The organism is Legionella busanensis (genome assembly GCF_900461525.1).
In the GTDB taxonomy this organism is placed as follows: Bacteria; Pseudomonadota; Gammaproteobacteria; order Legionellales; family Legionellaceae; genus Legionella_C; species Legionella_C busanensis.
The window spans coordinates 1-57,671 of sequence record NZ_UGOD01000004.1 but is presented as its reverse complement, the minus strand read 5'-3'; the positions used below and the strand labels follow the sequence as shown (position 1 = coordinate 57,671).

The window sequence follows — 57,671 nt, the reverse complement described above, 5'->3', positions numbered from 1 at the left end:
TTCTAAAGCCAATAGAAGCTACTTTATTAGGAATAATTACTTTCTGTAAGCTGGTACAACCGTAAAATAACCAGTCTTCAAGTCTAATGACTCTATTAGGGATAGTGACTGTTTGGAGGCTGGTACATCCAAAGAATGCTCCCTCACCAATCTTAGTGATACTATTAGGTAGTATCAACATTTTTAAATCGACACAACCACCAAATGCATTTTTTTCAATTGAGGTAATCCCATTAGGAACGTTAAAAGCCCCCCTACTATCGATATCATCATTTTCAACTTTAAGAAGCTTTTTTTTATCAGAATTTAATTGCATTGATTTATCTTAAAAATTACAGGATACACAAATATCGCTCAGAAGATAATTCAACTTGCAAATAGAAACTCAAACTTAGAAATTAAAATTACTATTACCTTACAAAATTGTATTAACAACTCTCTGAATTCGTGTGAGTTTTCTCAAATCATGATTTCCGTAGCTAGATTATCTGCAGGTAACCCAATTGGTTTTCATCAGAATTTTTTTGTCCATTTTTATACGACCCTAATTTAAATAAACCAAATCCCAACAGGGCTGTTGTAACACCAATGCCAGCTATTACTAGACCAGGAACACCAAATGTCGAGGCATTAAATACTACAAAAGCAACTGCAACAGTAGTAAGTCCTAATACACCAATAAAACCACCTAAAATCTGCATATTAATATTTTTCAAAGAACGCTGTGTTTCTGCTTGTTGCTGTTTGATTAAATGTGAGCAATCATTGTATTTTTTGATATTTCTAGCTTTATGAGAGGCTTCTACTTCTAATGAATTTTGTAATTCAACTAATTTACTCGATAGTTGCTCATAATCAGAATAAACGTCCTCTGTTTCTGGTAGCTCATCTGCCTTAGTTATCTCGTCCAAATTAACTGTAAATTGATATAAGCCTTGTTGTATTTTTCTTTTTAGAGCAATTATCTTGAGTATTGAAGAATTAATTTTATCATTTTTCTCCCTTTCCTCTTTATATACTTTATAATTGATAGAGGAAATTTGGTTTAATTCATCTTCTATTTCTTGCTTTACAATATTAAATTGACTTATTAAATCCTCTATTTTTTCTTTATCATTTAAAAGCTTATTTTTAGACATACCGTTCAAATAATCAATTTTTTTGGTTATTCTACGTTAAAATAGAGCAAATTAAAATCATGGTTTATAATTTTTATAATTAAATATTTAATCCAATTTTGTTTTTTAAATTTATAGTTTGAATTATGATTTTTTTAAATTTTTATAAATAAGATTATATTGTAATTAAGTGAGGTTCAAAATTTGCTATTTGGGTTAGTAATTAATAAATATACGTTTATTATTCTAAATCTTATCATTCTAGCGTTAAGTATCAGCTTAGTGTACAAAAAAGAGCAATCATGAGTGATAAAAGTATACTAGAAATTGCATGTTATAATGGCTTTTGTGCCTTACATATTTGTAATAGGCTATAAATAGTAGGGAGTTGTATTTGATATTAATGCGCCATAAAAGACGCATTAATATCAAAATGAGTTATATTTTATTATAAGTACATTCTGATTCGTAATTTTCATCCATTGATGATTGCTGTTTTACCCTTATAATCAACCGATTATTTTTTAAAAATATTTCACCATCCCCATAACCATACACAGTAAATTTCTCATTAAATTCCTGCATATGAATATAAGCAGCAATTGAAAATGACATTAATATACGTGAATAATCCTCATCCCACTCAAATGACATATGCTTAAAAGAAGTGAGTTTTTCGTTGGAGTTAGCGTCTGTTTTTAAAGCGCCAAATTCAAATACCTCACCATCTACAGTAAAAGATAATTTATCATTTTTTATAGTGATAGTATCATCGTAGGTCTCGCCATTTTCAATACACTGTCCTTCCCAATTCCCTGAAAAATCTGTAAATGATTTAAAATTATTTTTCTGTTTAGTAGCTAATTTATTATTTGATAAATGAATCAATTTATTAGTTGATTGGCCTGTAATAATTTTTTGAAATAGTTTGGTAGCAAATACAGGATTTATTAGGCTGCTCGTAATAAAAAGGGCAGTTAAAGTTTTTTTATACATATTACATTACTCCGTTAATAAATTTTTATAGCCTTTACGTTGTCCTATTAGGATTATTTTTTTATTTATGGGTGCATATAGTACTTTAGTGAAGTATTTTTTTTCATTAAAATTTTAATTTTTTTTCCAACGATTAACTACATTGCTTTTTACTTTAGTAAATAATTGCCACCCATTATTTATGGTTGTGAGGGATGAGTATGGATGAAAGCTGTCGATAAAAGCTTTTATTAAAGCGTCAATATATAACAACTATACAATATTTTGAATACAAATAATTTAATTTTTTATAGTCATGGACTAATTTTAATTTTTAAGGCGGTGTTGCAAAAATAAGAAGGTAGTATACTTGCTCGATTTTGAGTTTGAACTATGAGTACTAAAAATCCAATTGAATTTAAATGGCGCCATTTTCATGGTGCAGTAATATTGCAATGCGTACGTTGGTATTGTAAATACGGGATTAGTTATCGCGATTTAGAAGAAATGATGAAAGAGCGAGGTTTTGATCTTGACCATACCACAATTTATCGCTGGGTTCAGTATTATGCACCGAAACTGAAGCACAAATTAGATTGGTATAAACAACGTTACTCTAGGCGTTGGCATCTCGATGAAACGTATGTCAAAGTCAAAGGCGAATGGAAATACTTATATCGTGCTATTGATGAAAATGGCTATACCATTGATTTTTACTTGTCGCACCGGCGTAATACTTTCGCAGCTAAGCGTTTTTTGAAAAAGTTAATTAATAACAACCCTGCTTGTGAGGTCAGCATAGTTAATACCGATAAAAACCCAGCTTATGGTCAAGCAATCAAAGCGTTAAAAAAAGAAGGTCACCTTTCAGCCCATGTTCAACATCACCAAATTAAATACCGCAATAATCGCTTAGAAGCAGACCATGGTAAGCTCAAACGACTCATCAATCCTACGCTTGGATTTCAATCAATGAAAACCGCTTATGCCACCATCAAAGGTTTTGAAATCATGAGAATGTTTAAGAAAGGCCATTTTAAAAGTTGGATGTATGGTGCTCGCAATGAAGCGTCTTTTATCAATGAACAGTTCAGAATTTACAGTTGAAATCTACCTAAAATTTAACTTTTCTTAGCTTTGATAATTTTTGCAACGCGGCCTAATACGCTAATATTCATTATTGAATCTCCCATCCAGTTTCAAATCTATTAAATTCGAATACTAAGCTGGTGATAATAATCTTGCCAGCTTAGTCGGATGGTTCATTTGTATATTGAAATTATCTTTTCATAAAGTGAAGAGAGGTCCATTAGAATTGATCATTGTATTGGACCGGATGGAGGTACTGAGGGTTCATTTGAGGATAATGCCTCGTAATGTAGTCGTAGTACTCCATCCTATTTTTTGTTAGCTCCGAACAGATGTGAGGGGATAGTGCCCCGTATTATCGCAAGTGTGGAGAAACAGCTTTCAAGTATACAACAGAGTAATCTAAATGAATAAAAAAATAGTGGCAATTGATGTAGCAAAATCTGAATTAGTTATTTACTCGGAAGGTAACTATACCACCATAGCGAATGAAATGACCGCCATTAGGCATTTTTTTGCTCCCTATAAGCATAAACAAATAACTTTATGTGCTTTTGAGGCAACAGGAGGCTATGAGAAAAAACTAATTGATTGTTATGAGGAGCTGCGCTTACCTTATCGCATGCTGCACGCAAATCATATTAGGGCTTATGCTAAAGCATTAGGTATTCTTGCTAAAACAGACAAACTTGATGCAAAAGTTATCCATGATTATGCCATGGCTGTTTCCGTAGACGCTGTAAGCTCAAAAAATGAAAACCAAGATATTAGTGACTTGTTAAATCGGCGAGAGCAACTTACTGCTATGCGTATTGAAGAGTCAAATCGATTAGAAACGATGACCAATAAAGTGCTTATTAAATCATTTAAAGCCCATATTAAATGGATTGAAAAACAAGTAGACACTATTGAAGCGCAATTAGTTGAGTGTGTAAACAGAAACGATTCAGTTAAGTTTTTATTTGAGCTCTATACCTCTATTCCAGGTATTGGGCTAATCACAGCGCTTCGACTAATAGCAGACTTACCCGAATTGCTTACACACACTGATAAGCAATTAGCAGCCTTAATAGGTATTGCACCCATGAATAACGATAGTGGTAAGATGCGTGGTTATCGTCGGATAATAGCAGGGAGAGCTAAAATTAGGCGCCTATTATACTTAGCGACTATCTCAGCAATAAAATGCAACCCACTGATTAAATCTTTTTATAATAAGCTCAAAAGCAAGGGTAAACCTGGAAAAGTAGCCATCATAGCAAGCTCAAGAAAGCTATTAACCGTCCTAAGAAGCAAAGCTCAAAATAAGATCCCTTGGGTCTCTATCTTTAGTTAAATAGCTTAAAAATACTTGTTTTGGAATACAGATGCTACATTAGTGCCGTTGAATGTTCTTCGAGAATTTTCACATACAATTCCATAATTAGTAGATCGAACTTTTTTGCAACGCAGCCTATGCAATTAAGAAATTACACACCGCGATCGCGATGTCAGTTCATCACTGCCCTTTACAGACTGTCTATCACCATACAAGCGGCGCTCAAGTTTAAATAGTTCTGAGGTATTTGCTTGGCAAAGCTCTTCAAAATTGTCTTTACAGCGCTGCGCTCTCCACTTTTCCTTCCCACCCACACACATACCTGTCTCGCCGCCTTGCATATGACTATAAACACCAAAACCAAAACCAAGAGCAGATGAATCATTCAACGGGAAATACGATATTGAATTATATTTAAATTTTAAAGTACGCGTGAGTGGGTCATTTTTTTCCACAACATAATAAAGACCTTGGCAAAGAGCCTGAGCGTAGCACGCCGGTAAAAAGCGCTGAACATAACCGATAACCTGACTCCAGAATAGACGAGATTGATTCATTGACCAAGAATCATATTGTTGGACGTAGGTATCGAATGCTTTGATTAAATGCTTCGGATTAAAAAATAGTTCATTCATAGATAAGGTCGTGAAGTTTTCTCTAAACGTTTTCATGGTCTGACCAAGAGCGGATGTGGTGTCAAGCGGGTTGTTGAGCAACATGAGGACGTCCGTATCGGAACTGAAGCTTATGATTTGCATCAATGCACTAAAATCGTAGGACTTTTGGTCAGGCAAGCCGTTTGGAAATATCTCTTTAAACTGCTTCACCTTTTCTGCCTGTCCGTTAGGAATATTATCAAAATGAGATTCCATTTTTTTCCATAAGGTTACATCGTGAGCGAGTAAAGCTGCCTGAAAAGGCATACATTCGAAGGAACGACCTGAGTAGTCAATTGCCTTAGCTCTGCCACATAGTCTTTCAGGAAGGCACGTTATCATAGACAAAGCTTTGATTTCTTCACCGTATAGCACATACATACTGAGCTTTTTAATTGCTTCCTTTTCCATATCTTTTTTAAAAAATTGATAAAACCCTTTTGAAGTTTGTGACAAGCGAGCCATTGATTCTTTAATTAAAAATGAACCTGTAAGCTTCATCATATCAAGGGGCAATACCGAAAAATTGTTCGAATAAGATGTTTTATTTGGCATATTTATTTACCATATAATTTAAAAAATGGCCATTATACATTAAATTTAAACAAATGCAAGTGGTTAAAATAAAGGACTGTATTACAAAAAGATTAAACATAAAAAATGTTAAATTTTGGGTAGATTTCAACTGTAAACCAAATTATTCATTGATAAGGGATGCTTTGATTTGTATGTCAACCATCCACTCATTGAATTGTTTCTTTTTAGACACGCGCATAATTTAAAATCCTTGATAGTCATTGGAGCGTTTTCATGGCGTGAAAGCTTTAAACAAAGTTAATAATTTGTTTAGGCTGTGTTGCAAATACTATCAAAGAAAATAAAATTTAAATTTTCGGTAGATCTCAACTATAAATGCCGAACTGTTCATTGATGAAGATGATGATTGATAGGTTAAACCAACTCTTTGACAACCCTGACTTGCAACAAGGCAATGCCACAGCTGGGATGACGACAGAGAGGGCCGATTTTACATCAAAGCGCAAGCTTCGCTTCGACGCTAAATATATAACTGCAACTTAAATGACCTATTACATCTTTATAAATTAGCTTGTAATAAGAGATGGTTCATATATGTTGCAAAAAAGATCAAACGTACAAAATCATAAATTTTAATTAGATATTAAAGGTAACTATATAGATCAAATTGTTCATTGATAAAGGCAATCTTTATTTGTATTCCAGCCATCTACTTATCAAATTGTCTTTTGGAAACATACGCATGACTTCAAATCCTTTAATTGTAAGGAGACATTAAAATTTTTTTTGCCTACTTATAGCCCTGAACTCAATCCACAGGAATTGGTAAACTAAGATGTTAAGGCGAACTGCAATCACACCAGAGTATTAAAAACTATGGAAGAATTGACTATAAATATTTGCTATTATTTGACAAAAATTCAATTTAACCCCGGTAAAATCATCAGCTTCTATAAGAAAAAGGAGGTTGCTTAGGCAGCTGTATAATTATTGTTATAATTTGGTGCCGGAGTAATAGTTAAATAGCTTAAAAATACTTGTTTTGGAATATAGATGCTACATTAAAGCCCTATTCCTTGCTTATATTCAGACTAAAATTAAAAATTAGTTGGTCTTGGGGCTTTTCTTACATCGTTTGTAGCTTGATTAGTATCAGATAAAGTTAAACTTGTCTTTAAGGCATCATAAGCAACATTACCAGCATCAGCTATATTTGATATATCGGCATTTTTTACAATTTTTTTCAAATCATCCTTGGTCAAAAATACGATATTTCCGTCTCTACCTTGTGGCGTTTTCATATAACCTTGGCCAAAAGTATGGCTATGTATGCCATGCCTTTCATAAAGCTCTTTAACAAACTGCTTAGCCTCTGCTTGTGACTTAAATATTATCTTAAGTGCACTATCATCATGGCTTCTTTTTCCATCTTGGGTAGCACCACGTTGATTATTATTAACCATTTGTACTTTGGTTTCAGTGCCAATATTTTGCATTACATTTTTAATTGAAAATTCGGTTAAAATAGTAGCAGCCTCTGCTTTATTTTGGGGAGTATATGATTTAGCTAAGTACGAGTCTAAAACTCTTGGGCGTTCATCATGCCTTAATAAGCGTCCCCTTATTTCATCAATCTTATAAGGAGTATTATCCTCTTCATGGTTAAAAAATAAGCTCCTAGGGGGATTATTTCGTGCATCTTGAGCCTGTTTCACCGGTTGGATTGCAATAGGAGCATTACTTGGTGTGCTTTTAGCTTGTTGACCACTAGGTAGGCCAAAATTAGATTGAGGTTGAAAATTATTTATATTATTTGCATGATGCCTTGCTGAGGTTAAAGTTATTTGATTAGTCGTTAAAAGATAATTCTCTAATCCTTTAAAACGATGAAAATCATTACTTCCAGCAACCTGCCATTCAGCATTACTGTTTTTTCGATACTGATAACTTACAATCTGATTATTCTGAATAATAACACGCTGATTACCGTCTTTATTGTATTTAACTGTAAAATCAAATCCTTTACTCTGTAAATAAAAGCCCTGTAACACAAGAAATTTATCAACTTCAGTTGTGTTTTCCCATAAGCCTTTTTTACTTAGATATTGATAACCCACAATAATATTATTTTCTATAATAAGTCGTTTTGTCTGATCACTACTCTCATAATGACTGCGCATAAGCGTAAACTCCTCAATCACAGGCTTAGATACAATTGAACACCTCTTTATTATTCTACTATAATTGATTTAATTTTGCACTAAAAGATTATTATTTTTACTCAGATTGTGCGGCTAGAATGTTATATAACTAAGCTTTTATAAAAGGTTTATAAGAACTGACACTGAAAAGGTTCATCAATGGGGCATGATGAACTCTTCGAATAGCTTTAACTTGTGCCCAGTTATGTTCAATAGGATTCTAGTCAGATGAAAAAAGCTGTAAAAACTTCAGTATACGACCGTCCTTTTCAATTATGGCTCTAACTAATAATGCTTTATGAAACGTAGTATTATCCATAATAATCATGCATCTTAGAGGTAATTTAGGTAGCAAAGCTTGCGAAATCCAGCTCTCAAACGTTAGCAATCCTGGCTTATTTTTTCTCGTATGACTGTTGAGAACACAATAGATATTTATGTAGATACAGCCAAAATGAAAACCTCTGACATTTGGCCATTAAACTCAAGGCTTTCAGCTGTGCGAGCTCGCGGTAGAAAGGGAGGACGACATAAAGTAAAGACTTACAAAATTCAAGACGCTAAAAGAATGTATCAAAATAAAGCTTTAGCCATTGCTGATGTCTGTAAAGTACTTAATACTTCTAAGCCAATTTTATATTGTATTTAACCTCTTAAAATTATCAAATACTTAATTTTTTAATTTTTCATTTATCAATTAAAAAATTTCATTAAATATTATGAGTAATTAATATTCGATGCGTTAGGCAATTCATTAAATGTTTTATTTCTTTCCTCATTAGCTGCCTCATATGCCCTTTTACAAGTTAAAGCCAAATGATGCCCAGATTTATGATTGAAAAATGAAACCATATATTTACTTATATCATAGGGTACTTCTGGTAAGTGATGGCTAGCAAAAAATAAGCCCCGTGTTGCACCTACCGTATAGGATTGCTTTATCAGCGGTATTGCTTTTAAAGCGTCTTTAACATTTTTCTGTCTAAATACCCCAGTCATCGTAGGAAATGCTTTAGCAAGGTGGGGAAAAAAATTAGTATTTTTTATGACTCTTGTAAACTCATTTGGATTATTGACTATATATCGAATTAATATTTGTGCCCCTGTTAGTGATTGATTGGCTAGCGCCAGGATATCTAATTCATCAGTAATCATTTGCTCAAATTCTTTTGGATTATTAACTATATATTGAATGAATAAATCAATTTTCCCTGGAAATTGTCTGACTAAGTCACTTAAATCTTTAACTGGAGCGCTTAAATGTCTTTGAAAATTACAGCGACCATAGAACTTCATGCTTTTGCTTATCAGCTCACTAAATTTTTCAAACCATTGGGCACCCAAAAAATGGGTGTGCATGTTTGTTTCATGGTTCTTAATAGCGGTTAAAACCAACTGACAAAACTCTTGGTTTTTTTCAGTTGTGAGCTTATCTTTTTCCAATTTGTAATAATTGGAAGCAGCATCTTTCAGGGCAGCTCTAAACTGAATTAAATCTTTCAAGCCTAGCAAAATACTATTATTTTTATCACAATCAATAGTAATTGACTTAATATCTAAGTCATCTTCTTCTAAGGACTGAAATGTTTTTGTTAATTTTATATTGTCTGTTTGTGAAATAGTAACAGGTGTAATACGTAATTCATCTATTATCTCTATAGAGAGTCGCTTAGCATCTGATAAAATGTCATTAATTAAGAAAATAGAGGAATCACGCCAAACTTGATGATATTCTTGTGCTATTTTTTCGCGATTAAACCAGACTTCAGGCTTAAAATCTGGAATGGCGATTGATACAGTTCCAATAATATTATCTCTTTCATTTAAGACTAATCTTTTTTCAGCGACACGATCAGTTACCATGCCCATAAAAACTATACTAGCAAGTGAGCATTGCGCTAAGATCGCGGAGTAAGGGTAGGAAAACGAAAGAGGCTTATAAAATCCTTTTTTTACTTCACCATCTGTATCAATAAATTCGACCTTGAAAATATCATGACCTGAGATATGCACCGATTCTCCAGCACTTTTCAAAATTAATTGGTCATATTGTAAGGTCTTATTTGGCAGAGGCATGGCTTTATCTCATAGTATCGTTATAATGCTCATATTCAGAATGTTAGGAGTATCGACCCAATTCGTGTCAAAATTTCTGGTTTGAGAAATAAGACTATTTGCAATATGGCTTTGTGCTCCGTAAGTTGCGCTATAACACAAAAATTGGTCCTATTGAAAAAATTAAGTTGTAGTATACCTGATCGATTTTGAGTTTGAACTATGAGTACTAAAAATTTAATTGAATTTAATGGGGCCATTTTCATGGGAAGTAATTTGTAAAGTGCAGCTCTTGCACCATGAATTAATAAGGTGCTTAAATATCTATCTCCACGCTTACTAATGCTTAATAACACCTGTTTATTACCGCTTGATAACTGCCGGGGCACTAACCTTAACCAGGCTGCCATATGACGATCATTTTTAAACTTTTTAGCATTTGGGATCGCTGCAACAAGGGCCGTTGCTTTTAATTACCCAATACCTGGTATAGCCAAAAGAGGCCTGCATGAATCGTTTTCCTTGCAAATAAGTTTAGCTTTCTTATCTATCCTTTTGACCCTTTCTTCAAGCTCGATTAACTTCTCCTAGAGTGTTTGCATCAACTCGCGTGAGCAAGTAGTTAACTCATTTTTTTTATCAATGATTATGCACAAGTGCCTTTTAACGCCCCTTGTGGTATTGCTATGCCATATTCTAAATTAATCCCTGAATCTCATTGATTAATGCAGTCCTATTCTTAACTAAGCGACTACATACTCGATGTAATGATTGAATATCTTGTTGCTTAATTTGTTTAATCGGCACACAGTGCATGGACGAACGATTGGCTGCCTCAACTATCGCCTCTACATCATTAGCATCATTTTTATTGGGTTTCACAAAGGGTTTTACAAATTGAGGACTAATTAATTTGACCCGATGGCCATGGCGCTGAAATACACGAGCCCCATAATTAGCTCCCCAAACAATTCCATAACAATACTACACACAGCTAAATTAGCTATATAGGCAGACAACTTTTCTCGCTCAATCCTTTTTCCAATAGCCGCAGCCGCTTGCCAGAACGATCAACACCATGTAATTGAAAAAATACTTGGCTATGTCTACCTCTCATGCGCTAATATTCATTATCGAATCTCCCACTTAGTTTCAAATTTTCCAATTTAAATATTAAGCTGGTAACAACAGTTGGCCAACTCAGTAGGTGGGATGGTTCATTACATTACGACCTTAAAAATTGTTTGGCAAAATACTTAATGTTCCTTCTTCATTTTTCTCTAGTTCTGATAACTTACCTGTTTTAAGAGAGTCATTAAAAAAGGTTAATGGACTATTACTACAGACTTTATTTATATTTTTAGAAAAATTCTGCATTTCCTCTTTCCTTTTAGGGAAGGGAAATGAAAACTGATAAATATCTTCCAAAATTTTTTGTGGTAGATTTGATATAAGACATTCTTCTTGCCTAGCACCTTGCTGAATTGCAGTACAAGCTAATGCTGCCTTATTTATTTCTAATTGCCCTGTGATTTCGTTTAATAAATCGTCATCTATTTTATTCTTTCTTAAATCAATGTACAAATTAGGCGGATAATTACCACTCTTTATCTTTTCTAATATAATTTGAGCGCCTTCATTTGTAATGTGGTTATTTCTAAGATCAAAAACGAACCCCTCTGTAAAGTGTTCTTTGCTAACTAATTTACAAATGGTTTCAATCTCTGTAATACCAATATTTGTGAATTGTAGGTCTATATATTTTAGCGATTTGTTAGTAGCTAAAAGTTCTATAATCTTTGCAAGCTGAGTATTTTCAATCGTATTTGATCTAAGGGATAATGCACTAATCTTTCCTTGGCTAATACAAGCTTGTACAATTACAACCGAATCATCATTCGTAATGCCAGTATGGGTTAAGTTTAATTCAGTAAGAGACGTGTTGTCTAAAATTCCACTAGCAAGTTTTTGAGCACCCAAATAACCTAAATTGCAACAAGCCAGTTTAAGCTTGCTGAGCACACTATTATTTTGTAAAGCAACGGCTAGTTTACTCCAATCAATTTCACAATATAACTCGATATCCGTTAAGAATTTGCTTTGACCAATACCATCGGCTAACACACTAAATAATTCTTTGGAACTTATACGACTTAAGTAGTTAAGTCGACGAATATTTTTGTTTTGGTTTAAAGTAACAAATAAATCATTAAAAAAATCTTTCTGTTTTTCCCATGAGTCAAATCTCAAATCAACGTCTATGGCGGTTGCTTTACTATTAGATAGTTCTAAAAAAAATTGTTCTCTTGTTACGCTACTTGGGATTTTAATATCTAATGTTTGTGTATTATTGAGATAGCGAAGCATATAAGTTCTTACGTTAAGGTTAAAAATTTAATATTTTAAAATAAAATTAATCGCAAGTCTCAAGAAACGAACGTTTTTGATAAAATATATACTTTCGAATCCTTTAATGTCATAAGCTGTTTGCTATTCCCTAAAGAGTTGGCAAAGAAGTCAATCTTTTTTCATAGTTAATTTTTTTAGGTGGTGTTGCAAATATTATTAAACATTAGAAAAAGTTAAATTTTAATTATTACCCTAGCGTCTCAAGTTTGTACACTCTACTTAGTATATAAATAGCAGTACGCACCTTTAAGAAGCTAATTGTACATACGGAACATCAGATATTTTTTTGAGAAAAATAGAAGTAAAGTAAACATACAATTTTTAAACGCCAAGGTAATATCATGACTTATTATAAACACAGCGGGAAGTTATGTTATTGTTTAAAATCCCATCTGTGAAAACAGAAAATGTAAAGTTAATAACGAGTTTCTCATTATCTTTAGAAAGGCTAAATTTTCCTACATAGCTTTTCATATCTCCCTGGGACATATTACCTGTTTTAGAATATTGGAGTAATGTACCTAGAATTGATTGACCATCCTCATTCCAACGATAATGCGCAATATTACCTTCTGTCTCGAAGTTTTGATTTACTGCCTCAGTAGAGATAGCATCAATTAAAATCTTTTTATTATCAATTTCAATTGATGATGAATCCGAACTCTGCTTAATTACCATGGTTAGTTCTTCTTCGGGCTCATTATCACATGTCCCGACCCAATGACCTGAAAAATCAGCATAACCGTCATGAGATTTCATGATTTTTTGCACACTAGCTTTAGATTGATTAAGTTTATCGATAAAAAAATTTGAAGTGAAAGGTAATGAAGCAAAACTTGATGTAACGACAGTCAAACCTAAATTGATTAAAAGCAATTGTTTTTTCATGATATAATTCTCATTTAAAGGCAATGATTAAGGACTACAGTGTTTGATATCAATACCAACCTTTCTAAAACTAGATTGAACGATATCAGGGTTTATTTTTAAATCTCGGGCAGCGTAGATAACACCACAAGCCCCTTCATTAAAATCAGTAGTAGGTGTCCAATATTTGGCATTTGCAATAATCATGATATGAAACGTTGTTCTAATTCCAAGCTGTTTAGTCATTAGGTAAAATGCTCTATTAAATACTCCACTGGCCCTATGAACTATGAAACTTTGTTTTTCATCTTCATCATCTGGATATTCAAGCTCTGCCTGAACTAAAAGCTCAGGGTAACTGATACTACAAATGCTTTGATGATTTCTAGCCATCTTTTTATCCACGCAATCTGCAGAATACCCATCTAATGATGGTAGGTCCATAAAACGTATAGCTTTTATAGGGAGTGATGGCGTTATTAAAGTCTCCCCCATACCCCAAGTGACTGTGTTGGGTGTCAAATAGGCTTTATTATAAAGTTGAGGGACTGTATCTAGAAGATAGGCTTTGGAAGCTTGAGCCGCCATGTCAGAAAAAGACTCATTCAATGCACCGGGCTCATCGTGGTATTCCAGATTGGCATGCTGTTGAGTAAAGCCATGCGCTACTTCGTGACCAGCAACATCTAAAGAAACGAGAGGATAAAAATAATAGCCATCACCAAAAGACATCGTTTGTCCATCCCAAAATGCATTGTCAAATGATTTACCGAAGTGAACACGCATAATGAGTTTTTGAGCATGGCCCTTTTCATCTTGCAAAACGTTCAACCCATACCAATCCTTAAAGAGATTAATAATGGTGTGTCCAAAATAGTAAGCATCATTGCCTGCAGAAAAAGAACCATTGACATAATCTTCAACATTATTATTACAGGTATATTTAACTGGCGTTTGATTAAGGTACTCCCAGTCCCATTCTGCATTAACATTAATTAAACTAACTTTTTCATCTTCCAAGGTGCAAATCTCACCCGCTTCTTTGACCTCTAAGGTTGGTAAGCCGTCTTTTCCATACCAGTACTCATGAACTTTTTCATTGCCTCCTGGCCCACCATCTGAATAAGTTTGAATATTATTCCATTGTTTGCTTATTTCCCCGGTTTTTGCATCAATCACGAAAAAAGGCCACACAGGCTTGTTGTCTGGCCCTATACTTTTAAAAGAAACCAAATAAACCAATTGTAGTTGATTATTTCGATTTGCTCTGATTTGTAATTCACTATGGTCAGACTGAGTTTTTAGGGGATGAGAATTAGCGTATGACTTCTTAGCCAAGAAGATGGCTTGTTTTGAACTCAATGTTGGATTTGTGTCAAGCTGGATATCTTCGAATAAGTGTCCATTAACTTGTTCCTTATTCAGGATAGAGGCATTAGGATTTTTGCTTACTGTTACTTGGGCACCAATGATAGGAATTTTTTTATACAATTGCTGATAGCGTGTAATAATAATATTATCTTGCAGCGTCCTGCTTACCAGCTTTAAATCATTCACGCCTATAGCTGATGAAGTTTTTTGTTGATTTAGCAACGAAAACTGATTTAGGTGGCTTAATGGTGCTTGGTACAAATTTACATATGTGGCTGCCCATATATGGGAATATCCTAAACCTAAAATAATAGCTATTATTTTTTTTATCATAATTACAATAAATGGATCTAAATCGGCGCATTTTGTCATTAAAATAGGCTTATGGCAATATTTTAATCAACTTGATATGCTAGACTAATCCTTAATTAAGGCAAGGTCTGATGGATTTTTAAAACTCATAGGGACTACGCAAAATCAGCTATTATACTTATAGACTTGTTTTTGCAACAGTGCCGTTAATGGCACCAGCGTACACATCACCATGAAATAACGCTCTTTAAAGGTAGATTTTACAGAGCGCATTTAAATATTGCATTATAGAATTATAAGGCAAATAATTTATAAGCTAATAGTCATTTTTGTAACAGAGCCTCTTTGATAATATTTAAAACACTGCCACTATTTTATAATATATTTATAGATGGGAACCCAGCAGAATAGTTACTTTCAGCAAACTGTGAAGATTTACGCTGACTATCTGCAAAAAAACCAATACCGCCTCCTACAACACTGCCAATTGCTGCAGCAGGAATAATAAATTTTAATATCCCATTAAATATCATAAGTGATAAGCCCTCATCCTTTGCATGTATGCCATACCATGCTATAGCTGCACTTATTCGATGATGGGTCTTACAAGCGCCTGCTGCTGCTCCTATCATAGCGCCTCTTTTACTATATGATTTTATAGTGTTAGATTTCATGATACTGTTTCCTTTTAATGAATTAAAGTAGCGCATTATATAGAAGGCTAATAAGTAGTCAAAGAAAGGAGATAAATATAGAGAAACCTATTAAAAGTCGCCTAGTAGATTATGTGTCTTAAAAAACGACGATTTTTAAGACTTTCCAGACTTATAATTCCCTACTATTAATCATTTGTCAGTTTTTTTCAGGTTACTATGTTTATTGAATCTGTTACAAAAACATTCAACCTACGAAATCATAATTTTTAAGTAGGTCTCATTTGATTGATAGACAGTTTATTTTGTCTACTAACCATCCATCTGCTGAATTGTCCTTTGATTTCAGGCCGCATAGGCCGCTTTCAATGATTGCAAGCCTCTTACTGGGTTGATAAAACACTTAAGTTTCCTATGATCAGCTTTTAGATTGTTATTGTGATATTTAATCTGATGATGCTGTATATTTTCAGAAAGATTGTCTTCCTGTAGTAAATAACTTGAAACAAAGGACGATAAGATAGTTATTAAAAGAAATTATCAAGACCCATACAGGTACTTATGAAAATATACGATTTTCCTTCTTGCGAAAATCCAAATGCTGCCATTTTGAGATTAACCAAAAATTTTGGATTGAGAAAAGAAAATGAACTTTCTAATAAGAAGCTTACTTCAAAGGAAGAAGATAAAAGAAAACATGCAGAACAAGTGTATACAGATATGTCCAATCTAATAGTGAAAATGAAAGAACAGGGAATTAAAATCATCATCCTAGAAGAAGACAAACATATTAAAAATAATGTGGCTTATTTATACCCTGATCAAGTATTCTTAACAGATACCGGACATTATTTTGTCGATGAGGGTAAACTTCATTTTATCCCAGCCTTTTTTAAGAATAAGTCACGTCGAGGAGAGGAAAAGACCCCAACTAAACTTGCAACCCAGCTTGGCGCAACTATATGGCCTCTACAAAAAGCTGGTGAAAAGAAAATTATTTTTGAAGGCGGCGACTTTATACAAGCACCGAACCGATCATTATTCTTTTTAGGTTATGGCCAAAGGACTGAAAAGAGAGCCGTTGAGGTGATTTGCCAAATAATCAAAAATAAAGTTATCCCAATAAAGTTGCTACGCAAAGAATTCTTTCATTTAGATTGCTGCGTATTACCACTTCCTAATGATGTGTTGATTCTATATGAGGGCGACTACATTAAAAGTGGTAATGGAAATTTTATGTTAGATAAGAATGGTTTACCTCTATTACAACAAGGAAGCCAAACAATTACAGATGAGAGTAGATGTCTGCTTCGGGAGATTTATGGTCTAGAAAAAATTATTTTACTCAGTACCGTTGAGGCTTTTGCCTTTGGTGCTAATGCTGTGATTTTAAAAAGCGATACAGACAAACGCTATAAAATGTTTGTGAATGGTGATTCTAAGGGTAGACAAATAGAAGAAAGCGTTGCAGTTCAAAAGCACTTAATTTCTTATTTTTCACATACCAAGAAGAAAATATTAGAATTAACTGAAAACCTTATCGATATCATCGAAATACCTTATAAAAGCCTACATTATTCACATGGATCTGTTCATTGTACTGTTGAAGAAACTTTTCTGAAATAAACATATCGTAATAACTCCCCTTATAAGTAGTCTCGCAAAACGACCGTTTATGTGACCATTCAAATATATTCTATTTAAATAGCTCAGAATGTGAACCTGTTCGCGCTAATCTTAACAATTGTAGTCGATCATCTTTAATAATTTTATAAATTAACAACCAGTCTGGGGTAATGTGGCATTCACGAAACTCACTCCAATTTCCAGAAAGATTATGATCCTTATACTTTGGTGCTAAAGTCTCCTCCCTTTGCAATTGCTCTACAATAGAATCAAGAAGTTTTCTACTCTTCCCTTGCTTGGCAATCTTTTTCAAATCACGTTTAAATTGGGACGCTAATTCTAACTCAAGCATTATCGATAGAATCCCATACATCCTTCATAGTTTTAAATCGTTCGCCTTTACCTGACTCTAGCTCTTTCATCGCATCACGCGTTTGTTTATTGGGTATTTTTACTTCAAATGGAAGGCCGTTTTGAAGGCAAACTTGGCTATAAAATAGACGAATCGCCTCAGCTGAAGATAGGCCCACCTTATGTAAAATCTCTTCTGCTTGTAGTTTAAGAGCAGGCTCAATACGAGCATTAATCGTTGCTGCCTTATTCATCTAGGAACTCCAAATGTCTCTATAACCTAATTGTATAACAAATGCATTACATTTTCAATTTTATCTATTTTTATACTGCTAAATAAATACACCCTTGATATTTTAACCCTTATTAACTTTCTTATTTTTTACTCTCAATAAAGTTTGATTTTTATCTATGAGAACTTAATATTATTAGGTTTAGAATTTATTGATAAAAACGACAAGGTTATAAGAGTCTCAAAAAACGACCGTTTGCGAGACTAACATTAGCTGAATTAGCTAACGGAGAGTTGTAGGTTACTTCAGAATAGCATCCTGGCTATTTTTCAAATTTACAAAATCAATCTTTTAAGATTATTCAAAAATAATAGACTTAATAGAACACAAATATATTTAGATATTTAAAAATTGTATATATTTTATATGAAGTTCTTTAGGCAGAAATTTCAACGTGCATGGGTATACTATATTGATTTAATGTATCTTGTAAGGCAAGCCGAACAAATTGTTTATCGGAATAACCGAGCTTATCTGCAAAGGCTTTAGCTTTCTTAGCACTCACTATTTTACGATCATGCTCTAAATCACAAAGATATTGAACAGATATACCTAATTTTTTAGCAAAATGAGTTTGGCTCTCCTCTTCACCTAGCCGAATAGCACGAAGTGTTTTACCTAAACTTAAAGGGCCTACTTGTTTTTCTAGATATTCACGCGCATTAATAGTCATGTTTATTTACCTCTTCAACTATAATAAGCTCCATACTGCCATTTGATGTCATCGTATAGATAGCCCGGTAACCTTTAGAAAGACGTACAAAGCGCTGGCCTAATCGGTTGCCTTTTAAAGGTTCATCATGATAGCCTGGTATCTTTCGAACTTGATAAACTCCTAATTGTTCTACTGAATCAATCCAAACTAATAATTTAGTCTTTATATGTTCTGGTATTTTTGCTAAATCTTTTTGAGCCCTTTTAGACAGCTCTACAATATTTAACGCTTTCAACGCCTAGTCTTAATTTATCTAAATAATATTTATTTTACACAAAATAAGTGTAAAAGTCCAGTAAATATAACTCGCGAGATTTAATACATGAATCTCAAAAACGAACGTTTTTTGAGACTCATTCAAAATTAGCCCATCTTTTTAACTTATTTTTGGGCGGCAATTTTAAAACTTATACCATTTTGTAACAGAGCGCTTTATTAATAAAACCTTAATATAATTACTTTATAATTTGGAAAAATAATTAACTAAATGATGGTTTATAAACGATGCTAAGGGTCACTTCTGAAAATAATCGAAATGAATCCAACCAATTAAATCAGTGTTTACCTCTTTTAACTTATACTACTAGTATAGGTGGGGCATGCATTGGTGTCATAGGTAGTATTTTGGTAACCCCTCTCGAAATAGTAGCGGCTGGTGCCGGCTGCTGTTCCACAATTACAAATGCATGTAACACAGGCCTTGTATTCTTTTCTGCCTATGCTTCAGGCTCTAGTAGAAACGTTGCTGATCACTCAGTTTCAGTGCCACTTCTCATGAATAGAGAATAAGAATTAATAAAATAGGATTAAATAATTAAGACCAAACTAGAATCTCAAAAAACGACCCTTTTCGAGATGCATCCCTTTAAAATAAATTATCGTATCCATGGCGCAGCTAGGAATTACAAACGCTAGTGCCAAGTCTCCGCTTAAACCCTAACCCTTAACTTATAAAGGGTGTCCTGTAAAAAACTAAATTTGATATATACTGACTAATAAGTCAAAATAAATAACGATTATTATATTTACCATACAAACGCCTTGATATAACTTAATATTTTAAAACAATTAAGGTGACTCATGAGATTAAATATAGAAGAAGCACTTCAATTAATACAATCAGGTCAGGCAACGCAAGGCTTAATGCTTGACCTTGCATATAATCAGATTAGCAATGACGGTGTCCAAGCACTCGCTATGGCGTTGCAATCAGGAAAAGCACCACAAGGATTAACGCTTGACCTTGGGGATAATAATATTAAAGATGCTGGCGAGCGAGCAATTGCTACAGCATTACAATCAGAAAAAATGCCCCAAGGATTAACGCTTGAACTTACATTAAATGACATTGGTACCAACACCCAAGCGCTCGCCTCAGCCTATGCGTATCAAAACAAACTTTATCAATAAAATATAATGCTGAATGGTATTGATAAAGATATCTTAAATGAGGCGAACAAAAAGTTAATTGCTCAAAGTAAAGCGTTAAATTTTTCGGTTAATAAAAATCCTGAGTTAGCTTGTATAAAAGGGATAAGTGCATTTCGTCATATTCTTCCTAACATTATGTTCTTTGCGTTGCAATCCAAGCAGGAACAATCAGTGCAACCAATACCACAAAGCACTTTAACAGCATAATAATAAAGTTAATAAAGAAGCACACCTTACAGAAAACTGAAAAGGCATACTCTTTAAATAACGATAAGCAAATATTTAAATCAAACTGCCTTAAAGCAAAATAAATTGATCTTTTTTGAAATTATCGGCTTATTTATATATACAGCCAAGATGTATCCTGTAGATAAAATTCTATAACAAATTTTTTTTATCATTAGATTCTATATTGTGTGCTTAAAATAAGATGACCTGATAAACGTTTTATTGCAATTGCTTATACTAGGCTAATTATATATAAAGGAATCATAAGTAATGAATAAGCTATTTATCAAAAAAAAGAGTATAGGTAGTAGAAATAACTTCAATTAACAAGGGTATTTCAGTAAGTTCTAATTAACTCAACCATTTTAATAATTACTTTATTTAATTTTACATTATGCTTTTTTATCTCGGTACTAGTGCTGTATCCTCTAACTGAATTTTAGTAGTAAGACTTTCTTCTCAATTAAAAAACAAGTGACTGCAATAAGGCAGCAACTTATTGCTGCTTATGCCAAAATTTTGCTTCCATAACATATTTTGACAACGCAGCAATCAAATCGTCTCTTTTCGAAAACTCACCTGATTCACATTCTTTAATCGTAGTATGGACCTTTATGAACTGAAAACGCTTATAAAATATTTTTTTAATTAAGAATGTTTTGGCTAAAAAAAGGTAATAATACGTTGAGTTCAATTAGGTTTATTACTTTATTTTAGAATACTCCCTGTTAATAAAATCATTCGCTTCTTTTTCTGACTGAATTTCGCTATTTCTAGTAGCTGCAATAATAGTAGTTCTTAACTCTTGTGGTAAAATTTGAAAGAAGCTTGTTTTAGTTCTTAAAGCTTGTTTAATTAGTGAGATATTTCTTTTTAACTCTGACTTATTTAATGTGGCTTTAACGTTGGTGTAGACTGCCTCATTTAAATCAGACTTAGAGATTTTTACTTTAAATAATTCACATAAGGGTTGTACATTATGCGAATATTTAAAAATTTTTTCAAAAGTTGAAAAATTTTTAAAAGCTTTATTATACAAGGGATAAAAGTAGGCCGGGAAAGATTTAGCAAAATTATACAGTTCATTGGCTGTATCGCCAGTATCTACGATGAGTCGATTAAATTCTTCCTCATTTAGCAGCATTGCTATAAACGGCTTCTTATATTTAGGAAATTGTTTGGCAAGGAAAGATATATCAGAAATACTTTTAATAACTTCTTTAAACACTTGGGGATCGTTAATTAGCACCTTCAAACATTGATCTGCATAAGTGGGAAAGTCTCTAGTGATGACTTCTATATCAAACATTTTCAAGATAAGTCGTTTAAATTCTTGCAAGTCATTAGCAAATAGTTTCGCTATTAAATCCTTTTCATGGCAAGGAAATATATCTCTTAGACGCGATAAATCGTATGTTGATTGAATAAGTCGTTGAAATTCTTCTGAATCATTAAGTAAAATATTAATACACTGGGTTTTGTAAGCAGGAAATTTCTTAGATAACTCTTCTATATGAGATACATTTTGTATAAGTCTTTTAAATTCTGTTGGCTCTTCAAGCATTAGCTTAATTACTTCATTTGCAAAATAACTACTAGAATTATATGAATAAATAGATTTAATATTTTTTAAAATTTTTATATATAAGCTTTTTAACATAGTTGTAATATTTTAATACATAAAGATAAATATTTTACCATAAAAAGTATTAACTTATTATTAACTGTAGCATCTATATAGTAGACAATAGGGCCAGAGCCCAGGAGCAGATTAACAATTTAAACATCCTCTAAGTTTTTTTCTTAACTTAATACCTTCCAAAGAAAAGTCATACTCATCTCATTAATTCAGCTATTAAGCGCAATTGCAATAGTACCAGGTCAATACAAATTAGTGGGTTTTAAAAAACTCATCAAGAGCAATTCAACTTGTAATATTAGTATTATAAATACTGATAAAAATCCCGGCTACAATCAGACAATTCGGAATTAAAACAAGATGACAGTCCTTCTAAGGGCACTCCTCATCAACAAATCAAATACACCTGAATAATTGTCTAGAGTCAAACCATGGGCCTTACCAACCCTATTTTAGTATTTAAGTTCATGAAACCGCTTAAGCAACCATTAATGAGTTTGAAATGATGCAAATGTTTCGGAAAGGACAATTTAATAGGTGGATGTATAGCAATCAGAATGAAGTTTCATTTATTAACCAATTGTTTCATGTGTATAGCTAAAGTATGTCCTGAATTTGTGTTTTTGTAGCTTTTATAGTTTTTGCAACAGCACTAAAAGAAGTATTCTTCAATATACAGAAGGATATTATAACCGCAGAAAAATCCATTCTGCTATTGGATACGAAACGCCATTTGAGGTCGATTACTTGGAAAAAATTGCATAGGGCGCTGTCCGAAAAATCAGGGTAAAATTACTTGAAATTGGATCGATTTTTAAAACTCATTAAAAGTACTAGCTAAAGCCATTTAGTATACAACCATTTTATTTTTGCAACACCACCGTGTATAGTCATTTACTTTTAAAAAGTAACAATATAAGTTTAAGAAGGCTAATAATGGAAAATGGGCAACAAAAAACCGAGCAATCCTCTATTGAAGACACCGATATTGATGGCAATGGCTCGTTTCAAGTTCCCGATGGTATTACCGCTATTCGTAGACGGGCCTGTATGTTGTCCTTGAAGTTAAAAAAAATTTTGCTACCCAATAGTCTTACCTCCATTGGCGATGAGGCGTTTCAATATTCAGGCTTAGAAACTATTACGCTTCCAGAGTCTGTTCAATCGATTGGTGTATTAGCCTTTGCCGATTGTACTGCCTTAAATTCTATTGCTATTCCAAAAAATGTTCACTTGATTAGCAAATATGCCTTTATGAATTGTTATAATTTAAAAACGATTACTCTTGTAGAAGGTAGGCTTACTTCTATTGGTCATGACGCTTTTAATAATTGTTTAAGCTTAGAAAAAATTTGTATCCCTACAGGTGTTACTTCTATTGATTGCTGGGCCTTTGTCGATTGTAGGAATTTAAAAACTGTCTTTCTTCCGGAGAGCCTTATCAAGCTTGCCAGAGGGGCTTTTAGTGATTGCAGAAGCTTAGAAGCCATTTCTATTCCTGCGAGTGTACAATCGATTGACGATCTGGTGTTTGACAATTGTTTAAGCTTAAAAACAGTCGTTTTGCCTGGTAGTCTTAAGTCGATTGGGGAGGGGGTTTTTAATAATTGCCCTTTAACTCACATTGTTATCAACAGTAACGATGAAGCTTATCGACAGCGTATTATTGCCCTTTTTCCACCTAACCTCCAAGACAAAGTGTTAAGCAATGACTTAGTAATCAAGATTAGGCAATTGCATAAAGAGTGTCTAGAAAAAATATTTAGAACACCGCAAATTAATCCTCTTTATCGTTTTTTTAATCTAAATTCACAATATACAACAAACAAGCATCATCCCAAATTACCTAATGATATTTTCTTTTCATTAAATCAAGCCTCGTTCTTCGATAATGCTTATTATGAACAAATAATGACTTGGCTTAGTGATATCAAAACTTGGCCAGCCACAGAAGCGAAATTTACTACCTATAAGTCACAACTAATAAAGAAGGTAGAGGCATACATGGAGCAAGTCCTAAAAAATATTAAACAAGTGCAATCTGATGACGTACTCCAAGAATATCAGCGAGCCCAGGCAGCAAAGCTAAGATAGTTTAGACATATTACTCCGGCTAGCTTTATATAATTTACAGGCATTATAATAATTCAACGCCGGCTTAATACCCACTCTGACCAAAAATAACTTGAGCAATCAATACCGCAATGCGCGTTAACGGCATAATCAATGAAAAAGAGAGCCCTGCTGTAGGGCGCTTTTTTTTGCAAACTTTTAGACAGTAGGCATAAATAAAATAAGTCTCGGAAAACGACCCTTTTTTGAGACTCTTCCCTAACCAACTCCTCTACTTCCAATTTCCCTTATTCAGCCTGCCTTTTTACATTGCTATTTTTATTAAATATTCATATCATAATCAAAGTATTAAATACCCATTGAAAACAATAATAATTGAGAAAAAATAATGTCACGATTAATTGGCTATGCCCGCGTAAGCACTCTTGAGCAAAATTTAAACTTACAAGTGGATGCCCTCCTAAAAGCAGGCTGTCAGAAAAATTTTATTTTTAAAGATAAAGTGTCGGGCTCGAAAACAGAGCGCCCTGGGCTAAACGAGTGTTTGGATAATTTGGAAGCTGGCGATGTCTTAGTCGTTTGGCGCCTTGACCGTTTGGGTCGCTCGATGGTGCATTTGGTAACGCTCATTGAAACGTTAAGAGAAAAAGGTGTTGGATTTAAATCACTGTGCGACGGTGCGATTGATACGACTACAGCCTCGGGTGAGTTGGTCTTTAATATTTTTTCTTCCATGGCCCAGTTTGAACGACGCCTTATTCAAGAGCGAACTCAAGCAGGTCTTTCTGCAGCACGTGCACGAGGCAAAAAAGGTGGACGCCCTAAAGTGGATAGTTCTAAGATTCAAGCGGCTAAACGGATGCATCAAGATAAAGCCTTGGCCATTGCTGATATTTGTAAGGTGCTTAATATTTCTAAGCCAACTTTATATCGTTATTTAGCTCTTTGAAATGGGATTAAAGGATTAATTTATTTTTCTATGTAAAGTAAGTGACAAAACCTGAAACTATGCTTTTTAATTAGGTATGCTATTAAATTAATAAACCATTTTATTGTTTATATTTTTTAAAGATAAGGTAAACATAAACCAGAGTAATTCGGTTTCAAGATAAAATCTATATAATTTTAATAAATATTGGTATATAATTAAACAGTTAATTATTTATTTATTCAAATATGGCTGATTACAAAGAATTTCAAAATTGGATCAAAAATTTAAAAAATTATATTTCACTTATACAGAGAACTGAGCTTTCCGAAGAAAAAGATAATTTTTTACTTGATCTTGAAAGCTTAGAACAGTTAATACAGAAGAGCGATAAGGAGCAGGTAAGTCAAGAAGAAATTATTCTTAAACTACAAGACATTAATGGTATATTAGAAAAACTTTCTAAGTATCCTTCGTTAATGGGGCTAATAGCAATTAAAGAAAAACCTTTAGAGAGCCCAAAACATTGGATATTTTTATTTAAAAAAGAAGAGTTTCAAAAAAGTTTTTTTAATTCTCTTTTTCATAAAGCGAGCTTACCTCCCTTACCTTCTATAGAAAAGCCATTAATTTCTCCGCTTTCTACGGCCCCCACAGAAAAAATAAAATCCATGGGTTCAGCAGCTATTCTTAAAGATAAACAACTCCCTATAGCTGCAAAAATTAATAAATTAGTTACCCTTTATCAAAAAACAGATAAATTAACCGCAAGTGAAGAACCACGCAATTTAATGTTTATTAAATTAGAAGCTGTAGAAACAATTATATCTTATGAAATTGAACGAATTAAAAATAAAAACTCTAATGATAAAAGAGTGGGTTTATTAAGTTCTACTTTAAAAACAATAAAGCAAAATAGAGAATATTTTGAAGGGGAATATGCGGCTTCGCCTGATAATAGCTTGGTTTCTGATTGTCATAAGGTAGTAAAGGATACAATTAAATTTGAACTACTCAATAATAATAAACTTGATTTTTCTTTTAGAGAGAAGTTTGTTCGAGGATTATTAAATGCGCTTAATAGATTTAGTTTTAGCCTTTCTCCCGGAATATCTACTACAGAAATAGGTCTTTTTAGAACTAAAACACAAACACAAGAAAATATTGAAGTAATACAGGACTACCTTAAAGATAATAAACCCAGATAAATATTTAAGCTTAACAATTAATGAGTTTACCCTAGAAACAAAAAAATTGGACCCTCTTTTAGCTCTTATAAGCACCCTATCACTGCTTCGCTAGCTGCAATATAAAATGAAGAAAATCTAGACTAATTATACCTTATCTTCGAAAGTGTTCATTTACAGTAATAATTCTAGAAGTCGATTTATTGATTTTAAAAGACATCCTAAAATTATGATTCGAGGACCAAAAATCTTAGGGCTGTAAGTAATTTTTTATTTCTTTTAAATTAAGGAAATAAGCAGTAACAGAACTGCAAACGGGTTTAAATTCACTATTACCTAACATTTACTGCTATTCTTTTTTAATAAATAACTTCAAAACTATATAAATTCGGTTTAACTGAGAACATACCTTCACAATCAATCAAGTTACATTATATTGATATGGGCTAGGCTCTAAAAGTTTAGACTTTTGGGGTATTTCTATCAGTTGCATTTTTCACACAACTTTCATCCTTACTTTTTGTTTTACTCGAAAAAAATTTGTTAGGTAATGAATCTGTAGTATATGCAGGATCTGGTTTTTTTTGTAACCAGCGTAATTCGCTTTTGAATTCAATAGGAAGATTAGCAACGTCCTTTTTATTAAAAGACAATTCTTGTAGGGTCTTAACGCGTTTATCCTTTAATTTTTCCCAAAATTTTTGTAGAGAGCCAAATAAAGCTGACGGTCCAGAGCTTTGTATAGTGAGAGTACGTCGATTTAATGCTCCTTCAACTTGGTCTCCGAATGGAAAACGTTTAGCATCCATAGCCGTTGTTTCATTCCGACTTATTTGTGGGTTGTAAAGCTCCGGAAAAGGTTCTTTATCTATTTTAGTACTATCTAATTTCTCATATTCTTCAAGAGCAGCTAGTAACGCATCCTCAATTACTTCATGCCTTGGCATGACGCCTATTATATCATTGCCGCCGCGAATTGATACATGCCTAGCAGACCGAATGGTAGGTTCTTCAGATTCAGATTTAGGCCTAGCTTTACCAATAACAAAGTCTCCATTGACCTTGATTCCGAAGTCAGTCTGATCAGGTATCATTTCTAGCTCACTTAAACCAAATTTAGCTGTATTAGATAATTTCTTTTTAGCTGGTGGAATTTTATCCTCAGATAGCTTTTCACCTTCAGCAACCTCTTCGCTTTTCAAGCTAGTATCTGCATCAATCACTGGTAATCTTTTATTTTCGGCTACCTCTTTACTTTTCAAACGAGTATCTGTATCTATGTAATAGCCACCAAAATAGCGTAAAATAACATAACGGTACAAATCTGCGGCAGCAGCAAGATTTTTAAATCCAACCTCTTCTCTAGATATCGACTTTGCTAATTTTTTTTGTCTTTGATCTTCAGCAAAGAAAGGATCCTGACCTATTTTTTCATCTAATTCAGATACATTTCTAAGTTTTAAATTGGGTATCTTTATATCTTCCAGTTCAGCCGTTTTATGATAATTCATTTCATTATCGAGCCAAAGATTGACTTCAAATCCACTTTTTTTCGCAATCGCTGAAATTTGATGAATAAAGCGGAGATCATCGGCAGGTATAGGTCCACCTACCCAGATAAAATGCACAATCTTTGGAATAACTTGTTTATTTCCGACTTCTGATTTATTTTCCATGATTTTTTAATTAAAGTATATTCTGTTTATATTATATACAATTTATAATAATAACGAGAATAAATGATTCATAAATTCTGAGGATATTACATAATTTAAATGTATTTTAATTCAAAGACTTACATTAAGGCGACGAATAGTAATTCTGCGATATGCATTTGATTAACTAAAAGAAATTATACAGTTTATATAGATAATATGCCCTCCCAATGAAAAAGAGTTCCTGAAAGATTGAAATCAGGACCTCCTTAATTACAGCAAGACTTTTTCATGACTCCACCTTTTTATTTTTGCTAAGAGACCCTTTTTTAGTTAAAATATTACTTTTTCAGGAAGTTAGCTTAAAAATCATGGCTAGAGAAGGTAAAGCAAAAGTTTTAACAGATGCTGAGTTCAGACGACTCTTGGCTGTGGCTAAAGATAGTACATTTGCTATTCGCAATGTGGCAATGATTTATTGTTCGTTTGGTTTAGGACTCCGAGCAAAAGAAATTGCTTCTTTAACGATTGCTGATGTTGCTGATAGCCATTACTGCCTACTTGAGGAGTTATGTCTTAAACGTTCTATGACTAAAGGTGAAAAGCAACGTTATGCTTATTTGAGTAATAAAAAATTAAGAGAAGCACTGCAGGCCTACCTTAATCACTTAAAAGCAAATAATATGGCTCGCTATAAACCTTTTTTTCAGACACAACGGCGCAGCCGTTTTACACCGAATACCTTACAAAAATGGTTTCGAAAACTATATGACAAGGCAGGTATTTTGGGCGCAAGCTCTCACTCAGGTCGGCGAACCTTTATCACCAAGTTAATTGAGCAAGGGGTTGATATTAAAGCGGTATCTCGATTAGCAGGTCATGCTTCTATTGTGACAACTTCTATCTATGTTGATGATAATCCAGATAGACTTAAACGGATTGTGGCGAATTTGGCATTGGTTTAAAGTAACTAAATGATTAGTTATGGTACTAATCCTTTTAAATCTCATCCAATTTTATTCAATAAACTGAGTTACAAAGTATCCTGCATAAGATAAGTTAATAAGATATTAATCTTTAGAATTGGTGAAAAGTATATAATTCATATAAATTCGTTAGCATACTTATTTTAATTAGAATGGAATAACTTAATCATGGATGAGTTAGTCGGCTTTAGTAAATTATTAGATTATGGCCTTTATATTCGTGGAATAGTAATTACGTTTTATGCGCTTATTTTATTTCGAGCAACCTCGTCGCGTGTATTTGGCAATTATTCTTCCTTTGACTTTATTATTTCTATTATTTTAGGTGCAATTTTAGGTGAAGCGATTGTCAATAACATTCCTTTATTACCTTCCATGGTTGTTTGCGCCTTTATTGTTATAATTCATAGAATGCTAGCATTCTTATCTTACAAAAGTCGCCTCGTGGGTAAATTTATTAAAGGTGATAAAATGCTTCTTGTTCAAAAGAGCAAATACAACTGGGATAAGTTACATTGTTGTCGGCTTACTAAGAATGATATCTTACAATCATTAAGAACACAGTATGGTTTAAATGATATTAATGAAGTTGATGAAGCTATTTTGGAAAGAAATGGCGAAATTTCTTTTATATTTAAAAAGAAAAAAGCTAAAAAGGATTTACTTCCAGATTCTTGAAAATAAACAAATAAAAATTAAGTAGTTTAAGCTAAGTAAAGAATTTGCCCCTTTAACTATTGTTGCTGTTGCTAATAATTAAACTCTGTTGGGAGACAGTAATTCATTAAAATATTTTCTACTTGGAAGTCTGAAGAAATTTAAGCCAGTTCATCATAGTCCTACTTTCAAAGATTTTAAGGTTTTTTGCAAACGACCCTAATTCGTCATACAGCTTTGAGATTGGGTTACTTTTAAGGTCCGTCCTAAACAGGATATTCCATTCATTTCTAAAGACTTCTTTGATTCATGTTGAGAAGAATAGGTAATAAAACATATTCCTTTTGACTGGCCTGTGAATTGATCTTTTATAAGACAAATCTCAATTATTTTACCAAATTTACAAAATTCACTTCCAATGGCTTCTTCTGTCGTATTAAACGGTATATTAGTTATATGGATAGTGCATTGACTCATGATTTATTCCTTTAGGGTAGCGACAATTAATGCTCTAGGAAAAAAAAATTAAAATATAGTTAAACTAGGGAGATTATTGTGCACTGTTAAATAAAAACAGCTTAACTTAATTAGTATAGTCAAAACATCATCAAATTAAAAATTTAGTCAAATTTCATCACTCTTAGTTTTCCAGGAAATAAGTCATAAAATTATGAAATCAGGTCCTGAAACAATGAGAGTAAGTTTCATAGAGTTTTTAGAAAACTTAATAGGATTATAAATTGAATTAACTTTTTATAAATTTTTATTTATAAAAAAGTTTCTATTTAAGATAAATATAGTTTTCTACTTAAAGTTCATTGTTAATGATATTTGCAATAGTTGGCTAGCCATTTCCTCACATTTATTTTTATAGATCAGCAAAGTCTGTATGGTACTTAGCTTATAATCTATACTCAGCATTTTGTTAGCAAACAACTTAATACGGTCACTAAGTTCACGTCTTAATTCAAGCGCCCTACCTTTCTCAGAAACATCTAAACTTAATTCATTAATTCCATCAGAAAGAATTTAGCATTGAAATTCATAAAGCGTTTTGAAAGACTCAAGACTGTAATTTTCTTTACTTAATACAACTTCTAAATTCTGCTCTATTTCTTTGAATGACTGAATCAAATTACCCATGATAGTTACTTTATTAGGCTTAATATTTTTTAATGAATCTGCTTTTAAGGCCAAAGTAGATAAAAGCTGTTGTAAATTTAGATAGAAACCCTTATATACTGAATGAAATCTAGTGTAGTCACTAAAAGATAAGGTATCCGTATGCGTAGCTTCGATTTTTATCTTCTTTAAATAAGTAACATAATTGATGAGTGCCTCAAGATATGGAAATAAAGGCTGACCATTACTTATAATTTGTTTGGCAACATGCATGAAATTTTCTCTATCTTCTGAATCAAATTTAGTAGATGTTGAATTAATTTGTTCAAAATAAAATAAAATTTCAATAAGCTTAGCTAGCTCTATATTTTTATTCTCTAAATATTTATATTTCCCATCTGATTTATCAGTATGCTTCTCCACGAACTGATTAAGCGTAAGTTTTCCATTAACTTCTTTATTACTATGTTGGGTATGTCGGCGTCGAAAAGCAGAACGTTGTGTGGTTTTTAATAACTCATCGGGTAATAAGATATAATGATGAGGTCCTACGTGAATATAATTTTTTCTGTTTTTAATATCTTGAAATAGATTAGGAATAAAATATGAATTATTATTCATTCTTGTGGTATTACGAGCAAAAATTAGAGCATCGGTATAACATGAAATAAAATCTCTTTGTCTAACTTCCGCCACAGTCATAATCGGTATATCAAAATTATTCTCAATATCTGGTAAATAATATTTAATTCTTGCTGACTCACCTTGAGAATCAGCTAATAAAAATAACTCTTCGCCATTTTCTCGTAGATAGATTAACGGAATAGCATGGCCGCTTGTAGCGCCTATAATATAAGCTTTTCGATAATTAGGACTTTTTTCTTTAAGACAGTCCTGAATTAAAGTGGATAAGAATTCATTTAAAGTTGATATTGGAATAGCCTTGCCGAAGGAATTTCTAGGAATTTCGATATTACAAAAATATTTTTCATTATAATAAGTAGCTATTAACTCAATACCCTTTTCTGATAAAGAAATTTCCCCTTTAGCTGGTTGGTCAAAATAAATTATTGATTCAAAAGGCGTAATCGGCCATTATCCTTACTAAAATGAACTAATTAATTTAAAGTATAGTTCCTACTAAATCTAAGCCTTCTTAATTCAATAAATCCTGCAAACAAAGTCGAATAAACTGTATCAGAACAACCTAGCTTGTTAGTGCACTCTGCAGTCATTTTAGAGCTAATAAACCGTCTGTTGTGTTTATTGCATAATATTGCTTTGACATCTCTAACTTATTTAGGTTGTTATGTATAGTACATGAATTATAACCATAAGGATTATCAAAATTGTTAATGTGCTAAAATTTATGTTTATTTTATAACTCAATTTATTATTATCTAGCTAATATCCTTAATCACTTATTAGCTAAGTAACTATCTACTCTCTTAAAAAAACTACACAGCGTTATCCACAGAATTTGTGAATAACGTTATTTACTTTAAGCACATAAAGATTGATCATGCTCATAGTTCGCTAATTTATTTTCAAGTTCTGTTTGTTCTTCATAAAGACGAGCAAGTTTAAGCGCGCTATTGTCTATAAGCGCCCTACTGGCATGAGGAAGCCCAGCACTATAATCTTTTTCCATTAATTTTAAATAACAGCCTTCTGAATAAATTTCATGACTTATTTTTTTCAACTTATCGGCAAGCTCATTGATAAGACCTGTGGACTCTTTTGAAGTTTTTTCAGAACCATTAAATCGAGCTTCTTGTTCATCGCTAAGTTCAAACCGAGTTTTAATTTCAGCGATTGCTTTAGGGTTATTAATACCTAAAAGCTCACGTGCCAATTTTTCTTCTTTCAACTTACGAGTTCTTACCTCTTTCCGTTCTTTAAAAAGAGAGCCAATGTAAGAGTGATTATAGAACCCTTTTGGTGTAGACCACCGTTTACTTCGAAGTATTAATGAAATGGCATTCAGTTTATGTTTGAAACTTTCACAATGCTTAAAGTGATTTGGATCAGTTGCTGCAAAAACAATCTCTGCAAAAAGTTGTTCAGGATCTGATATGAGAATATGGTGTTGATGTTGAATATTATAAAGCATGCCTTTAATTTGGCTCTTAGCCTCGTCTGTAATTAAACCCTCCAGTTGTTTTTCGTATTTAAAATTTTTCGTAAAAGTTTTATTAGGTTTACAATGGGTGTCTTTTTCAACAAAATTAACAGTATCTGCTTCACTAATAGTATTAGTAAAATAATTATATTTTTTATCTTTATATATAGAAGGTATCAATTTTGACTTTTCGATCGTCTCAATTTGTTCTAATTGTGAGCTTGTTGATTGAACTAAGCTCTCATCTTCGCAGAGTTTATTTTGAGGTAGTGAATCGGAAGTTTGATTAATTAGTTTAAGAAGCTTGTCTGTGATTCTAATATAGGTCCGCTTCTTCACTTCAAATTCATTAGGATTGTTATTTCTATTTTTAGCGCAAAAGGTATTGCGCCTTTCTATAAGTTCTAAATCAGCAAACTCTTTAATGTATTTTTTTAACGTACTTAGCCCTACCCCTACTTCTCGTGCGATGTCTTCATAGGGCCGCATGAACCAAATAGAGTCAGAGTTTTTTAATTTATATTTAGAGTTTTGCCACCAAAAGATAAATTGATCGAGCAAGTAAGCTTTTTTAGGGCACCTTGTTAATGCCTTTAGGACATTAAATCGCTCATGAAAAATTGAACAAATGTTCCCCATAGATAATTTCCTTATCTTTGTTGTTTTTTTTAGGGAACGTAGCTAAAATAATAATTGGATGATTCCAAAAAATTTAGATAAACAGATTCCTATCTAATTTTTGGTAAAAAATTAGCTTCGTTCCAAGCTAAGTTTTATAAGTCCTGATAAGTTTGCCGACTTATCAGGACTAAACTTTTTAATATTCCTCTTTTTCTAATTAAGCATATGTTTTTCCTATCTTTATTAATTCTTAATAAGTTATTACTATCTTCATAAGAATCTATATCATCTCTTTAAAATCCGCAATATTTGTCAAATAAAAATAAATAACGCGGAATTGTAATTTTGTTGTTGATAAATTAATAATTTACCTCTAAATTAAAATTTCATTATTTTTAAAATTAGGAATAAAAATGAAAAATCAAGCAGGAATTGAGTACATACGAGCTTTAATAGGTCGTGGTGAAAGTGTGCTTAGACAAATTGAAGAAAGTGGTAGAGCTCCTAATAATAATAAGATTCTAGAAAGAAGGTGGTCATTAAAAGAAACGGCAGAATTGGTTGGACGCTCCAGTAGCTCCATCTTGAAAATTCAGAATCAATTGATAAGTGATGGCTTATTGGATGATATTGAGAAAAACCAGACGACTAACAGAATTGCAGGATATACACTTAAACAAATTAACCAATTTAGACAACATTTTAAGACATACCCAAGACGAGATGCGTCACAAGATGAATGTCTTGTTTTAGCCATTCAAACCTTTAAAGGTGGAGTTGGAAAATCAGTAACGAGTGTTGCAGTAGCACAGTATTTTGCAACTCAAGGTTATCGGGTTTTATTTATTGATATGGATTCACAAGCTTCTTCGACTAGTAGCTTTGGTTATATTCCTGATAGAGATATTGAAGATAAGTGTACCCTGTTACCTTTTTTCAGAGGTGAAAAAGATAATTTAGATTATTGCATACGTAAAACGTATTGGGATGGCTTAGATATAATTCCTTCTAATTTACAACTCTATAACCTTGAATTAGGAATTGCAGAACAGATAAAAGATATTCCTACAGTCGAAAAAAATTATTTATTTTCAGAATTGAAACAGGGAATTAATTCAGTAAAAGATGCCTATGATTTGGTAATAATTGATAGCCCGCCGGCTCTAGGATTTACTTCCATGAATATCCTCTGTGCAGCAGAAGCCTTAGTCATTCCTACTCCTCCAGCCTTATATGAATTTAGTTCAACAGTACAATATCTCCGTATGATTGAAAATGTTATTGAGATGATTGCACCAGAAAAAGAATTCCATTTTATTAAAATATTAGCAACAGATGTTTTCTTAAATCAAACTAACCATCGAGAGTTTTTACCAATAATGCAGGATGTATTTGGTTTTCATATGATGAGCAACTATTTTTTACATACAACTGAAATTGGAAATGCTGCTATTGATTTTCAAACGGCATTAGAGGTTAGAAGGCCTCAAAAAAGAGCATTGAATATAATTAATTCATTTTGCAAGGAGCTCGAATTTGAAGTATGGAAAACATGGCCAAGCAAAGTTAAAAAGCTTGAGAAAGCTGGAAAGTTTGTAGTAAATGGAGAGGCTACTTATGCGTAAAAAAAGATCTTTGGCAGGTGTAATTGTTGATGAAAATCAAAATAAAGAGAATGCAAAAGTTGTCTTACCTGCTGCATCGCGAACAATTACTACTAAAAGTCAAACTGAAATAGTACGAGGCACAGAGTTCTTAGTAGATCCTTTAGACTGTCGACCTTGGAGATTCCATAATCGTGATGCAGTATGGATGAATGTAGAAAAATGCCAAGATCTAATATCTTCTATCCGAAAAAATGGCCAGAAGGTGCCTATATTTGCGCGGAAATTGGAAAATGATCCTGAGGGTAAGAATTGGGAGATAATTGCAGGTAGAAGGAGATGGTTTGCCTGTAACTACCTCAAACAAAAAGTACGAGTCAAAGCTGTTGAAGCTAGTGATAGAGAATGCGCTATATTAATGAATTTGGAAAATAAAGATCGTAATGATATTAGCGAATTTGAAGATGCAATTAGTTATAAGCAACAACTTGATGCAGGTTTATTTGATAGTCAAGATGAAATGGCTTCCGCTTTAGATTTAAAGAAGAGTAAGTTATCTAAAATGTTATCTGCAGCAAAAATTATTAATTACCATGAAATCATGGTTCTCTTTGAAGATATTACCCTTTTGAAAATTAACCCAATATATTCATTAGTGGTTTTATTAGAAAAAAATTCTAATTATAGGGAAGTTATTATTAATGCTGCAAAAGAGTTGAAAGATAAAATTCAACAAAGGAAAACTCACATAAAGCCAAATGTTATTATTAATGAACTTATTAAGGCAATTAATAAAGATGAAAAGAAATTTAATGTAGCGAGAAGTTATAAAGTTGATGACAAAATTCTTTTTAAATCTATTCAGCCTACTTATAAGAAATTTGTATTTGAGTTTAATAGGTCTAATTTTTCTAATGTAGAACCTGAAAGACTTAAAGCATTGGTTTTAGAAGCGTTAGATGAATTTATATAGGTAAAGACGGTAGTTTCATTTATGAAACTTTTATTTAAGTTATTGAAATTAAATTAAATTTTTAAAATTTTAGGAAAACATAATTAACGTTATGTTTTCCTATATAAACTAAATTTATTAACCAAAACAATTTCCTCTAAGTTTAAATCGAATACAAGCAGTTTAGCTCCAGTTGTTGAAAAATATATTTAAGAAAATCAAAAGTTTTTTGATAAATACCCTTATTATTTGATTCTCTAGGTCCAGCGACATTTAAAACCTTTATACCATTTTGCATAATAAATTCGTGTATTTTAGAAAAGTTTTCTTCCTCAGATTGTGAAATATCGATGGTAAGATATGGTTTTTTCTGTACTGAAGCTTCATTGATTGTAAATGCAGTGCCGCTGTCTTTAAGAAAAGGTAGTTTAGGTACAATAATTAAAGTTCCATCAGAATCCTTTATATTGGCTTTTGTTCTTGCAACATAATTTTCTTTTTCAGTATTAAAATTTCCTGTTATCTCTATCAAGTTACTATATTTGCTAGGAATTATACCAAGTTCATCAATACGTCCTTTTGGACACCATCCACCATAAGGTATAGACATATAAATAGCCGCATCAAGAGCCGCACGATCAACACCAGTTTGTCCTCCAGAAACAATTTTTTCAATCATTAGATTATTTTCCTCAACAGATGAATGTATCTTAAATGGTCACAGATTTTGACAGGTCAGCATGCAAAATATCTTTATATGGTTTACAACTTGGAGTTATATAATATAGTTATTAATTGCAGCCCACAATTTCATATATATATCTATAGAGAAATTTAGCTCTATTTATAAAATTTGTGTATTATTGTAGCGAAACTGAGAGTAAATTTTTTTGTTAAGATTAAAATTAAATTTATAGCAATTATCATAAATTGAAATAAAGAAAAATTATATGGTCGAAATATGAGCATTGTTTTTTTGAACTTAATAATGTCCTTACTCAGCTGCTCAAAGCATATAGTTTAACTGAGGCTGAACTTAGTAGGAAGGTCAATTTACCCAGAGCCACCATAAACAGGCTTGTAAACGGAAAAACTCCTGATCCTAAAGCGTCAACTCTAGATGCCATCGCTAATTATTTTAATATTTCTGTGGATCAACTATTGGGCAAACAGCCTGTTAATTTCAATCAGGAGTTTAGCCCAAGAGCAAATTCTATTTTAAGGATCCCTATAATTGATGGGTCTCAGACGCGGTTGTGGTCAAAGATAACGAGTAAATTAAAGCCTGAAAATCATATACAATGGATCACAACAGATTTATTAAGTGGAAAAAATTTATTTTGTGTAAGAGTAAATAGTGGATCTATGTGGCCTAATTTCGAAAAAGATGAGGTAATATTTAGACATCTAATAAAAGATGGACAATATAAGACTTTAAAAGCATTAAATCCAATTTTCCCTCCTGTAGAACTTCAAACTAACGATAAGATTATAGGCTCAGTCGTTGAAGCTAGATGTAATTTTTAAATAATTATTCTTATAACTAAAAGAAGTATTTAAATAGATCAAAAGATTTTTATTATTAGTTGCTAAGTATATTCCATATAAGTAGTATTCTTATAAGCATGACCTTTACATCAAGAATAATTGATATTAAGTTATCTAATTATTATCATTTCCAAATTACTAGAGGCCTATTTTTTATTCCAGTTGTTTTTTTATTCAAGATATAAGTACAGAAATTTATGGGTATGTAAATACTAGAAGAATGTTAGATGTAAGTCTCTTTATCTTTTTACTTTTTGTTTTTCAATTATGGGTTCTATCAAAATTTATAAGTTCTGACGCTGCATTTCAAATTGTAGCATCAACATTGCCAAGATATGCTTTCTCCTTTGTTATATAACTTATAATTGGTAGAACAATAAATAACTATATTTTAGATAAGTTAAAATTAGCATTTGCTAGAAAGTTTTTAGCAATACGCTTTATTTCATCAACCGCAAGTGGTGAAGCTTTTTTTCAAGTTGTTGCGGTTTTAATCTCTTGGTATGGAGCTTACACTTTTAAAGAAATCTTACCTCTGGCGCTAACTTCTTATGTATATAAAATCTTATTTGAAGTGTTAGCCACTCCACTAAACATATTTATATGTCGATTTTTGCGACCTTCTTTTAATTCTACAGGGAATATCTATGCTTTATGACACTCGTACCAATGAGTTTTATTTAAATAATAAAAAGTTTGATTTGAACAGCAAACATTGGGTTGAAACAAATAATATTCCAAATTTGTTAATTAAATTATCTGCCTATGATGCTATAAAAAATCTACAGAGAACTTCCTATCGACTCAGAGTTCCTATAGGAGTAATAGGACTGGAACTCCAGATGAAACTCAATATCAAATTGCTTTAGAAATAGGAAGGCTCTTAGCTAAATTAGGTTTAATGGTAGTTTGCGGAGGAAGAGCAGGTATAATAGAAGCAGTTTGTAAAGGGGTGAGTGAATGCAATGGTATAAGCATTGGAATACTGCCTGAGTCAACAATCGAAAAAGCTAATCACAAGAGGTTATGCGCTTGGTATTACTGTTGAAAGCTCAGCAGCTTTTGAGTTGCAAGGAAAAGCTGGTATTAAAACAGATGTCTTTCCACTGGTGCATCAAGAATTAAAGACCACGCGAACAGCTTCTTTAGCTAAAACAATTTTTATTATTGATGAAGCCTCGATGTTGTCCTCGCAGCAAGGTCATGAACTCATTAAAAATATTGAACGCACTGGCGCAAGACTCATATTAGTCGGAGATAAGGCACAATTACCCAGTGTGAATGCAGGACGCCTTTTTGGGCTAACTCAAGAATACGGTATTGAGACGACTACCATGGATGAAATAGTGCGACAAAAAAAAGAGGTGCTTAAAGAGGCAGTTATGACAGCAATTAAGGGAGATGTGAAAGACGCACTAGATAAGATTGAGATTAAATCGCAGGCTACCCATGAAGAGCGCGTGGCTTGGATTGCCAATCATTGGCTTTCTTTAACACCGGATACTCGAGAGAAGACCTTGCTTTTTGCACCCACGCGCGCTAATCGTGAATCCATTATAAAGTTGCTTCGGGAGGGCTTAAAAGAAGAGGGCACCTTGAGTAGCAAGCCTTTCTGTCATTTAACTCTTAAAGCAAAAACAATTGAACCCATACAGCAGCGATTTGTGGCCTACCATCAAAAGGGTGATAGGGTCCGCTTTAACCAAGATTTTAAACGACATAAAATTTCATCAGGTCATTATTATACGGTGGCGACATCACTAAAAGACATCGAGAAGAGAATGTATTACCCCTAATAGACAAACAGGGTAAGTTAATTAAATTTAATTTGAAAAATCTACCGAGCTATAAAACGCATACCGCACCTTTTGAGAGGCTGATTGAAGTGTATGAAGCAAAATTGTTAGAGCTTTTCGAGGGCGATAAAGTCATGTGGACCCGTAATTTTAAAGCACATGAAATCCGTAACGGGCAGTGCGCAACACTGGTAGCAATCAATAAAGACGCGCTTCATTTTGTCACGAAAGAAGGGCGCTCTTTAACTCTTGAAAAAACACATCCTGCTTTAAACCATCTCGATTACAGCTATGTTTTGACTAACTACAAAGTTCAAGGAAAAGATGCACCGTTTGGTGTTGGCTTAATGGAGTCCTTTCATCGGTTTGGGACCACACTTAATAATTTCTATGTCCAAATTTCAAGAGCCATTCATGGCATGATTTTGGTTACAGATAATAAAGAAAAATTGATTGAAGCGATTGAAAAAAACGCATCTCTTTAGCCCGCCTCACTTGATATAACGTCTAGTAGCCAATTAGTGCAACACGAAAACCGATTTAATCACCCAAATCAACTATCACTTCAATCAACCATTGATAAAAAGCTTCAAATGGAATCGCATAATTTATCAAAAATAATGAATTCAAAAATGAAGACAGAAGAGCAAGAAATTAAAAGAGAAAGAGTAGAAATTAATAAAGAACTATTGAAAGAATTAGATCTGTAAGTTAGGAGTTTTTCATGCCGCGCTTAACGATTTCGCTACCTGATAATTTACATCAGTGCCTCGCAACGCTTGCAAGCAAAAACAATATTTCCCTATCCAATCTTATTAATCAATTAATTCAAATTGGTCTCTATCAAAGGTCTAATGAAATTAATGAAATTAGAGAAAATCAAGCGGTTGAAAAATATTGTCATCAACTTACTATTCAGATGAGCGCGCTTGTCAAAAAATTATCTACTGAATTGTTAAAGTTAAATCGAGAAGATTTTGAGAAATTACAGCTTGCAGCGGCTAGTAAATATAGCGAACTTTAAACGACTTCGCTTAAAAAAGAGTCCCAAATCTTGAATGGTGTGGTGAAGGGGTGATGAAGTTAGTGGTGAACAGAATAAGCTATTGCCACTTTAACCCAGGAAGAATAAGGGCTCTTCATTATTTTCTCTTCACCACAACCTTCATCACGTATTCACCGTCATTTTATGCAAATAAATTAGCAGCAAACCCTTAAACTATTGATGGATAAAGGAAGAGAAGGGCATATGTGAATAATGCGAAAGGTGTGCTGGCTATGCTTCACTTATCTAAATGTGCTTAGATTATTTTTCATTAATCTTTATTTAATATCTAACTATAAGCTAGCGCAAACCAATTGCGTGTTTGTGATTGGTAAGGCAAAAAAAATTGTTAATAATAAATATTTTATATCTAATAATTTCGAATTAATTATTATAAAACTATAGTAATTTTAGTTTTAATTATTTAACAATTAAAAGAAATTATTAATATTAATGGATAAAAAAATATTACTCATGAATCGCTTTTCAATAACGTATCAATTTTAATTGAAGATACTAAATATCGAGTCTCTAAAGCCATCAATTCTTCTATTGTTTTTCTTTATTGAAAAATTGGCGAGCGAATCAATAAAGAAATTCTAAATCATAGTAGAGCAGGGTATAGTGAGCAAGTTATAAAACAATTATCTAAAATGCTTAGCTTAAAATATGGAAAAGGATTTGACGAAAAGACGCTACTTAGAGTAATTAAGTTTTCTAAAGTTTTTTTCAGATGAAAAAATAGTGGCGACACTTTCACCACTATTATATTAGTCAAATTTTATAGAGCTGATTGCCATTGTTGATGAGCTAAAAGAAAGTTCTATACCGAAATGTGTCGGAATGAGCACTGGAGTGTAAGAGAGCTTAGAAAAAAATTAGATAGGTTTTTACAATAATATTAAATATGATGTTTTTAAATACATATGTATTTGAAATCATATGTATTTAATGGCATAATAGAATTTATGACGTGGCAAATTATATTTCAAGATGATTTCAATGATGAATTTGATGAACTAAACGAAATAGTTCAGAACGAGTGCTTAGCTCATTTAAAGGTATTAGAGAAATTTGGGCCAGAGCTAGGTCGCCCTCATGTAGACACTTTAAAAGGCTCTAAACATGCTAATATGAAAGAGCTTCGATTTAAGGCAGATCAGGGTGTATGAAGGCTTGCTTTTGATCCAATGCGTAGAGCTATCTTGCTTATTGCTGGAGATAAGTCCGGAGGAAGCGAAAAAAGATTTTATAAAGAGTTAATTAAAAAGGCAGATAAACGGTTTGATAAACATTTATCAAATTTAAAAGAGTGAGGTAAATTATGGCTAAATCACTTGATAATAAATTAAAATCTCTTCCTAAGAAGAGAAGAAATGATATTAAAAAGCGAGCTAATCAGTTAATCGCTAAAGAAATGACGTTGCGTGATTTACGTTTAGCGCTCTCTAAAACTCAGGAAGATTTAGGCGCTATCTTACATATGAAGCAAGATGGCGTTTCTCGATTAGAAAAACGCTCAGATATGTTAATTTCGACATTGAACAAATATATTTCAGCAGTGGGGGGCTCATTAAAACTAATCGCTGAGTTTCCTGATAGAGCGCCTGTAGAAATACACGGTATTACAGAACTTCGGAACCATTAAAGTTAATATTCCAGTTATAAATAATAAAAATAGTAATAATGGTATCAAACATTTTCTGATACCTATTAAGGTTGCCTTGTCTTATAAAGGAATAAAGCAGCTATTTAAAGAGCTAGCAGATTTACTACTATTAGGTTTTATTCTTGCATTAATCTGGGGATTATTAATTACTTTTAGTATTTGATCACTTACAAGAATGTATCTTGCATTAGCTTGTTGAGTTCACCCTAATAAATTTTGTGCTAAGTCTGATAAATTCTATAATCAGACCTTATCGAGAAATTATATCATTAATTACCTTCTCAATTTCTCTCTTATATTTCCCATGTCATGATTCATTGATTAAGTTTCTCCCATTGGTTTAGATATATAGCTTAGCTATATACTATACTGAAAGAACTTTTGTCATCTTAAGTATTCTAACAAGGAGAAGTGATTGAAAATATTAATGGTGCTGACCTCACATGATATGCTCGGCAATACGGGTCATAAAACAGGATTCTGGTTGGAGGAGTTTGCAGCGCCCTACTTTATATTTAAAGATGCCGGTGTTGAACTTACATTAGCCTCACCTAAAGGTGGGCACCCTCCTATTGATCCAAAGAGTGATTTACCTGAAAATCAGACTCCGGCTACGCAGCGATTCAAGCATGACGAACTGGCCAAAAAAGAGCTATCCCAAACGGTCAAACTTGCAAATGTGAAAGCAGAAGATTTTAATGCGTTATTCTATCCGGGTGGTCATGGTCCTTTGTGGGATCTTGCCGAAAGTGCTGAGTCAATCAGTTTAATTGAATCGGTTTATAATTCTGAAAAACCTGTTGCTTTAGTATGTCATGCTCCTGGAGTTCTACGGCATGTCAATTATAAAGGGGCTTCTCTAGTCAAGGGAAAACGTGTGACAGGCTTCACCAATAGTGAAGAGGAAGCAGTACAGCTCACAGAAGTCGTTCCATTTCTCGTAGAAGATGAGTTGAAACGATTGGGAGGTCTATTCGAAAAAAAACTTAATTGGCAAAGTTTTGTTATCGTTGATGGCCATCTAATTACAGGGCAAAATCCTGCATCTTCAACTGCTGGCGCCCAAGCATTACTCAAGCTACTCTCGTAACCATAAATGCACTCACTCTCTTGAATTGCAATACTCAAGGGAGTTTCCAATTAAAAACTGGTTTGAGGATTAACTAGACTTAATTTTAGTTGATAAGACCATTATAATCCCTGTTGTTAAGAGTTGATTGACTTGCAGCGCTATACTGAATAGCACGATTACCTATCTGCTTTAAATTCTCTACTTCTTTTTGATTCTGTTCGACTGATTTAGTACTTTTTTTGTTTATAGAAGGTGACGTTTTCTCATATTTACGTTTTGAAAACATATAAAGGCTCAATTAATAAGCAATACATTAAATATAGATTAAAAAGACTAATTTTTGAAAAATACCCCTATTTAGATTAAGTAACAGACTGTATTCTCCCTGATATATTAAATTTTCTTAAAGAGTGAGATTATTAGTTTTTTTACTTGCTTATTAATAATTGGCTATATTTAAAGAGATGTTTAAAGCAAGTATTTCATAAGCATGAGATTTTGGGACTCGAATACTAGTTTCGGCTAATTATAAATACCTTAAAAAATAATTTATTTTTACTCTATTTATTAAAAATCATTAATTTTTATACATTTTCATTGTTTTTTTTCATATTTAAATTTGAAATATCAACTAAATAATGTTGAAAAATCAAGCATGTCAATCATATGGTATATGTATTAGTCGTTTTTTACTCCTTATTACATTGTTTATAATGTTGAAATTTTATTTAAAATGATGCATTATTGCCCGCAAAAGAGCTAATAGATAAACATATTGTTTAATTTACATTAGATATTTGGTTTTTTGATATTTAGCTATTCTAATTAAACATATATTTCGAACAAATATATGTTTAATTTTTGGTATAGAAAATTAGATAGTGAAAAGATGTATCCTAATAAATCAGACGAAAAAATATTTGTATGCGATTACAAAAAATATCCACCTTCAAGGCTAAAAAATTTAGTTAAAGCGATTAAAAAATCTACTTTTCCTCTTCCTAAGCCTATAAAAACGTTTTTAAGTAGTATTTCTATTGTCACTTTAACTATCGGTTCTTTGGGATTAGCATTACCTTTAATTTTTAAAATTAAAGATTTATCTTATCAAATTGATCAAGAAAACTTAGCTGAGAAATTTTATAAAAAGATTGGCGCTAAGATTAGTAATGGTTTTTTAAAACCGCCGTCTAATCATCCTATCGAAATGAAGTCTAAAACAAGATCTTTTAACCATGTAAATGATTATGCTATTGAAAATAAGATTTTATGGTATAGAAGACGAGGGTGTGAAAAAGGAAATGAAAAATTAGGAGCTTGGAAACCTATGTATTTTGATTCACTAAATCAAAATATATGGCCTATGTCTCTTACTGTTGATGGGGCTAATCTATGCGTAGTTGATAACCGTGGTGATATACACTATCGGAAAATTTTAACAGAGGCGAGAGGAAAAAATAAAAAGAAATCACACTTATATCAAATGGATACTCCGTCTATTAGACGACATCTACCAAAAGACTTCCAGTCTACTGAAAATTATATTGCTATTGATAAATCAGAAAAAGCAAATTGGAAGCCAATGTGGTACAGTTTTCCCTTTTTAAATCGGATAATCAACTTTTTTACTGGTAAAAGGCTTAATGTTAAGGGCCAATTCATAATCTCACACCGAGGCCGTTACAATGACACTTATTTAGATGCTGATGGACATCAGCATCCTACTTCTGTTGGTGTAACAACTGGGTATGAGCTTAGCAAAGATGGATCAACAATTATTAAGTATGATCCATGGGCACCTACCTTATCCAAAATTCTATTTTTTTTTCCTGAAACTAAAGAAGCTACCTATTCTATTAAAAAAATTGATGTGGGCGCCTCTTGCCTTATGGCCATAGGTCATAAGATTGATAAGAAAACAGGTATAAGTAAACTCACTCTATTAACCAACCTGTGTGATATTGATATCTTAGGAGGGAACCCCGGATTAAATTATGCCTATCAAACTGAGCATCCCTTAGAAGCAAAAATTAGAGATAAGGATTTAAGAATTTTACCTGATGAGGTTAGTAATGAAGGATGGGTTGACCACTATTTACCTAGTGATCTTGAGCAACCTATAGAATTTTATAATCAAATAACTGTTATTCAAAAACCACAGGATCAAAGGGAATTACGTATCGCTGCAAAACGAGGAGATACGTTAGGTTATTATTTTAAAGATTTATCACCACACTCTTCTTGGACTTTTAAAAAATATGATTGGATTGATACCAACGAACCTATTAAGCAAGTCGAAAAGAGACCTCGTCAGCTTAAGATATATAATCCTCCCTCAGATTATCAGGGTTTTTTTAAAAAAACTGGGAATAAACTACCAATTTTGGTAAGACACTTTGGTCCCAGAGCTTATCATTCGGCTGTAATAATAAAAGATGATAATAAGGAATATTTACTAAGTTTGCATAGACGCTGGGGATTACAAAATTTTCTTGGATTTAAGAAAAACTATTATGATTTAGTCGTTCCTAAAGAAACTAAGTTTGAAGGTAAACTAAATCAGTTCTTTAAGGATAAACGGGTACTACCCGTTAAGGTATCTATATCAAAAAATCATGGTGAAGAATTAATTGAAGTTTCTAATGTTAAGAGATGGTTTTAATTATAGTTCTAAATAAATACTAGTAAATATGTGTTTTTGGGACGCTTTTATATCATTCACCCTAATAGTCGTCTTATGCAATAACTAAGTTTAATTTGCAATATACAAATTACTATTAGAAATGTAGCCTGGGTGAAACAAAGTGAAACCCGGGTTTCGGCCCTGCAGGCCTGCACCCAGGCTACGCTTGCTAACTTCATTTAAGCCATCATGACCCACTGCATTAATCCACGCAGTCAATTTTGCAATAATGTGTTTAATCCAAATTAACGTGACCTCTGAAGTAGTTTGCACGTCTTTGCCTGGCAGCAAAAACATGCAATAAAATCATTGATTTAAATCAATAACTCATTAGGATTGTCAATTATTGGCCTATTCAGCTCATAATCACGAGTAAGAATGTTATGGTTAAATATGTCCTCGTAGAATTGGGTTGTTGAAGAACATCGACCTCGCCTAGGATTGTCTATAGCCTCTTTCGCTTTTTCAACAATCTGCTCATAGGCCGTTTTAGGATCTAACTGGTTTTTATCAACCTGCTTAATCAGATTCAGGATATCATTCACCCGATGAGGTACTCGTTTATCACCATGCTTCACCCTTTCTTTGAATAACCAATAATCACCTACTTTCCAGTTTGTAGCCATAATATGAGTTTTAATATTGTCTAAATTTGTTCTTATGTCATTATCCTCAGGAACAAGAGGAATGCTTACATCAGAATTCAGTTTTTCGTTGAACGCAGTTAACACAGGCTTATTGCGGGTAAATTCAACTGGTTTTGCACCCTTAATAAATTGTTCTGGAGTAATTTCAGGTAATAATTGCTGGTAATAAAATGCCGGCATAATCTTAAACCCCTTTTGCAAGAACGCTTGATAGGGCTCATCATCTAGTTCCTTCTGAGCTGTTTTTTTAATTAAAGCCCAAAGCTGCTTTACCTTATCAGAAATATCGTAATCACTTAATGATTTTCTGCTGACCTTAATTTCATTATCATAAAAATATCGAAATTGCTCTTGTTCAACTTTAGCCATATATCCCAATAATAATTGACCAATTAACCGATTACCCGTACGAATTGGATCATTTTTTTCTTCGCAAAGTTCCAATCGGAATAAGTCATTGATTATCTTTAAAACTTCCTCATCAGAAGCATTATAGAGAATTTTCTTAACTACACGAGTTTCGCAGTTTGAAATAAATAGATTAGAATTAGCGGCATAATTTTAATTTAGAAGTTGTGTCAGGATGTCGCGTTATCGATGTACAAAAGAATTGTATAAAGCATTTTTACAAGCAAGCAGTATGCGTTATTCAGGTTTAGCGCTATCAGAAGTAAGTCCTATAGCTTTATCCCATGATAGTATTAGCCGTTGGTTAGCTGATAAAAAATTCCGTCCTCGAGAAATATGGTCACTAGCAAGTCATTATGTACGTGCATCAGAACCTTGTCTATTGATAGCAGATGATACAGTTTTATCCAAGATACACAGTAAAAAAATAGAACTTGTAAATTATCAGTATTCTGGCAATGCCCATGATGTGATTGCAGGAATTGGTCTTATCAATATGCTGTGGCATGGTTTGGATAGTCAAGAATCCGTGCCAATTGATTATCGTATCTATGATAAAGATACGGATGGAAAAACAAAAAACACCCATTTTTGCGACATGTTAAAACTCGCTAAATCACGAGGACTCACTCCCACAGCAGTCGTCATGGATGCTTGGTATTCAAGTTTAGATAACTTGAAATCCATCCGCTCACATGGGTGGATTTGGGTTACACCATTAAGAAAAAACCGAATAGTAAATCGTCATGCTCGATTAGAAACATTAGAAATTCCCGAAGAAGGACTTTCGGTTCATTTACGTGGATATGGTTGGATTTTTGTATTCAAGTTCGTGGCAAAAAATGGCCGCATTGATTACGTGGCGACAAACATGGAAAATCCAACACGTGAGCAAGTAAAACACATCATGGATGCACGTTGGTCGGTCGAAGTTTATCATCGAGAAGTCAAACAAACATGTGGAATTGAGCGTTGTCAGGCACGCACAGGCCGAGCGCAGAGAAACCATATCTTTCTTGCCATTGCTGCTTGGTTTGAGCAACATAAATTACGTATTACTCAAAAAACTACTCTTTATCAACAAAACTGGCATGTAATCAAAAATGCTATTCAGGAGCAGATCAAATTCTTAATGTTTCAACCTACATGAGCCAAGTGCGAAACTCGTGAACTAGCTGACTTTTTTTATCGCTTGGAATATTAGACGTTACCTTATAATTTTCCTGTGATAATCCAATTTTCAATAAAAAAAGGTGCGGTTTATCAGACAACTTCAATGAGTCAATTATTTTATCAGACATATTAATACCAGATCATTTTAACTAATTAAAATTGACAGCTATTAAATCATTAATAAGGATGAGAGACTATTTTTATGCCGAATTGCCTCAACTTTCTTGCCAAACGCTATCAACGAAGTACATAAATTGCATTTATTGCTATTGCCGAAGGAGGGAAGCAAAAATTAAGTATCCAATTATATATAAAAATAAAGCGTTGGCGTTACTGGGCTTTTATCAGTAAAATTGCTTTCGAAACTTATTTTCTTGAGTTAAAGTTGCAAGTCTAAATTTTGTTTATGCGGTGACACTTGAGCATATTCTCCTCTCCTTTTTAACCTTTTTACTCGTAAAGTCTGAAGATTTTATTTAAAACGTACGTTGATTAATACACAGAGTTTATGAACTGAATTAAACGATAAATTTAAGAAATTTAATATCTGATTGATGCGTTCACAAACCCATCATTTTAAGGCAATACATGCAGTTAATGTTAGAATAATTATTAGCGATATTAAACTAGATAAAATTTATTATAAGTTTCTGAAACAGTTATTATTTAAGATTAGAATAATAAATTAAGGCTCTAACATTAAGAGTCACAACCTTATAATTAATGTTATTTTGATTTAAATAAATAGTTGGTATTAAATTTAATTTAATTGTTCTTATTTTATGCTAATTATGGGTGCTAAGTTAACTCATTCCCAGTTAGTAGAATTAGGTCAGTATTTAGGTTACCCGCTTTCCACTGGAATATGTCGCGGATTTTCTATGATGCTTTGCCAAGCTTGGCTTGTAGAAGAGAGCTATAAGTTCTTCTATCGCCTAAAGTGTATTGAGAGTTATGACAATGACTTTGAAAAATTAAAATATGATATTGAGCAAATACGTTTACACACAAAAAACTATGGTTTCTTTAATTACCCGGAAGAAACAGAAATATTTTTAGAAATCCCAGCCTTTTATGAGGGTATTCAACTCTATTTAAATCCCGCTAGGTATTTTGAGTTATTTTCACAATATTTAAACCAAGAAAATTTGGAAGATATTTATTCAATTGTATATCCTAATAAACTGTCACAGGAAAAATTGGTTGTTAGTTTGGATAAACTACATGCCTTTACTCAATCTGAGCTAACTGACTATTTCAAAGACTTAGAGAAGATAATGGATGAGGCGCAGGTTGTTGCACCTATTTTACTGTCATCCAGTAATCATGCAGTATGCTTTTACTATGATAAGAATATTCGAAAATGGGTATATGTTGATATTAATGATTTTGCTCGTTTCCCGAATCTTATGTCTTATACTCGTGAGTTAGATAGTAACTCATTAGCTAAGAGTATTTTTTCTTCACTTTCGTCTGATGAGGCAGACTATGTGGCTTTTAATATTCAAGTGATTACAAAAGCCAGTCAAGAAGAGTCTATTAAAATTGCTCTAACTGAGTTAGAAAAAAAATATCCTTTCGAGTACAACCATGCAAACCGATTTGATGCTTATCAAGTAGGCTTATTTTATCTAGCTTGCCAAAACAACCAATTTAATTTAGTACGAAGCTTACTTAAGCAGGAAAATATTGATATTAACAAAACAAGTGTTCAAGGTATTACTCCCTTATTCCTGGCATGCGAGTATGGACATACTACTATTGTTTCTGAATTACTTAAGCACCAAAAAATCGATATTAACAAGGCAACCAATGAAGGAGCTACGCCACTTTATATTGCCTGCCAAAATGGCCATTTTGATATTGTCTGTGAGCTGTTAGAACAAAAAAATATAGAAATTAATAAATTTACTAAATATGGAGCGACGCCACTGTTCGCAGCCTGCCGTAATGGGCATATGGCTATTGTCTGTAAGTTACTTGAACAAAAAAATATTGATTTTAATAAAGAAGATAATGATGGATCAACCCCGTTGTTTATCGCTTGTCAACTAGGTTATATTGATATTGTCCAAAAGTTACTTAAACTAAAAGAGATTGATGTTAATAAACCGGATATTTATGGGGCAACACCACTTTATATAGCCTGCGAGCAGGGACATATGAATATAGTTCAAGCATTGCTTGAGCAAAAAAATATTAATATTAACCAAGCATATAATGGCGCAACACCCCTTTGGACGGCCTGCCAAAAGGGGCATACTGATATTGTTTATAGGCTGCTTGCTCAAAAGGGAATTGAAATTAATACTGAAACTAAACCTGGGGTTACTCCATTTTATATCGCTTGCCAGAATGGATTTACAAGTATTGTATGTAAACTGCTAGAGCAGAAAATTATTGATATTAATAAAATTAATTATAATGGTTTTACACCACTTTACATTGCCTATATAAATGGTCATATTGATATTGTTTTCGAGTTACTTAAGCAGGAAAACATCAATATTAATGAGCAGTATGACAATGGTGCTACATTGCTTTTCAATGCTTGTAAAAATGGACATACGGATATAGTTCAAGCATTGCTTAAGCAAAAAAATATTGAAATGAACATAGCAACTAATGACAACACAACCCCCCTTTTTATAGCTTGCGAAAATGGCTATATTGACATTATTAATGAGTTACTAAAACAAACCTATATTGATGTTAATAAAGCAACTAGTGACGGTGTTACTCCACTTTCTGTAGCCTGTGAAGGAGGATTTACCGAGGCCGTTCTTAGTTTACTTCAGCACAAAAATATTGCTATTAACCAAACAGATGAAGATGGTGCAACGCCACTTTTAGTCGCATGTCAAAATGGTCATATCGATATTGTCCGAGTTCTTATACAGCAGGAAAAGATTGATATAAGTAGGCCAGATAATCATGGCAGAACGCCTCTTAGTGTTGCTTGTGAAAATGCAGATTACGAGATGGCTATACTATTAATAAGTGCAGGTCATCCAATAGATAACATTAATCAACAATACATGCCGTTGCTCAAGGCTCATTGGCCGTCTCTTACGCAGAGCAATCATGAGCTCTTAGGAGGTAAACGAAGAGGGCCAGATTACCCTGATGAGCAACCAAAAAAGATTTATAAAACTAATTTAGAATTATCTCAAAATAGCTTCTTTTCAAGTCACATTGAACAAGATTCTCAAATAAATATGCAGAAATCTTCTGATAAAGCCCTTAAGCGTGATAATTAATTAATATTGCATTATTAATTTAATCTATCTTTATTAAGCTAAATAATATTTGGATTTAATAAATTACTTAAGTTATCTATATACTCTATCTAAATTAAGTAACTTATTTTTCTCATAGAAATATCGTATTCTAACCTTAATGCAATTAACTAATTTCTATATTGCTTACTAAGCATTTAGACGTATGTTAAATTATTGGCGCCTAGTTAATTTAATAATAGTTATAACCTAACTATAAAAATAATATTTTGTCGATAACAGCTGGTTTATTTAAATGACTTTCTTATTCCGTTTTACTACTATCTTAATGCTTTCATTCTCTGTATTGGCATTACCTTCTAAAACATTTACTCAAGCTAAAAAACAAGCCAGAATTGTTTTTGCCCTCCAACGTGAAACCTTATACTGTCACTGCAAATTTGATGCACGTTTAAGGGTTGATTTGGCAAGCTGCAATATGCAGTCAGCATTCGGCATTCGCCGCGCGCATGTAGTAGAATGGGAGCATATGATGCCTGCTGAAAACTTCGGTAACCATTTTGCTTGTTGGCGAGAGCCTCTTTGCATTAAGTAAAATGGAAAAAGATATAAAGGCAGAAAATGCTGCGAAAAAATTGATAATCAATTTAGACAAGCTGAAGGTGAGCTTTACAATTTATGGCCAGCTGTAGGCCTTGTAAATAGTGCTCGCTCTAATTTTCGCTACAGTATGTTAGAAAATCATACTTCCTTTTACGGTTGCCCTATTACCATCGATAAAAAATCAAGACGGGTTGAGCCTGCAGATTTTGCAAAAGGAATCGTCGCACGTGCTAACCTTTTTATGGCCTATAAATACGGTATTGATCTAAGTGAGGCACAACGAAATCTTTTTATTGCCTGGGATAAAGAATTTCCACCCAATGCGAATGAAAAATGGTGGGCAGAAGCGGTTGCTAAAATAGAAGGCTACCCTAATCCGTATATTATAAATCATGAATTAAAAAACAGTTGCTCTTTATCAAAATAAATTTGTTATCCATATATCCACACGGAGCGTAACAACCTGCCGACTAGTGAAGCTATAGTGTGGGTATGTGGGGTGTGCGACAAGAAGTCGCTAGTAAGAGTTGTTTCATTAAGAAACGAGCTGTACTGCCAGCTGAACCTAGGGATCTGAATAAAGAGCGATCCTGACAATGTAACAAAATACGTTTACGTGTGGGAAGCAAATCGTGAGAAGCGCTTCTTCCTGATAACCACAATCGGGTAAGTGCTAGGTAGCAGGTATGGTGAAGAAAACTGAACTTGTGATAAAGGTCGTCAACCCAAACAGGCGCAAGTGGTTGTCTCGCCTGAGCCAAGCGGCAATGAGGGCTGGTTAGTTGCTATCCACTACAACTACGCAGTCAAACAGCCTCCGGCCAATAACAAGCACCTAACCCTGCACATACTCTTTCTAGCGGAACTTGGGAACCTCGTATAGCTCCTGTTAAAACAGGTAAGTACTTTGCGAAAAGTGATGAAGGTTATGCGAGATTGGGAGGTTGGAAAAAGCGAATGTCTAGTGGTAATAGCTAGAATACAGGTTTAAACGTTACCTGACGCGAAAGCGAGCCTACGTCCAACTGGTCTCTTATTGCAAGAGAATTTGTAGAATCGCTTAATGAGGAAAAGCAAATGACGGATGTAACACTAACCGGTGCATCTTCAGCAAAGCAACTTGATTGGGCTGCCATTAATTGGAAGATAATTGAGTGCAATGTCAAACGACTGCAAATGCGTATTGCAAAGGCAACGCGAGAAGGAAGACCAGGACAAGTCAAAGCCCTGCAATGGTTATTAACTCATTCAAAATCAGCTAAACTATTAGCTGTAAAACGAGTGACAACTAACCGTGGCGCCAAAACGCCTGGTACTGATCGTGTGGTTTGGCGAAATTCTAAACAAAAATACAAAGCAGCGATGCAGCTCAAACGTAAAAGCTATCAAGCACAACCGTTACGAAGAGTGTATATCCCCAAGCGCAATGGCAAGCAGCGACCCTTAGGTATTCCTACCATGCAAGATAGAGCGATGCAAGCTTTATATACGATGGCGTTGGAACCTGTCGCTGAAACTACAGGTGATAAGCATTCTTATGGTTTTCGTAGAATGCGCTCAACTGCAGATGCCGTTCGCCAATGCTTCAATGTGTTAGCTCCCAAAGGAGCCGCTCAATGGGTATTAGAGGCGGATATTAAAAGCTGTTTTGATCATATCAGCCATGAATGGATTACCCAGAATATCCCTTTAGATAAAAGGGTTTTGCAAGAATGGTTGAAATCAGGATATGTCGAGCAAAAGAAATGGTTTAACACGGATGCGGGAACACCACAAGGTGGAATTATCTCACCTATGTTAGCAAACATGGTATTAGATGGATTAGAACGGGCAATTAAAGCAGGTACTAAAAAGTCTGATAAAGTGAACTTGGTGAGATATGCTGATGATTTTATTATTTCGGGCGCATCAGAAAAAGTGCTCATGAAAGTCAAGTCAGAAGTACAAACATTTCTAGCAGCGCATGGTCTGACCCTATCGGAAGAGAAAACTAAGATCACGGCTATCAGCAATGGATTTAATTTCCTCGGTTTTAATGTGAGACGGTATAACAATAGTAAAACCCTTGTTAAACCTTCCAAAGAAAGTATCAAAGACTTTTTGAATAAAATCCGAGCGTTGATAAAATCCAAGCCTTCTGTCAAAGCATCAGTATTAATTAGTCAGCTCAATCCTGTTATTAGTGGATGGGCAAACTACTATAAGCACTGTGTTGCGCAAAAGGCTTTTGCTTATGTTGACTCGCACATATTCAGGTCATTATGGCGATGGGCTAAGAAGAGACATCCTAACAAATCTGCAAATTGGGTGAGAGAAAAGTATTTTCGTACACGCAATCAAAGACAGTGGGTGTTCTCAACTACAACCATTACTAGGTCAGGGGTTAAAGAATGGCAAGATATCTTTATTGCCAGTTCAGTTCCCATCAGGCGACATATTAAAATTCGCACTGATGTTAATCTCTTTGACTCAAAAGATGCCGATTATTTTACCTCAAGAATGCTGAGGTATAAGCAATCACGTATTGTTGTTTAAACCAAACTTGCCGGGTTATATTAGATGTAGCTTTAAAGAGGCTTGAGCCGTATGCGGGGAAACTTGCAAGTACGGTTCTTAGGAGAGCGGTTATCAGTAATGGTAATCGCTTATCCGACAATAACCCCCCTTTTTCTTTTAACTTGGCCTTCCACCATGGTCCATAAAGCAAAGCATTTATCCTTGGAGGTAAGAAAATATTTTTATTGGTCTGATGTTTTCTTGTTTTAACTTGTTTAACAATTAAAATTTATCGTGGTAATTTGTTCTGCAATTTCTTTACATGATATTGATTATTCTGTTAAATTTGTCATAAATAATTTGTTAATATTTTACCCATAAACCGCAGTTCAACAATTCCTGCTTTTCTTCTTAATTAATCTGACGCTTTTCTTTCAATATTAGGCTTAAGACACTAAATGTAACTTCTATTTAGGTAAATTAATTTAGGTATAATGGTATTCACACTAAAAAATATTTTACCATTGCTTGATGGTTAATCTTTTAGCTTAAAATTTGTATAACATGTATTTTATATTAAAATAAATACATGTAGATAATTATTTATGCTTTTATGAATGAACTCGATAAAACTGAACGTCTGCAGATTATAAAACTTGAAAATAACCCCTTAGCAAAAGAAGTAGCGAAATTAGCTGAGCAAATAGCTTTAACAAAAGATAATTTAAGTGTTTCTAGTCGTTATGATGTTGAAGGTATAGTATGGCCTTTAGATGTCATGAAAACGGTGCTAGAGCGAAAAGCAAGGCAACGGCATGAGAAGGGACAACTGATTCCGTTTAATTATTTTGTAGCAGAATATAAACCACCTGAAGATTCAAGCGATTATTCCCTCGAAAGCCATCCTGAGCTCAATCAGCTTATTAATTTTTTAGTAGCTAATCATGCCAAATTGCCTATTGGTTTACGTTTTCAAATAGCCATACTTATAGATGGCCACTGGACGTGTATAGATAATATTATTACTGAAAAGGGTATATCTGCGTTTAACTTAGATTCAGTGATGGATAGGCGAGCAAGACATTTTTTCCAAGTATATTTAACTAATCTTCAATTAAATAATATTTTAGATTCGGGCTATATTTACAACATCAATGTTCCTTCTGATGGCCCTTTTGCTGAGACTCCCAAGGAAAAGGTAGCTAATATGATTCAACAAGATTGGGTTAGTTGCGGTATTTTCGTTGTTGACCATCTTTCTTTTCTATCAAGAACGAATGTTTTTAAGCACTTAAAGAAAGCATTTGGTGAGGGGCAATATCAAGAATTTGCCAGAGCAGATATACCCCCTGCTTTATCACCTATCTTTAGGTTAGCCCAAGGTGAAGAACTCTTTGAAAAACTAAGTAAACGGCAAAAGCAAACAATTGCGACGAAAAAGGATAAAACAAAGTTAGGTGAGCTAGATGGAGTTGCTTATAGTGCTAAAAATAAAGGCAAAAGGTTGTTGGAAGATGCTCACGCATATATTGAAAAGCCAACAGCCTATCAAGAAATTTTTGGCCATAATTTATTGCCAGCAGTTAGAAGGATATGTCAAACATTATTCAAAACCCGTTAATGATTTAATAGCATATATTCATAATGCGTTACCTCAGTGTGAGGGTCTAATAGATGAAGAAGCTATTAAATTTATGCAGCAATTACATAATATAATACTTAAAGACGATATAGATATTAAGAAAATCATAGAAATATTAGAGATAAGCATTGAAAATTTAGGAAAATTAAATGATGTTTCAGCTTATCGCATATTAGCAGGTGTTATTAGCTATGCTGCATTAAACATAATCGATAACCAAGAATTATTTGAATTTTATAAAACCTCGAAAACGTTCTATTTTTGATAGATTAAGCAATCATACTAATTCCTTTTTTAGTAAGCCTACCCCTTTTACTCCCTCTCTTATCAGTCATATTGAAAATGGAATTAAAAGTCAATTACTTTATAATGCTACGGCTGATTTAAGCAAGAGTAGTACTAGGCAGTTGGATTACCTAAATGATAATTCAGTTACTCAATTTATAAATAAGCCTCGTACCTTCGATACATCAGAGACTACAAGCAAGAAATTACTTGCTCAATTAAATACTCTAAGAGATAGTCAGGATAAAAAACAACTAGACACTTTAAGCCGAAAGTTAGAGGCTAAACGAGCAACCGTGTTTGATGAATTTAATTTTAAAATAAAGCCTACGCATTCATCATCCTCGGCGACCTTTACTTAATAGTTAGGTTATAGCTGGTTTAATCTAAATTTCAATGTAAGAAAACTTTTTGAAAGAGTGAGGTTGCATCTTCTATTAGAAATACAGGATCATTGGAAAATAGTAATTGGCTACTTATTCTTAGGCAAAGTTTTTACTAAAATTAATCATAAATATGCATTTAGCGCTAGTGCCATTAATCTTAATTCACAGAGCTGCCCAAACCACTTCACCTTGTTTAAATCAATTTTTAGTAACAAAAGGTCTTCGGTTCTTGTTTGGTGCTTAATAAAAAAATTACTCTGCTCCATTAAAATTTTACTAAGGATAAGGTCATACTTTTAAAGTAAACTAACCCGCACTGAGATTCTTCAAGCGTTTTACTAGTCGCCATGATAGCTAAGCTTTGGTTAGGTCAAGGGCTATGACAAAATTTCTTATTTATAAAGAAGGCAAAATTTTCTTCAGGATACGAGCCAACTATAAATTCGTTGTCTATTTCTGATTGCTTAGAAAAATTTAATGTATCTTCATTCCAGTTTAAAATGGGAAGTCTTTTAACAGAATTTGCAAGCTCATTAGTTAGCTCTATCTCTAATAGGGCTGGAATTGAAACATCAAAAAAGTGAGCTAACTTTTGCAGAAGCGCCCTTCTTGGCTTTTTAGTTTTGCCGGATAAAAGATGGTGTAGGGTCGGTTGAGGAATGTCAGACTCTTTGGAAAGCGTTAAAATGTTTAGCCGCTGGTTCCTGATTAACGCATGTAAGTTTTTGGTTGGTGTATTACTCATTATCGAATCATTTTTAAGTGAGAACTCAAATTGCATTGATGGTCTTAATTATTAAAAGTTTGTAGTCTCATGAAATTAAACCAGACGACCTTTTTCTAAAACAAAAGTCTTGTTAACCAATTTTCCTAAGTTGTCTTCCCGCTGATACACCATTTTAAAACCTAGGGTTTGCCAAAATTTAAACGCTCGTTCATTCTGCTCTTGTACAACACAGCGCATTTTATTGGGTGAAATAGCTTGTTCAAGTACATGGAAAAATTGGGCACCTAAGCCTTGGCGTTGATAGCTTGGATGAATTAAAAGATAACCAATTGTCCAAGTAGAATTTTGAGGATAATTAGCAATTAAATCAATAAGACCTAGCAAATGTTCCTTCTGATAGAATCCTAAGACGAACTTGTCTTGTTGAATGTCTTTAGTTGGGGGACAGGCGGTTAATATTCCTGCTGCTGAGCCTTTCTTGCCTTCACATAATTGAAAAAA

Annotated in this window: 62 protein-coding genes and 3 pseudogenes (1 of these 65 running past the window's edge); 37 read left to right on the top strand and 28 right to left on the bottom strand. The window is 33.2% G+C overall.

The features are described from left to right. From DYH30_RS16370 to DYH30_RS16360, 3 genes are all read right to left on the bottom strand, one after another. Positions 1-316, bottom strand: the 5' portion of a protein-coding gene (locus tag DYH30_RS16370) for a leucine-rich repeat domain-containing protein (RefSeq protein ID WP_115332827.1). The gene continues 596 nt to the left of window position 1, outside the view; 316 of the gene's 912 nt are visible here — the first part of the coding sequence; its start codon is at positions 314-316; its stop codon lies beyond the left edge, outside the window. A gap of 163 nt (positions 317-479) precedes the next feature. After that, positions 480-1,139, bottom strand: a complete 660-nt coding sequence (locus DYH30_RS16365) for a hypothetical protein (protein ID WP_115332826.1) — start codon at positions 1,137-1,139, stop codon at positions 480-482. Positions 1,140-1,556: 417 nt separating this feature from the next. After that, a complete protein-coding gene (locus tag DYH30_RS16360) occupies positions 1,557-2,114 on the bottom strand; it encodes a hypothetical protein (RefSeq protein ID WP_115332825.1) in 558 nt (185 codons plus the stop codon). Positions 2,115-2,486: 372 nt separating this feature from the next. Here DYH30_RS16360 and DYH30_RS16355 point away from each other — a divergent pair, with 372 nt between their 5' ends. Together DYH30_RS16355 and DYH30_RS16350 are read left to right on the top strand one after the other, a co-directional pair. After that, positions 2,487-3,200 (top strand): IS6 family transposase, encoded by a 714-nt coding sequence (locus DYH30_RS16355; protein ID WP_115332824.1) that lies wholly within the window; start codon positions 2,487-2,489, stop codon positions 3,198-3,200. Between the two features lie 388 nt (positions 3,201-3,588). Next, positions 3,589-4,518, top strand: a complete 930-nt coding sequence (locus DYH30_RS16350; protein WP_115332637.1) for a transposase — start codon at positions 3,589-3,591, stop codon at positions 4,516-4,518. A 125-nt stretch (positions 4,519-4,643) separates the two neighbouring features. Here DYH30_RS16350 and DYH30_RS16345 read toward each other — a convergent pair whose 3' ends face one another. Further along, positions 4,644-5,711, bottom strand: a complete 1,068-nt coding sequence (locus tag DYH30_RS16345; protein WP_115332823.1) for a hypothetical protein — start codon at positions 5,709-5,711, stop codon at positions 4,644-4,646. Positions 5,712-6,092: 381 nt separating this feature from the next. Between DYH30_RS16345 and DYH30_RS18095 the strand changes: the two genes are divergently transcribed. After that, a complete protein-coding gene (locus DYH30_RS18095) occupies positions 6,093-6,236 on the top strand; it encodes a hypothetical protein (RefSeq protein WP_160116240.1) in 144 nt (47 codons plus the stop codon). Positions 6,237-6,790: 554 nt separating this feature from the next. Here the strand turns inward: DYH30_RS18095 and DYH30_RS16340 are convergent. Next, on the bottom strand, positions 6,791-7,873 hold the full coding sequence (locus DYH30_RS16340; protein ID WP_115332822.1) for a hypothetical protein: 1,083 nt from the start codon (positions 7,871-7,873) through the stop codon (positions 6,791-6,793). Between the two features lie 430 nt (positions 7,874-8,303). On the opposite strand from DYH30_RS16340, the gene DYH30_RS16335 reads away from it, so the two are divergent. Further along, positions 8,304-8,543, top strand: coding sequence for a hypothetical protein (locus DYH30_RS16335; protein WP_115332821.1), 240 nt, complete (start codon positions 8,304-8,306; stop codon positions 8,541-8,543). A gap of 68 nt (positions 8,544-8,611) precedes the next feature. Here the strand turns inward: DYH30_RS16335 and DYH30_RS16330 are convergent, their stop codons facing one another. The 8 genes and pseudogenes from DYH30_RS16330 to DYH30_RS18765 form a co-directional block, all read right to left on the bottom strand. Further along, on the bottom strand, positions 8,612-9,970 hold the full coding sequence (locus tag DYH30_RS16330; RefSeq protein WP_115332820.1) for a hypothetical protein: 1,359 nt from the start codon (positions 9,968-9,970) through the stop codon (positions 8,612-8,614). A gap of 260 nt (positions 9,971-10,230) precedes the next feature. Next, positions 10,231-10,416: pseudogene (locus DYH30_RS18820) on the bottom strand (transposase); the annotation flags it as partial. Between the two features lie 229 nt (positions 10,417-10,645). Beyond that, positions 10,646-10,921, bottom strand: a complete 276-nt coding sequence (locus DYH30_RS17865) for an IS110 family transposase (RefSeq protein WP_341273187.1) — start codon at positions 10,919-10,921, stop codon at positions 10,646-10,648. Between the two features lie 261 nt (positions 10,922-11,182). Next, the gene (locus DYH30_RS16320) at positions 11,183-12,316 is read right to left on the bottom strand and encodes a leucine-rich repeat domain-containing protein (RefSeq protein WP_115332818.1); all 1,134 of its coding nucleotides are present in this window, start codon (positions 12,314-12,316) and stop codon (positions 11,183-11,185) included. Positions 12,317-12,697: 381 nt separating this feature from the next. Beyond that, positions 12,698-13,246, bottom strand: coding sequence for a hypothetical protein (locus tag DYH30_RS16315; RefSeq protein ID WP_115332817.1), 549 nt, complete (start codon positions 13,244-13,246; stop codon positions 12,698-12,700). 27 nt (positions 13,247-13,273) lie between these two features. Then, positions 13,274-14,929: a M4 family metallopeptidase gene (locus tag DYH30_RS16310; RefSeq protein WP_115332845.1), complete on the bottom strand. Its 1,656-nt coding sequence runs from the start codon at positions 14,927-14,929 to the stop codon at positions 13,274-13,276. Positions 14,930-15,282: 353 nt separating this feature from the next. Then, positions 15,283-15,582, bottom strand: a complete 300-nt coding sequence (locus DYH30_RS16305) for a hypothetical protein (RefSeq protein ID WP_115332816.1) — start codon at positions 15,580-15,582, stop codon at positions 15,283-15,285. Between the two features lie 324 nt (positions 15,583-15,906). After that, positions 15,907-16,083 (bottom strand): DDE-type integrase/transposase/recombinase, encoded by a 177-nt coding sequence (locus tag DYH30_RS18765; RefSeq protein WP_423202838.1) that lies wholly within the window; start codon positions 16,081-16,083, stop codon positions 15,907-15,909. A gap of 39 nt (positions 16,084-16,122) precedes the next feature. On the opposite strand from DYH30_RS18765, the gene DYH30_RS16295 reads away from it, so the two are divergent. Beyond that, positions 16,123-17,187, top strand: coding sequence for an arginine deiminase-related protein (locus DYH30_RS16295; RefSeq protein ID WP_115332815.1), 1,065 nt, complete (start codon positions 16,123-16,125; stop codon positions 17,185-17,187). Between the two features lie 70 nt (positions 17,188-17,257). On the opposite strand, the gene DYH30_RS16290 is transcribed toward DYH30_RS16295, so the two are convergent. The 4 genes from DYH30_RS16290 to DYH30_RS16275 all read right to left on the bottom strand — a co-directional run bounded on the left by DYH30_RS16290 (position 17,258) and on the right by DYH30_RS16275 (position 18,781). After that, positions 17,258-17,539 (bottom strand): type II toxin-antitoxin system RelE/ParE family toxin, encoded by a 282-nt coding sequence (locus tag DYH30_RS16290; RefSeq protein WP_115332814.1) that lies wholly within the window; start codon positions 17,537-17,539, stop codon positions 17,258-17,260. Then, a complete protein-coding gene (locus DYH30_RS16285) occupies positions 17,532-17,792 on the bottom strand; it encodes a type II toxin-antitoxin system RelB/DinJ family antitoxin (RefSeq protein ID WP_115332813.1) in 261 nt (86 codons plus the stop codon). The genes DYH30_RS16290 and DYH30_RS16285 overlap by 8 nt, the downstream gene beginning before the upstream one ends. Positions 17,793-18,207: 415 nt before the next feature. Then, positions 18,208-18,504 carry a helix-turn-helix domain-containing protein gene (locus DYH30_RS16280; protein WP_115332812.1) on the bottom strand — a complete coding sequence of 99 codons (297 nt, stop codon included), beginning with the start codon at positions 18,502-18,504 and terminating at the stop codon, positions 18,208-18,210. Then, entirely contained in the window at positions 18,494-18,781 is a 288-nt protein-coding gene (locus tag DYH30_RS16275) for a type II toxin-antitoxin system RelE family toxin (RefSeq protein WP_115332811.1), read from the bottom strand. The genes DYH30_RS16280 and DYH30_RS16275 overlap by 11 nt, the downstream gene beginning before the upstream one ends. A 269-nt stretch (positions 18,782-19,050) precedes the next feature. Between DYH30_RS16275 and DYH30_RS16270 the strand changes: the two genes are divergently transcribed. The 3 genes from DYH30_RS16270 to DYH30_RS16260 all read left to right on the top strand — a co-directional run bounded on the left by DYH30_RS16270 (position 19,051) and on the right by DYH30_RS16260 (position 20,184). Further along, entirely contained in the window at positions 19,051-19,335 is a 285-nt protein-coding gene (locus DYH30_RS16270) for a hypothetical protein (RefSeq protein WP_115332810.1), read from the top strand. A gap of 291 nt (positions 19,336-19,626) precedes the next feature. Next, positions 19,627-19,956 carry a hypothetical protein gene (locus DYH30_RS16265; RefSeq protein ID WP_115332809.1) on the top strand — a complete coding sequence of 110 codons (330 nt, stop codon included), beginning with the start codon at positions 19,627-19,629 and terminating at the stop codon, positions 19,954-19,956. 6 nt (positions 19,957-19,962) lie between these two features. After that, the gene (locus DYH30_RS16260) at positions 19,963-20,184 is read left to right on the top strand and encodes a hypothetical protein (RefSeq protein WP_115332808.1); all 222 of its coding nucleotides are present in this window, start codon (positions 19,963-19,965) and stop codon (positions 20,182-20,184) included. A gap of 724 nt (positions 20,185-20,908) precedes the next feature. Here the strand turns inward: DYH30_RS16260 and DYH30_RS16255 are convergent. Beyond that, positions 20,909-21,769, bottom strand: coding sequence for a hypothetical protein (locus tag DYH30_RS16255; protein ID WP_131740679.1), 861 nt, complete (start codon positions 21,767-21,769; stop codon positions 20,909-20,911). A gap of 1,011 nt (positions 21,770-22,780) precedes the next feature. On the opposite strand from DYH30_RS16255, the gene DYH30_RS16250 reads away from it, so the two are divergent. The 3 genes from DYH30_RS16250 (at position 22,781) to DYH30_RS16240 (ending at position 26,053) form a co-directional block, all read left to right on the top strand. Further along, on the top strand, positions 22,781-23,938 hold the full coding sequence (locus DYH30_RS16250) for a leucine-rich repeat domain-containing protein (RefSeq protein WP_115332806.1): 1,158 nt from the start codon (positions 22,781-22,783) through the stop codon (positions 23,936-23,938). A gap of 367 nt (positions 23,939-24,305) precedes the next feature. Then, the gene (locus DYH30_RS16245; RefSeq protein WP_115332805.1) at positions 24,306-24,866 is read left to right on the top strand and encodes a recombinase family protein; all 561 of its coding nucleotides are present in this window, start codon (positions 24,306-24,308) and stop codon (positions 24,864-24,866) included. 227 nt (positions 24,867-25,093) lie between these two features. After that, on the top strand, positions 25,094-26,053 hold the full coding sequence (locus DYH30_RS16240) for a hypothetical protein (protein ID WP_115332804.1): 960 nt from the start codon (positions 25,094-25,096) through the stop codon (positions 26,051-26,053). Between the two features lie 440 nt (positions 26,054-26,493). On the opposite strand, the gene DYH30_RS16235 is transcribed toward DYH30_RS16240, so the two are convergent. After that, on the bottom strand, positions 26,494-27,708 hold the full coding sequence (locus DYH30_RS16235; protein ID WP_115332803.1) for a glycosyltransferase: 1,215 nt from the start codon (positions 27,706-27,708) through the stop codon (positions 26,494-26,496). A 350-nt stretch (positions 27,709-28,058) separates the two neighbouring features. Here DYH30_RS16235 and DYH30_RS16230 point away from each other — a divergent pair, with 350 nt between their 5' ends. Together DYH30_RS16230 and DYH30_RS16225 are read left to right on the top strand one after the other, a co-directional pair. Then, complete coding sequence (locus DYH30_RS16230) at positions 28,059-28,652, top strand: tyrosine-type recombinase/integrase (protein WP_115332802.1); 594 nt, start codon at positions 28,059-28,061, stop codon at positions 28,650-28,652. 189 nt (positions 28,653-28,841) lie between these two features. Then, the gene (locus tag DYH30_RS16225; RefSeq protein WP_115332801.1) at positions 28,842-29,351 is read left to right on the top strand and encodes a DUF421 domain-containing protein; all 510 of its coding nucleotides are present in this window, start codon (positions 28,842-28,844) and stop codon (positions 29,349-29,351) included. Positions 29,352-29,549: 198 nt separating this feature from the next. On the opposite strand, the gene DYH30_RS16220 is transcribed toward DYH30_RS16225, so the two are convergent. From DYH30_RS16220 to DYH30_RS16210, 3 genes are all read right to left on the bottom strand, one after another. Further along, positions 29,550-29,807 (bottom strand): RNA recognition motif domain-containing protein, encoded by a 258-nt coding sequence (locus tag DYH30_RS16220; RefSeq protein ID WP_115332800.1) that lies wholly within the window; start codon positions 29,805-29,807, stop codon positions 29,550-29,552. A 552-nt stretch (positions 29,808-30,359) separates the two neighbouring features. Then, on the bottom strand, positions 30,360-31,154 hold the full coding sequence (locus DYH30_RS16215; RefSeq protein ID WP_115332799.1) for a hypothetical protein: 795 nt from the start codon (positions 31,152-31,154) through the stop codon (positions 30,360-30,362). Between the two features lie 799 nt (positions 31,155-31,953). Then, positions 31,954-33,213: a hypothetical protein gene (locus DYH30_RS16210; protein ID WP_115332798.1), complete on the bottom strand. Its 1,260-nt coding sequence runs from the start codon at positions 33,211-33,213 to the stop codon at positions 31,954-31,956. A gap of 395 nt (positions 33,214-33,608) precedes the next feature. On the opposite strand from DYH30_RS16210, the gene DYH30_RS16205 reads away from it, so the two are divergent. Both DYH30_RS16205 and DYH30_RS16200 read left to right on the top strand, forming a co-directional pair. After that, positions 33,609-34,820: an AAA family ATPase gene (locus DYH30_RS16205; protein WP_115332797.1), complete on the top strand. Its 1,212-nt coding sequence runs from the start codon at positions 33,609-33,611 to the stop codon at positions 34,818-34,820. Then, on the top strand, positions 34,813-35,772 hold the full coding sequence (locus DYH30_RS16200) for a ParB/RepB/Spo0J family partition protein (RefSeq protein WP_160116239.1): 960 nt from the start codon (positions 34,813-34,815) through the stop codon (positions 35,770-35,772). The genes DYH30_RS16205 and DYH30_RS16200 overlap by 8 nt, the downstream gene beginning before the upstream one ends. Before the next feature lie 142 nt (positions 35,773-35,914). On the opposite strand, the gene DYH30_RS16195 is transcribed toward DYH30_RS16200, so the two are convergent. Continuing rightward, positions 35,915-36,430, bottom strand: coding sequence for a putative molybdenum carrier protein (locus DYH30_RS16195; protein WP_115332795.1), 516 nt, complete (start codon positions 36,428-36,430; stop codon positions 35,915-35,917). A gap of 266 nt (positions 36,431-36,696) precedes the next feature. Here DYH30_RS16195 and DYH30_RS18760 point away from each other — a divergent pair. The 13 genes and pseudogenes from DYH30_RS18760 to DYH30_RS16145 form a co-directional block, all read left to right on the top strand. Then, positions 36,697-36,906: pseudogene (locus DYH30_RS18760) on the top strand (helix-turn-helix domain-containing protein); the annotation flags it as partial. A 6-nt stretch (positions 36,907-36,912) separates the two neighbouring features. Continuing rightward, positions 36,913-37,278, top strand: coding sequence for a S24/S26 family peptidase (locus DYH30_RS18450; RefSeq protein ID WP_242604731.1), 366 nt, complete (start codon positions 36,913-36,915; stop codon positions 37,276-37,278). Positions 37,279-37,447: 169 nt separating this feature from the next. Further along, positions 37,448-37,957, top strand: a pseudogene (locus DYH30_RS18755) (VUT family protein). Next, complete coding sequence (locus DYH30_RS16175) at positions 37,947-38,168, top strand: hypothetical protein (RefSeq protein ID WP_115332791.1); 222 nt, start codon at positions 37,947-37,949, stop codon at positions 38,166-38,168. Before DYH30_RS18755 ends, DYH30_RS16175 begins: the two are co-directional and overlap by 11 nt. Next, the gene (locus DYH30_RS18750; protein WP_160116241.1) at positions 38,159-38,347 is read left to right on the top strand and encodes an SLOG cluster 4 domain-containing protein; all 189 of its coding nucleotides are present in this window, start codon (positions 38,159-38,161) and stop codon (positions 38,345-38,347) included. Before DYH30_RS16175 ends, DYH30_RS18750 begins: the two co-directional genes overlap by 10 nt. Beyond that, positions 38,277-39,095 carry an AAA family ATPase gene (locus DYH30_RS18445; protein WP_244917910.1) on the top strand — a complete coding sequence of 273 codons (819 nt, stop codon included), beginning with the start codon at positions 38,277-38,279 and terminating at the stop codon, positions 39,093-39,095. The genes DYH30_RS18750 and DYH30_RS18445 overlap by 71 nt, the downstream gene beginning before the upstream one ends. Positions 39,096-39,229: 134 nt before the next feature. After that, complete coding sequence (locus DYH30_RS18440) at positions 39,230-39,580, top strand: hypothetical protein (protein ID WP_242604729.1); 351 nt, start codon at positions 39,230-39,232, stop codon at positions 39,578-39,580. A gap of 36 nt (positions 39,581-39,616) precedes the next feature. After that, a complete protein-coding gene (locus DYH30_RS18435; RefSeq protein WP_131740691.1) occupies positions 39,617-39,805 on the top strand; it encodes a hypothetical protein in 189 nt (62 codons plus the stop codon). A 14-nt stretch (positions 39,806-39,819) separates the two neighbouring features. Then, positions 39,820-40,119: a hypothetical protein gene (locus DYH30_RS16165; protein WP_115332790.1), complete on the top strand. Its 300-nt coding sequence runs from the start codon at positions 39,820-39,822 to the stop codon at positions 40,117-40,119. Positions 40,120-40,712: 593 nt separating this feature from the next. Next, entirely contained in the window at positions 40,713-40,877 is a 165-nt protein-coding gene (locus tag DYH30_RS18745; RefSeq protein WP_207385785.1) for a DUF1016 N-terminal domain-containing protein, read from the top strand. A 231-nt stretch (positions 40,878-41,108) separates the two neighbouring features. Next, the gene (locus DYH30_RS18660) at positions 41,109-41,312 is read left to right on the top strand and encodes a type II toxin-antitoxin system RelE/ParE family toxin (RefSeq protein WP_218018924.1); all 204 of its coding nucleotides are present in this window, start codon (positions 41,109-41,111) and stop codon (positions 41,310-41,312) included. A gap of 152 nt (positions 41,313-41,464) precedes the next feature. Next, positions 41,465-41,788 carry a helix-turn-helix domain-containing protein gene (locus tag DYH30_RS16150; protein WP_115332789.1) on the top strand — a complete coding sequence of 108 codons (324 nt, stop codon included), beginning with the start codon at positions 41,465-41,467 and terminating at the stop codon, positions 41,786-41,788. A gap of 436 nt (positions 41,789-42,224) precedes the next feature. Then, on the top strand, positions 42,225-42,899 hold the full coding sequence (locus tag DYH30_RS16145) for a type 1 glutamine amidotransferase domain-containing protein (RefSeq protein WP_115332788.1): 675 nt from the start codon (positions 42,225-42,227) through the stop codon (positions 42,897-42,899). An 85-nt stretch (positions 42,900-42,984) separates the two neighbouring features. On the opposite strand, the gene DYH30_RS16140 is transcribed toward DYH30_RS16145, so the two are convergent. Further along, positions 42,985-43,167, bottom strand: a complete 183-nt coding sequence (locus tag DYH30_RS16140) for a hypothetical protein (protein ID WP_115332787.1) — start codon at positions 43,165-43,167, stop codon at positions 42,985-42,987. Positions 43,168-43,731: 564 nt separating this feature from the next. On the opposite strand from DYH30_RS16140, the gene DYH30_RS16135 reads away from it, so the two are divergent. Then, positions 43,732-45,543: a hypothetical protein gene (locus DYH30_RS16135; RefSeq protein ID WP_131740689.1), complete on the top strand. Its 1,812-nt coding sequence runs from the start codon at positions 43,732-43,734 to the stop codon at positions 45,541-45,543. 90 nt (positions 45,544-45,633) lie between these two features. Here DYH30_RS16135 and DYH30_RS16130 read toward each other — a convergent pair whose 3' ends face one another. Together DYH30_RS16130 and DYH30_RS16125 are read right to left on the bottom strand one after the other, a co-directional pair. Beyond that, entirely contained in the window at positions 45,634-45,861 is a 228-nt protein-coding gene (locus DYH30_RS16130; protein WP_115332785.1) for a hypothetical protein, read from the bottom strand. A 17-nt stretch (positions 45,862-45,878) separates the two neighbouring features. Beyond that, positions 45,879-46,655, bottom strand: coding sequence for a hypothetical protein (locus DYH30_RS16125; RefSeq protein WP_115332784.1), 777 nt, complete (start codon positions 46,653-46,655; stop codon positions 45,879-45,881). A gap of 139 nt (positions 46,656-46,794) precedes the next feature. Here DYH30_RS16125 and DYH30_RS16120 point away from each other — a divergent pair, with 139 nt between their 5' ends. The 8 genes from DYH30_RS16120 to DYH30_RS16090 all read left to right on the top strand — a co-directional run bounded on the left by DYH30_RS16120 (position 46,795) and on the right by DYH30_RS16090 (position 56,419). Next, on the top strand, positions 46,795-47,769 hold the full coding sequence (locus DYH30_RS16120; RefSeq protein ID WP_115332697.1) for an IS701 family transposase: 975 nt from the start codon (positions 46,795-46,797) through the stop codon (positions 47,767-47,769). A gap of 814 nt (positions 47,770-48,583) precedes the next feature. After that, positions 48,584-51,052, top strand: a complete 2,469-nt coding sequence (locus tag DYH30_RS16115) for an ankyrin repeat domain-containing protein (protein WP_160116238.1) — start codon at positions 48,584-48,586, stop codon at positions 51,050-51,052. A 274-nt stretch (positions 51,053-51,326) separates the two neighbouring features. Next, positions 51,327-51,626: an HNH endonuclease family protein gene (locus tag DYH30_RS18425; RefSeq protein WP_242604798.1), complete on the top strand. Its 300-nt coding sequence runs from the start codon at positions 51,327-51,329 to the stop codon at positions 51,624-51,626. A 39-nt stretch (positions 51,627-51,665) separates the two neighbouring features. Beyond that, a complete protein-coding gene (locus DYH30_RS18420) occupies positions 51,666-52,061 on the top strand; it encodes an endonuclease (RefSeq protein WP_242604799.1) in 396 nt (131 codons plus the stop codon). A 650-nt stretch (positions 52,062-52,711) separates the two neighbouring features. Further along, positions 52,712-54,169 (top strand): group II intron reverse transcriptase/maturase, encoded by a 1,458-nt coding sequence (ltrA, locus tag DYH30_RS16105; RefSeq protein ID WP_115332782.1) that lies wholly within the window; start codon positions 52,712-52,714, stop codon positions 54,167-54,169. A gap of 574 nt (positions 54,170-54,743) precedes the next feature. Beyond that, positions 54,744-55,751, top strand: a complete 1,008-nt coding sequence (locus tag DYH30_RS16100) for a hypothetical protein (RefSeq protein WP_115332781.1) — start codon at positions 54,744-54,746, stop codon at positions 55,749-55,751. Further along, complete coding sequence (locus DYH30_RS16095) at positions 55,690-56,037, top strand: hypothetical protein (RefSeq protein ID WP_115332780.1); 348 nt, start codon at positions 55,690-55,692, stop codon at positions 56,035-56,037. The genes DYH30_RS16100 and DYH30_RS16095 overlap by 62 nt, the downstream gene beginning before the upstream one ends. Continuing rightward, positions 56,000-56,419: a hypothetical protein gene (locus tag DYH30_RS16090; RefSeq protein WP_115332779.1), complete on the top strand. Its 420-nt coding sequence runs from the start codon at positions 56,000-56,002 to the stop codon at positions 56,417-56,419. Before DYH30_RS16095 ends, DYH30_RS16090 begins: the two co-directional genes overlap by 38 nt. A gap of 394 nt (positions 56,420-56,813) precedes the next feature. Here DYH30_RS16090 and DYH30_RS16085 read toward each other — a convergent pair whose 3' ends face one another. Both DYH30_RS16085 and DYH30_RS16080 read right to left on the bottom strand, forming a co-directional pair. Continuing rightward, positions 56,814-57,188 carry a helix-turn-helix domain-containing protein gene (locus DYH30_RS16085; RefSeq protein WP_160116237.1) on the bottom strand — a complete coding sequence of 125 codons (375 nt, stop codon included), beginning with the start codon at positions 57,186-57,188 and terminating at the stop codon, positions 56,814-56,816. A gap of 75 nt (positions 57,189-57,263) precedes the next feature. Beyond that, on the bottom strand, positions 57,264-57,671 hold a 408-nt coding region (locus tag DYH30_RS16080; RefSeq protein ID WP_147285961.1), incomplete at its 5' end, for a GNAT family N-acetyltransferase.

Bases quoted from the DNA above. Each gene is read 5' to 3' on its own strand.
- DYH30_RS16365 (WP_115332826.1), bottom strand. From the start codon at position 1,139: ATGTCTAAAAATAAGCTTTTAAATGATAAAGAAAAAATAGAGGATTTA.
- DYH30_RS16360 (WP_115332825.1), bottom strand. From the start codon at position 2,114: ATGTATAAAAAAACTTTAACTGCCCTTTTTATTACGAGCAGCCTAATA.
- DYH30_RS16355 (WP_115332824.1), top strand. From the start codon at position 2,487: ATGAGTACTAAAAATCCAATTGAATTTAAATGGCGCCATTTTCATGGT.
- DYH30_RS16350 (WP_115332637.1), top strand. From the start codon at position 3,589: ATGAATAAAAAAATAGTGGCAATTGATGTAGCAAAATCTGAATTAGTT.
- DYH30_RS16345 (WP_115332823.1), bottom strand. From the start codon at position 5,711: ATGCCAAATAAAACATCTTATTCGAACAATTTTTCGGTATTGCCCCTT.
- DYH30_RS18095 (WP_160116240.1), top strand. From the start codon at position 6,093: ATGATGATTGATAGGTTAAACCAACTCTTTGACAACCCTGACTTGCAA.
- DYH30_RS16340 (WP_115332822.1), bottom strand. From the start codon at position 7,873: ATGCGCAGTCATTATGAGAGTAGTGATCAGACAAAACGACTTATTATA.
- DYH30_RS16335 (WP_115332821.1), top strand. From the start codon at position 8,304: ATGACTGTTGAGAACACAATAGATATTTATGTAGATACAGCCAAAATG.
- DYH30_RS16330 (WP_115332820.1), bottom strand. From the start codon at position 9,970: ATGCCTCTGCCAAATAAGACCTTACAATATGACCAATTAATTTTGAAA.
- DYH30_RS16320 (WP_115332818.1), bottom strand. From the start codon at position 12,316: ATGCTTCGCTATCTCAATAATACACAAACATTAGATATTAAAATCCCA.
- DYH30_RS16315 (WP_115332817.1), bottom strand. From the start codon at position 13,246: ATGAAAAAACAATTGCTTTTAATCAATTTAGGTTTGACTGTCGTTACA.
- DYH30_RS16310 (WP_115332845.1), bottom strand. From the start codon at position 14,929: ATGATAAAAAAAATAATAGCTATTATTTTAGGTTTAGGATATTCCCAT.
- DYH30_RS16305 (WP_115332816.1), bottom strand. From the start codon at position 15,582: ATGAAATCTAACACTATAAAATCATATAGTAAAAGAGGCGCTATGATA.
- DYH30_RS16295 (WP_115332815.1), top strand. From the start codon at position 16,123: ATGAAAATATACGATTTTCCTTCTTGCGAAAATCCAAATGCTGCCATT.
- DYH30_RS16290 (WP_115332814.1), bottom strand. From the start codon at position 17,539: ATGCTTGAGTTAGAATTAGCGTCCCAATTTAAACGTGATTTGAAAAAG.
- DYH30_RS16285 (WP_115332813.1), bottom strand. From the start codon at position 17,792: ATGAATAAGGCAGCAACGATTAATGCTCGTATTGAGCCTGCTCTTAAA.
- DYH30_RS16280 (WP_115332812.1), bottom strand. From the start codon at position 18,504: ATGACTATTAATGCGCGTGAATATCTAGAAAAACAAGTAGGCCCTTTA.
- DYH30_RS16270 (WP_115332810.1), top strand. From the start codon at position 19,051: ATGCTAAGGGTCACTTCTGAAAATAATCGAAATGAATCCAACCAATTA.
- DYH30_RS16265 (WP_115332809.1), top strand. From the start codon at position 19,627: ATGAGATTAAATATAGAAGAAGCACTTCAATTAATACAATCAGGTCAG.
- DYH30_RS16260 (WP_115332808.1), top strand. From the start codon at position 19,963: ATGCTGAATGGTATTGATAAAGATATCTTAAATGAGGCGAACAAAAAG.
- DYH30_RS16255 (WP_131740679.1), bottom strand. From the start codon at position 21,769: ATGCTTGAAGAGCCAACAGAATTTAAAAGACTTATACAAAATGTATCT.
- DYH30_RS16250 (WP_115332806.1), top strand. From the start codon at position 22,781: ATGGAAAATGGGCAACAAAAAACCGAGCAATCCTCTATTGAAGACACC.
- DYH30_RS16245 (WP_115332805.1), top strand. From the start codon at position 24,306: ATGTCACGATTAATTGGCTATGCCCGCGTAAGCACTCTTGAGCAAAAT.
- DYH30_RS16240 (WP_115332804.1), top strand. From the start codon at position 25,094: ATGGCTGATTACAAAGAATTTCAAAATTGGATCAAAAATTTAAAAAAT.
- DYH30_RS16235 (WP_115332803.1), bottom strand. From the start codon at position 27,708: ATGGAAAATAAATCAGAAGTCGGAAATAAACAAGTTATTCCAAAGATT.
- DYH30_RS16230 (WP_115332802.1), top strand. From the start codon at position 28,059: ATGGCTAGAGAAGGTAAAGCAAAAGTTTTAACAGATGCTGAGTTCAGA.
- DYH30_RS16225 (WP_115332801.1), top strand. From the start codon at position 28,842: ATGGATGAGTTAGTCGGCTTTAGTAAATTATTAGATTATGGCCTTTAT.
- DYH30_RS16220 (WP_115332800.1), bottom strand. From the start codon at position 29,807: ATGAGTCAATGCACTATCCATATAACTAATATACCGTTTAATACGACA.
- DYH30_RS16215 (WP_115332799.1), bottom strand. From the start codon at position 31,154: ATGACTGTGGCGGAAGTTAGACAAAGAGATTTTATTTCATGTTATACC.
- DYH30_RS16210 (WP_115332798.1), bottom strand. From the start codon at position 33,213: ATGGGGAACATTTGTTCAATTTTTCATGAGCGATTTAATGTCCTAAAG.
- DYH30_RS16205 (WP_115332797.1), top strand. From the start codon at position 33,609: ATGAAAAATCAAGCAGGAATTGAGTACATACGAGCTTTAATAGGTCGT.
- DYH30_RS16200 (WP_160116239.1), top strand. From the start codon at position 34,813: ATGCGTAAAAAAAGATCTTTGGCAGGTGTAATTGTTGATGAAAATCAA.
- DYH30_RS16195 (WP_115332795.1), bottom strand. From the start codon at position 36,430: ATGATTGAAAAAATTGTTTCTGGAGGACAAACTGGTGTTGATCGTGCG.
- DYH30_RS16175 (WP_115332791.1), top strand. From the start codon at position 37,947: ATGCTTTATGACACTCGTACCAATGAGTTTTATTTAAATAATAAAAAG.
- DYH30_RS18440 (WP_242604729.1), top strand. From the start codon at position 39,230: ATGTGGACCCGTAATTTTAAAGCACATGAAATCCGTAACGGGCAGTGC.
- DYH30_RS16165 (WP_115332790.1), top strand. From the start codon at position 39,820: ATGCCGCGCTTAACGATTTCGCTACCTGATAATTTACATCAGTGCCTC.
- DYH30_RS18660 (WP_218018924.1), top strand. From the start codon at position 41,109: ATGACGTGGCAAATTATATTTCAAGATGATTTCAATGATGAATTTGAT.
- DYH30_RS16150 (WP_115332789.1), top strand. From the start codon at position 41,465: ATGGCTAAATCACTTGATAATAAATTAAAATCTCTTCCTAAGAAGAGA.
- DYH30_RS16140 (WP_115332787.1), bottom strand. From the start codon at position 43,167: ATGTTTTCAAAACGTAAATATGAGAAAACGTCACCTTCTATAAACAAA.
- DYH30_RS16135 (WP_131740689.1), top strand. From the start codon at position 43,732: ATGTTTAATTTTTGGTATAGAAAATTAGATAGTGAAAAGATGTATCCT.
- DYH30_RS16130 (WP_115332785.1), bottom strand. From the start codon at position 45,861: ATGTTTTTGCTGCCAGGCAAAGACGTGCAAACTACTTCAGAGGTCACG.
- DYH30_RS16120 (WP_115332697.1), top strand. From the start codon at position 46,795: ATGTCGCGTTATCGATGTACAAAAGAATTGTATAAAGCATTTTTACAA.
- DYH30_RS16115 (WP_160116238.1), top strand. From the start codon at position 48,584: ATGGGTGCTAAGTTAACTCATTCCCAGTTAGTAGAATTAGGTCAGTAT.
- DYH30_RS18425 (WP_242604798.1), top strand. From the start codon at position 51,327: ATGACTTTCTTATTCCGTTTTACTACTATCTTAATGCTTTCATTCTCT.
- ltrA (WP_115332782.1), top strand. From the start codon at position 52,712: ATGACGGATGTAACACTAACCGGTGCATCTTCAGCAAAGCAACTTGAT.
- DYH30_RS16100 (WP_115332781.1), top strand. From the start codon at position 54,744: ATGAATGAACTCGATAAAACTGAACGTCTGCAGATTATAAAACTTGAA.
- DYH30_RS16085 (WP_160116237.1), bottom strand. From the start codon at position 57,188: ATGAGTAATACACCAACCAAAAACTTACATGCGTTAATCAGGAACCAG.